Below are 57,671 nucleotides of genomic sequence, written 5' to 3' on the forward strand. Positions count from 1 at the left end.
CGCTTTATAATGAAGCACTCTTCTCTGTCAGTGGCGCTCCATATTTGCGAGTGCAAAAGTAAAACTTTATTTTGTAATGACCAAATGTTTTGAAAATAAATTTAAGGTTTTTTAAGTAACCCTAAACCCTATCCAAAACCTCAATCTCACTACTCCTGCGCTCCCGTTTTATCGGGACTGCAAAGATACAAACTCTTTTTTAACTCGCAACCCTTATTTTATAAAAGTTGAAAGTTTTTTTTGATTGCCTCCCTTGTAGTTCATAATGTCTCTGCCCATCCAAGGGCTCTTCTGCGCTTACTGATCCACTCTCGTTTTCAGTGGGGCAAAGATAGAAACTTATCGCATACCCCGCAAGTTTATTTAACATAAAGTTCATCCCGGGTTCATATATTGACCTAAGGAACTGGAATGCAGGGACTAAAATTTTAAACAAATGTTTGGCATCCCGGGACAAGGGAGGCAGGGATTGCAGAATGAAGGGAAAAAGGGGGCATCGGGGTGCCTGCAGTCATTATATATAGGATGGGCAATGGAGGATGTACATATAGGATATAAGGATGACGTTTTTAGGGAACGGATACTTTCTATAGGTTTTGGCCAAGGCCGAATTCGATGGGGATTTATTAAGATGGGCTAAAGCCCATCACTAATGAATATAAGCAGGAAGGATATCTATTTTTGTGGATGGCCTCCTCCCTAGCCCTGATAGGAACGGTTACCCCGCAGCGGGGGTGGAAAAGCTGGTGGACCGGGAATGGGAAGGTCTGGAGCGAGGAGTATGAGTGAATAGCAGGAAAAAGCTCCTTATAGATAAGAATACCTGAGAAAAACTTAAGTACAGGCAACTGGAGCTATTGTATGATATATAGGTATAGGCTCATACTTTCGATGGTGAATAAAAAATTCCGTAAGAATCCTAAATATAGGATTCTTACGGAATCATGATAAAACCAAAGTTTATATTTTTAGCTCAGAACATAAGATGTTCCGTCTCTTCCGTCTTTTAATTCAATACCCTCAGCTAGCAGTTTGCCTCTGATCTGGTCTGAAAGGTCGAAGTTCTTGGATTTTCTTGCCTGATTTCTCAATTCGATCAAAACTTTCAATGTCTGATCTAGCTTCTCATTGTTATTTTCTTCTACATTCTGTAAACCTAGCACATCAAATATAAAGGCGTTCAGGGTTGATTTCAAATCTTCAAGATCTTCTGTTGAGATGGTCTCCTTATCATCGTTTAAAGCGAAGATGTATTTCACGGCTTCAAATAGGTGAGCAATTAGGATTGGAGAATTGAAATCGTCCGTTAAAGCTTCATAAGATTTATTCTTCCAGTCTGCAAGGCTGAAACCAGAGGGCTTCTGATCATTAGGAGTAATTGTATTCAATACTTTTACGGCTTCCATTAATCTGATAAATCCTTTCTCACTGGCAATCATGGCATCGTTGGAAATATCCAAAACGCTTCTGTAATGCGCCTGTAAGAAACAAAAACGTACGATTGACGGGTGGAAAGGTTTTTCAAAGAAGTCATTGTCTCCTGTAACCAACTGCATGGGAAGAATATAATTTCCTGTAGACTTACTCATACGCTGAGAATTCATTGTCAGCATATTGGCATGCATCCAGTAGTTTACCGGAGCTGCATCATTGCAAGCTTTTCCTTGTGCAATCTCACATTCATGGTGTGGGAATTTCAAATCCATTCCCCCTCCGTGAATATCAAAAGTTTCACCTAAATATTTAGTACTCATCGCAGTACACTCAAGATGCCATCCCGGGAAACCTTCTCCCCAAGGGGAATTCCATCTCATAATGTGAGCCGGAGATGCTTTTTTCCAAAGGGCAAAGTCCTGAGGGTTTTTCTTTTCTCCCTGTCCGTCAAGGTCACGGGTATTTGCGAAAAGCTCTTCTATATTACGTTTTGAAAGCTCACCATAGTTCAGTCCTCTTTTGTTGTATTCTAATACATCAAAGTATACTGAACCGTTACTTTCATAGGCAAATCCTCTTTCAATTAATTTTTGTGTAAGCTCGATCTGTTCTACGATATGGCCTGTTGCAGTAGGCTCAATATTTGGTGGAAGCAGGTTGAACATATCTAATACTTTATGAAAATCAACAGTATATTTCTGTACGATTTCCATGGGCTCCAACTTTTCAAGTCGGGTTTGTTTTACGAATCTGTCGTTATCAACGTTTCCATCATCAGTAAGATGCCCTGCATCGGTAATATTTCTCACATATCTTACTTTATACCCTAAATGCATTAAGGTACGGTAGATAAAATCGAATGAAAGGAAAGTTCTTACATTTCCCAAGTGCACATTGCTATACACTGTAGGTCCGCAGACATACATTCCAACATTTCCGTCTAAAATAGGTTTGAATATTTCTTTTTCCGCTGTAAGCGAGTTATATATTTTTAATTGCATTTTTTTAAGTTCAAAGATTCAAATAATTAAGTTTTAAAAATTAGTCAAAATAATTTGACTACAACAAATAATTGTTGCAATAAAAATTTTATCTGAAACCTTTTTAAATTGTATCATAATTAAATAGTTTCTAAATGATGCTGCAAATGATCTATATAATCCTTAATGATAAATTCCAGTGTAAAGACCTGAGGTTCTGTTTTGGTCGTATCACAAGTCTTCTGTAAGGCTTCATCAGGAATATTTTCTACTACATGAACAATCTGATAATTCAAAGATTTCCACAGGTTAATCAGCTCTGAAGCCGGAACATTTTGATAGTTCTGAGCTTTTACCCAAGCATTCTGATCATATACAATATTCTCGTTCTCTTTATATTGAGTTACTACAAATCTACGGATATTTGTAAAAGCGCTATCACAAAGATGTCCAATAATTTCTTTTTTAGACCATTTCTCTGGTGTAGCCTTGTATGCCCACTCTTCTTCAGAAATCATTTGCAATCTCTGAAATTCAGCATCTACAATATTCTTAAGGACCTGATAGTTCATTATTAATAATCTAGTTTAGCATGGCTTCCTACATAATGTAAGAATTCTTGTCTTGTAATTGGGTTTGTTCTGAAAATACCACTCAATTCTGCTGTAATGGTAGAACTTGCGGTATCTTTTATTCCTCTACAATTTACGCAAAGGTGTTTTGCATCAATGATACAGGCAACGTCTTTTGTTCCCAATGCTTCTTTCAAAGCATCTACAATCTGCATCGTAAGTCTTTCCTGAACTTGTGGTCTTTTTGCGTAATAATCCACAATTCTATTGATTTTTGAAAGGCCAATCACTTCTCCGTTTGAGATATAGGCAACGTGTGCTCTTCCTATAATTGGTAAAAAGTGGTGTTCACAAAAAGAATATACTGTGATATCTTTTTCCACCAGCATCTGACGGTATTTATATTTATTGGAAAATGTGGAAATTCCCGGTTTATTTTCAGGAAGAAGTCCTCCGAAAATCTCATTCACATACATTTTGGCAACACGCTTCGGAGAGTCCTTTAGAGAGTCATCAGTCATATCTAATCCTAATGTTTCCATTATCTCACCAAAAAGCTCAGTAATTTTTTCTATTTTTTCCTGTGGCGATTTATCAAAAGCATCTTTCCTTATAGGCGTATGTTCTTTTCCAGTGAAAATATCATCGTCGTTATCAGTAAAATCAACCATTTTTATTTAATTTGCAGCAAAAATACGGATAATATTGTTTCATCGATTTCAATTGAATGAAAAACGTTATCTTTTATAACCTACTCTGATTAGAAAACATATGATTATTGTCGAAGAAGTACAAAACCATCACCAAAAAAAGGAATTTCTAGTATTCCCGACACAACTTTATCAACACGACAAAAATTATATACGGCCTTTAGATAACCATATTGAGGAGATTTTCAACCCTGAAAAGAATAAATTCTTCAAGGGTGGAGAATGTAAAAGATTTTTGTTTAAAAAAGATCATAAAACAGTGGGTAAAGTGGCTGTTTTTATCAATAAATGTTATGAACAGGATCAACCAACGGGAGGGTTCGGTTTTTTTGACTGCATCAATGACCAGCCAACTGCTAATTTTATTTTTGATCATTGTAAAAACTGGCTTCAGGAAAGAGGAATGGAAGCTATGGACGGGCCCATTAACTTTGGAGAACGGGATAAATTCTGGGGACTTTTGATTGAAGGTTTTGAAGAACCATTGTTTGGAATGAACTACAATTTCCCTTATTACAAAGAGCTTTTTGAAAACTATGGTTTAAAAGTTTATTTTGAACAGCTTTGCTTTACGAGACCTATTTTTGCTGAAGTTTCAAGGATTTTCACGATCGCTTATGAAAGGAACAAAAGAAATCCTGCTATTTCTGCCCAACCTATGAAAAAGAATAACCTTGAAAAGTTTGCAAGAGACTTCACAGAAGTTTATAATAAGGCATGGGCATCTCATGGAGAGGGAAAGCAACTGGAAGAAGCTAAGGTACTGAAAATGTTCAATACGATGAAGCCTATCATTAATGAGCATATCTCCTGGTTCGTTTATGAAAATGAAACCCCTATTGCCATGTGGATCAATATTCCGGATTTGAATCAATGGTTTAAATACCTCAACGGAAAGTTTGGTTTTTTTGAAAAGCTTAAGCTGCTCTTTTTGAAGCAATTTAAAAAGAATGAAAAAATGGTAGGACTTGTTTTCGGAGTGGTTCCGGAATGGCAAAGAAAAGGAATTGACGGTTACATGATCTGGGAAGGTACACAACACCTAAGAAAACATACAGATTTTAAGATTACAGAACTTCAATGGATTGGTGATTTCAACCCAAAAATGATCAAGATTGCAGAAACCCTTGATACCACCGTAACCAGAAAACTGGCTACTTACCGGTATTTATTTGACAGAAATAAAGTGTTTGAAAGGCATCCTTATCTATAATTAAACAATTCCTTGTTCTGGATTTCTCATTCTTTCACTAATGAAAGAACAGAACTTATTTTTTTTTGAAAAACTAAAAAAACCATATAAAATGAAAAAAGTTATTATTAGTATTTTATTAATATCTTTTAGTATTACTTATTCACAAAACTTCACCCCAAGCGGTTATAAATCTAGCTATTCAAGTACCCTTTCGGTAAATAGCCTTGGAGGAGATCATGCTGTATTTGGAGTACAATCTGAAAACTCAGGGAGATCACTAAAATATGATGAGATTATTGGTTCCCCTTATCACAATACCGAATTTCAGTTTGCTAAAATTTCAGACAACTATGAAAAAGCGGCTGTACGATATAATAGTTATCTTGATGAAATTGAGTTTCAGAAAGATGGAAAACCTTTGGTACTTCCCAAAGAGGAAAAGTTTTCCAGAATTGAAATTGCTTCACCTAAAAGCACCATTGTATTATTAGACACCAATGATGAACTAAGCGGTTATTTTTTTGAACTTGTTCATGGAAGCAATACTCTTTATAAAAAAGTAAAGACTAAATTTAACGATGTTGTTCCTGCAGCTAATTCCTACGCATCGGAGAAAGCGGCATTGTTTAGAACCCTGGATCCTGTTTATTATATTAAAACAACAAAAGGATTGATTAGAAAAACTAAAAAGGAGAAAGATATTCTGTTATTCTTTCCTGAAAAAAAAGAAGCTCTGGAAGCATTCTTTACATCAAACTCTATTAAATTAAACAAAGAGGGGGATCTGATTAAATTGGTGAACTTTTTAAATCAATAAAAAATAAAAACCCTGTGAAAATTCACAGGGTTCCCTTCATTTTTGGTACTTTTATTAGAATAGCTCTCCGGCTACTTTTTTAATATTATCACTCTTTCCCATAGAGTAAAAGTGTAGAACAGGCACTCCAAAATCTAGAAGTTCTTTGCACTGGGCAATGGACCACTCTATTCCAATCTGCTTTACCGCTTCATTATTTTTGGCATTTTCCACTTCAGTAATTAATTCTTCAGGAAGATCTATTTTGAATACCTGAGGAAGAATTTTCAAATGCTTTTTGGTGGCAATCGGCTTAATTCCCGGAATGATTGGAACTGTAATTCCCATCTCTCTTGCTTTCTGAACGAATTCAATGTACTTTTTATTGTCAAAAAACATTTGGGTAACGATATAATCCGCTCCTGCATCTACTTTTTGCTTCAGCCATTTTAAATCATAGTTCATGGATGGCGCTTCCATATGCTTCTCCGGATAGCCTGCTACCCCAATGCAGAATTTATTAAGTTCATCACAAACCTGCTCTTCATTGTGGAGATATTTTCCTCTTCCTAAGTTATTAATCTGGTTGACAAGATCCATTGCACTGGCATGACCGCCTTGTGTAGGTTCAAAATACTGATGTCCCTTCATCGCATCACCTCTCAGGGCCATTACATTATCAATCCCAAGGTACATACAGTCTACCAGAAGATATTCGGTTTCTTCTTTGGTAAAGCCTCCACAAAGTAAGTGTGGAACTGTATCTACATTATATTTATGCTGAATGGCAGCACAAATTCCCAGTGTTCCCGGGCGCATTCTTGTGATACGGCGCTCCATCAGGCCATTTCCTTTGTCGAGATAGATATATTCTTCTCTTGAAGTGGTTACATCAATGAATGGAGGCTTGAACTCCATCAATGGATCTATGTTTGTATAAAGATCTTCAATACCTATCCCCTTTTGTGGCGGAACCACTTCTAAGGAAAATAAAGTTTTTCCATTTGCGTTTTTAATGTGCTCTGTTATCTTCATGTGAATTTTAATCTGCTAAATTTGGTGACAACCATTTTCTCGCTTCCTGGATGCTACAACCTCTTCTTTCTGCATAATCCTTTAGCTGGTCTTCTGTAATTTTTCCTAAACCGAAATACTTTGCATGTGGGCTCCCGAAATAATATCCTGAAACAGCCGCGGTCGGGAACATCGCTAAGCTTTCGGTAAGGTATACTCCAATATTTTCCTCTACTTTTAAAAGATCCCAGATCGTTTTCTTCTCTAAGTGGTCTGGGCAGGCGGGATAGCCCGGTGCAGGACGAACTCCCTTATATTTTTCAGCAATTAACTCTTCATTGCTTAAGCTTTCCTGATTAGCATAGCCCCAATATTCTGTTCTTACTTTTTTGTGCAAAAATTCGGCATAGGCTTCTGCAAAACGGTCAGCCAAAGCTTTTACCATAATGGAGTTATAATCATCATTTGCTTTTTCATATTCGGCAGACAGTTCATCTGTTCCAAAACCTGTGGTTACACAAAATGCGCCTACATAATCGGTTTTGCCGGAGCTTTGTGGTGCTATGAAATCGCTTAACGCGAGATAGTCTTTTCCTTTTGATCTTTGAGCCTGCTGTCTTAAGGTTAAAAATTTGGCTTGCTCTTTATTATTTTCATCAAAAATTAAGACATCATCCGTTTCATTGGAATTGGCTTTAAAAATTCCAAAGATTGCTTTTGCGGTTAAGAGTTTTTCATCTAAAATTCTCTTCAAAATAACCTGAGCATCTTTGAAAAGTTCTTTTGCCTGCGCTCCTACTACCTCATCTTCTAAGATATTTGGATATTTCCCGTGGAGATCCCAACTTCTGAAAAACGGTGACCAGTCGATGAAAGGAAGAAGTTCATTCAGGTCCTGGTTCTCCACAACCGTTATCCCCAAGTTATTTGGAGTGAAAATTTCTTCATTTTCCCAATCAATTTTAAAGTGGTTTTCTCTTGCTTCCTGAATGGAAACATAGTCTTTATCAACCTGTCTGTTCAGAAATTTCTCCCTGAAGTCGGAATAGTCATTCTTTAAATCGGAAACATATTCTTTATTTCTGTCTCCTAGCAATGAGCTTACCACATTTACGGCTCTGGATGCATCATTTACGTGAACAACTGCATTTTTATACTTTAAATCTATTTTCACGGCGGTATGTGCTTTTGAAGTTGTTGCACCACCTATCAGTAGAGGAAAATTCAAATTTTGTCTTTCCAGTTCTGATGCGATGTACACCATCTCATCCAGACTTGGTGTAATCAATCCGCTTAACCCGATTACGTCTACTTTTTCTGCAATGGCTGTCTGAATAATCTTTTCAGCAGGTACCATTACTCCAAGGTCTACAATTTCATAATTGTTACAACCCAAAACAACGCTCACAATATTTTTACCGATATCATGAACGTCTCCTTTTACAGTAGCCATTAAGATTTTCCCATTAGCAGGTCTTGTTCCGTCTTTTTCAGCTTCAATATAAGGCTGTAAATAGGCCACCGCTTTTTTCATGACCCTTGCAGACTTCACTACTTGTGGTAAAAACATTTTTCCGCTTCCAAATAAGTCTCCTACCACTCCCATTCCGGTCATCAGATTAATTTCTATGACATGAAGCGGTCGTGCTGCCAATTGTCTGGCTTCTTCTACATCTTCTTCAATAAAGCGGTCAATACCTTTTACCAGAGCATAGGTAATTCTCTCCTGTAATGGATTGTTTCTCCATTCCAGGTCTTCAGTCTTTTCTTTTTTGACTGATTTATGTTTTTCGGAATAATCGAGAAGTCTTTCTGTAGCATCTTCTCTTTTATCAAGAATTACATCTTCTACAAGTTCTAAAAGTTCTTTATTAATTTCATCATAAACTTCCAGCATCGCAGGGTTTACAATACCTATATTCATCCCTGCCTGAATGGCATGGTAAAGAAATACTGAGTGCATGGCTTCTCTTACCGTATCATTTCCACGGAATGAGAAAGAAACGTTACTCACTCCCCCACTCACAGAGACATAAGGAAGATTCTGTCTTACCCATCGGGTGGCTTCAATAAATTCGATGGCATTTCTTCTATGCTCATCCATACCTGTTGCAACCGGGAAGATATTTAAGTCAAAAATAATGTCTTCTGCCGGAAAACCGATTTGGTTAACCAGAATATCATAAGATCGTTTTGAGATTTCAATTCTCCGTTCAAGATTATCAGCCTGCCCTACCTCATCAAATGCCATTACAATAACTGCAGCTCCATATCTCTTGATTGCTTTTGCATGCTTGATAAATTCTTCTTCTCCTTCTTTTAAACTGATGGAGTTTACTACGCATTTTCCTTGGGCCACCTGAAGACCGGCCTCTAAAATTTCCCATTTAGAAGAGTCTACCATGATTGGGATCCTTGCGATATCTGGTTCTGATGCTATTAAGTTCAGGAATTTAATCATGGATGCTTTTCCGTCAATCAATCCATCATCAAAATTGACATCAAGAATTTGTGCCCCTCCTTCTACCTGATGGCGGGCAATATCTAATGCTTCAGAGAACTTCTCCTCTTTAATTAGTCTTAAAAACTTTTTGGAACCGGCAACGTTAGTTCTTTCACCAACATTGATGAAATTACTTTCCGGCGTTATGATAAGAGGCTCAAGGCCTGATAATCTTAAATACTTCATCTATTTTATTCTTCTAAAATATAGTAGGCATTATTGGCATTCTGCCTCAATAAATCCCTATGCTTACCTAAAGCGGTTAACAATGGAAACCGTTTGTATGCCAAGTGGTGTTCTTTAGCAAATTCTTCTATTTCTTCTGTGATCTCATTGTAATACATATAACTGTAGTTAGGAAAAAGATGATGAGCCACATGAAAATTAAAGTTTCCTAATACATTTCTTACCAACCAGTTGTTTTCTTTTAAATCATTTGTTACTTCCAATTGATGACGAAGCCAGCTGAATGGAAGTCCGTTATCTTTATTCAATTTTGGAAAAGCATTATCAGGAAGCGGATGCAGGGGCAATAAAACAAACAATGCAAAAATGCTTGCTGCAATCACCTGTAAAAACCACGCTCCCAAAGCCAAACCAATTGATACTTTAAAGAACACAACAGGAATAATAATCTGATAAAAAAAGTAAAACAGCTTATAATTAACCATCTTTATTTTTTCTACAACAGGTATTCTTCCCTGGGTTTTTAAAATCACTCTCTCTTTGTCAAAGAAGTCTCTAAAATCTCTTATGAACATCCAGTTGAATAAATACAACGGATATACTAAAAAGAAAAACCTATGCTGATACTTCTGAACTCCTTTTGCTTTTATCCATGGTACTATTAAAAGTAAACCACTCTGCTCAATGTCTGTATCCCATCCATCTACATTCGGATAAGCATGGTGGCTTGCGATATGTCTTTTTTTCCAGATATAGGAATTAGCTCCTATGAAATCAAAAATGTGCAATACCAACCCATTCAACCTTTTACTTTTATAGATATTATTATGGGCTGCTTCATGAATTAGGTTTAAATAAATCAAAACCAAGGAAATTCCCATCAATACAAAACTCAATATATAAACCCAGGACTTGTCCGCATTAAGAATAGCTACGAAATATAAACCTACATAGATCAGAGGTAAAATCACTGCTTTCATCTGAATGTAGACATCCCTATTTTCAGGAATTGATTCTACCCGTTGGCTTACTTTCTTTCTCAGTTCATTAAAAAGTTTTATATCATCTGAATCTTTTAAATAAATCGGCTTTTCCATTATAGTAGACTTTATGATTTATTTAAAGTTAATATTTATAATTCAGCCCACATTATTGATTTTAATTAAAAAAATCTATCAAATCACACAAATTCTTTCAATTTTCTTGGTGGATAATTTTTCACCAGATCAGCAATTGCTTTGATGTGTTCCGGCGTGGTACCACAACATCCTCCGATAATATTGATTAATCCTTTTTCTACATATTCCTTGATCTGTCTGGCCATGTCTTCTGGAGTTTCATCATATTTTCCGAAAGCATTGGGTAAACCGGCATTCGGATAAGCTGAAATATAAAATTCTGAATTATGGGCCAATGTTTCCAAATAAGGTGTTAACTGATCTGCTCCCAATGCACAGTTGAACCCAACACTTAATAAATTCAAGTGGGAAACTGAGATCAAGAAAGCATCTGCTGTCTGGCCGCTTAATGTTCTTCCTGAGGCATCGGTAATGGTTCCTGAAACCATGATTGGAATTTTAATTCCTCTTTCATCCTGCAGTTCATCAATGGCAAACAAAGCAGCCTTAGCATTCAGGGTATCAAAGATGGTTTCTACTAAAAGAATATCAGAACCTCCATCTAATAATGCTTCACATTGCTGTCTATAGGCAACTCTCAGTTCTTCAAATGTTATGGCTCTATACCCGGGATCGTTTACGTCAGGGCTTAAGCTTGCCGTCCTGTTTGTAGGGCCAATAGATCCTGCTACAAATCTTGGCTTATCAGGGTTTTTGGCTGTAAATTCATCACAGACTTTTCTGGCAATTTTTGCAGACTCATAGTTCAGTTCATATACCAGATCTTCCATGTGATAATCTGCCATGGCAATTGTAGTTCCGGAGAATGTATTGGTTTCAATGATATCTGCATCTGCTTCCAGATACTTTTTGTGAACTTCTTCAATGGCATGAGGCTGGGTAAGAGAAAGGAGGTCATTATTTCCCTTTACCGGATGTTCCCAGTCTTTGAAACGTTCCCCACGGTAATCTTCTTCTTCGAACTTATATCTTTGAAGCATTGTTCCCATTGCCCCATCAAGAATTAAAATTCTTTCGGATAAAGCTTTATATAATTGTTCTGAATTTTTCATTTTCTATCTTTTTGTAATAATTTATAAATCCGCTCGTCAATTTTTTAGACAATAGAATTTTTTTACTGATGATTTCAAAATTCACATTAGAAACATATTTCTGATCTAAGGCGACACCAAATTTAGTTTCCAATTCATAGAGAGACTCTTGAGCAGCATGCAGAAATTGTAATGCATCATCCTTAGAAGTTCTTCTTTCGTATCCTTCAGCTATGTTTAATGGAACTGAATTTGCAATTCTTCTTACCTGACTGGTTAAATCAAATAATTCTTTCTTAGGAAAGCTTGTGGTCAAAATATAAGCCAGGCTCACCAGCTTTTTTCCCTCCATCCAAACTTCTAGTTCTGTACAGTCTCTACTCATCATCTAGGTATCAATGGTCAACTATTATCTTTCGATTAGCCTAAAGCTTGTTTTAAATCCGCAATGATATCCTCTACATTCTCTAATCCTACAGAGCAGCGAACTAATCCTGCTGTAATTCCCACTTCATTTCTTTCTTCATCTGACAATTTGGAGTGTGTGGTGGATGCCGGATGAGTAACGATCGTTCTTGTATCACCAAGGTTAGCAGAAAGCGAACACATTTGTATCTTATCCAGAAAGTTTCTTCCGCCTTCTATTCCGCCTTTTATTTCAAAAGCAACAATGTTTCCGCCAAGTTTCATTTGTTTCTTGGCTACTTCATAGCTAGGATGGGATTTCAGGAACGGATATTTTACCAATTCCACATTAGGATGGCTTTCTAAAAACTCAGCTACTTTCAAAGCATTTTCGCAGTGTTTTTCCACACGGATAGCCAATGTTTCTAAGCTTTTTGATAATACCCATGCATTAAAAGGAGACAAAGCAGGCCCAGTATTTCTTGCGAAAAGATAGATTTCTTTGATCAGGTCTTCTTTACCTACTGCTATTCCTCCCAATACTCTTCCCTGCCCGTCAATCAGCTTCGTTGCAGAGTGTACAACAACATCTGCACCATATTTAATAGGCTGCTGAAGATAAGGGGTTGCAAAACAGTTGTCTACAATAAATATTAGATTATGTTTTTTAGCAATCTTCCCAAAAAACTCAAGGTCCAGAATTTCTATAGCCGGATTGGTGGGGGTTTCAAGGTAAAGTACTTTTGTATTAGGTTTAATGTATTTCTCCACATTCTCTGCATCTCCTGCCTTGAAATAAGTCGTTTCAATATTCCACTTTGGAAAATACTTAGTGAATAAAGTATGGGTAGATCCAAAAACCGACTGGCAGCTTACAATATGGTCTCCAGCACTTAATAACGCTGCAAATGTTGAATAGATGGCAGCCATTCCAGTAGCAAATGCGTATCCGGCTTCTGCGCCTTCCATTTTTGCAATCTTATCGGTAAATTCCGTTACATTTGGATTGGAAAAGCGGCTATATAAATTTTTAGGTTTTTCTTCAGCAAAGCTTGCTCTCATATCCTCAGCATCCTGAAATATAAAACTAGAAGTAAGGTATAATGGTGTAGAATGCTCGTCAAACTGACTTCTTTCAGTTTGGGTTCTTATTGCTGATGTTTCAAAATTTTCCATATAGTTTTAATTAATTTAGCAATATATCAGTGTAACAGTTTACCAATAAGATTCTTCGCTATGCTCAGAATGATAATTGCAGTAATTGTTACCCTGCTAGATTGGTAGATTGTTACATTAAATATTATTTCGTTTCACTTACTCTTAAAATATCTCCGAATACTCCTCTTGCGGTTACCTGTGCCCCGGCTCCGGCTCCCATAATTACAATTGGGTTTTCCCCATAACTTTCTGTATAAATCTCAAAAATAGAATCAGAACCTTTCAACTGTCCTAAAGCTGAAGTAGCAGGTACAGAAATCAGTTTTACATCCAACTCGCCTTTGTCTTTCTGTAAGTCTCCGTGTAAATCACCAACATATCTCAATACATGACCAGGCTCTTGATTTTCTTTAATTTTTTGGTATTCTTCATCCAATTCTTCAAGTCTGGAAAGGAATTCTGGTTTTGAAACTGAAAGTAAACTTTCAGGAACCAGATTTTGAATATTGATATCGTCGAATTCATTGATTAAATCCAGCTCTCTTGCTAAAATCAATAATTTCCTTGCTACATCATTTCCGGATAGGTCTTCTCTTGGATCTGGTTCTGTGTATCCTTTTTCCAGCGCTTCATTGATGATGGTTGAGAATTTGTCATTTCTCAAAGAAAAATTATTGAAAACATAACTCAATGTTCCGGAGAACACTCCTTTGATTCTTGTGATATTTTCTCCTGAAAGGTGTAATAATTTGATGGTATCAATTAACGGAAGCCCAGCTCCTACATTGGTCTCATATAGATAACGTCTGTTATTTTTGCTTAACGTATATCTTAGTTTTCTATATTCCTCGATAGGAAGTGTGTTGAAAATTTTGTTGGAAGAAACTAGGTCAAATCCATTTTCTGCCAAAGCATGATAGTTTTTAACAAAGTCCTTACTTGCAGTGTTATCCACAACAATCAGGTTTTCCAATTGATTTTCATTAGAGAAATTAATCAATTCCTGAACGCTTGACGGGTGTTCTGCTGTTAAAACCTCATCTGCCCAGTTGGCATCAAAACCTTTTTTGTTGAAAGCAATTTTCTTTGAGTTAGCTACTGCAACAACCTTTAGGTCTATTTTTTTACGTCTTTTGATTTCTTCCGAAGATTGCAGAACCTGTTCTATCAAAGTTTTCCCCACGTTACCATGCCCAATGATTGCCAGATGAACGGGCTTTGGCTTTTTGAAAATTTCAGACTCTATGATATTTTTTGTTTTTTCATCCTGTGAAGAAGTCACCACAATATTCACTCTGTTTTCTCCTGCTACCTGATTTAAAAGCAATGGAAAAACGTTGTTTCTTGCCAATTCGGCAAAAACTTTATTGAAGTCTTCTGCTACAAAACCAATAACAGAAACATTATTAATACTATAAATTTGTGAAACTTTTCCTGATTTTCTTTCTGCTTCAAATTCATCGATAAGACAAGCCACTGCTTTTTCTGCATCATTTTCTTGAACCAAAATAGAAATTCCATTTTCTATGGCTTGTTGAGAGATTACTCCTACACTGATACGCGCTAAAGTAAGCGCTTTAAAAATTCGTCCGTCAATTCCGATTTCACCCAAGAAATCTTCTCCTTCAAATTTGACGATTGATCTGTTCTTTAAAAACTTTATTTCGTTAGCATTTTTCATTACTCTATAAAATGTTTTTTATGATATTATTTAATTGTTGATATTCCATTAGGAAGGCATCGTGCCCGTGCATAGATTGGATCTCGTGATAAGAAATATTCTCTTTTTTCTTTTTTAAATTCTCAAAACACATTCGGATTTCAGAAGCAGGAAAGAATAAGTCTGTATCTACGGAGATCATGTGCATTCGTGCTTCTATTTTCTCCAGCACAGTTTCATCAGCATTAATATTCATCAACAAATGATTCATGAGCCTGTACGATTGTAAACTAAATCTTTCGTTTAATGCATTACCATGATAAACCAGCCAATCTTCTGATTCTAAGCGTTGCTTTTCCTGATTGTATTTATTTTGAAATCTATCGTTAAGAGATTCTGGAGTTCTATAACACAGCATGGCATGAATTCTTGCTTTTTGTAATGGTTCTTCTTTATCATTCAATAAAAATTTCTGAACCAGACATTGTGCATGAAGCCAATCGTGAGTTCTGTAATCGCAGGCTATAGGAATAAAGATTTCCGCAAGCTTAGGTTGCTTTGCAAGCATTTCCCATGCAATTCCTCCTCCAAGAGAGCCCCCAATAATGGCATATAGGTTTTTGATATGTAAAGCTTCCAGCCCTTTCAGAAATATATTGGCTATATCTGATGGGGTGAAGTCTTCATAGTCTTCAATTAAAAAATGATCATATCCGTTTCCGGGGATATTGAAACACAGAACAGTATATTTACTCGTATCCACGATCTGATTTTCTCCTACCAGTTGCTTCCACCAGCCTTTCTCTCCGGATACATTTGAATTTCCGGTTAAGGCATGATTAATTAGAATAACAGGGGCTGTAAACAAGTCTTTCCCGAAAAGCTCATAGCTTAACGAGATATTGTATTCCTTTTGGGAATAGGTTTGATACGAAAGATTAATATAGTTTAGTTCTGTTTTCAATTCTATTATATTATTATTTTAATACAATTGAAAATGCCACAAGAAATGGCTGAAAAGAACTTCAGTAAGTTATCTGTCCAAAATAATTTTGGTAGAACGTAGCACCTTCTTTGCTTGCGCAAAGGGTTGCTAAGGTTTCATAGGGTCTAATCCCTCAACCTTTCTTGATAACATTTTCAATATTTGAATGAACGAATGGTGCAAAGGTAGTTCTTTTCTTTTAAAATCAAAAAAAAATTAATTTAATATTTTAAAAAGCCCTTAAACACAAGTATTTCAAGGCCATATTAATAATTCTTCAAATGAAAGGAATTGGAATTATTTTACAAAAAAACTAACTTCGTATGGAAAAATGATGCTATATGATCGCCGAAAAAGAAAGATTACAAGATACCAAATGGAAAAACTGGGGACCTTATGTAAGCAACCGGCAATGGGGAAATGTACGTGAAGACTACAGTACCAATGGAAATGCATGGAACTATACCAATCATGATAATGCTGAAAGTTATACCTACCGTTGGGGAGAAGAAGGCATTGCCGGAATTTCTGATGTAAAGCAGCTATTCTGTTTTGCTTTTTCATTCTGGAATAAAAGAGATAAAATTATAAAGGAACGTTTCTTTGGATTGAGCAATCCTCAAGGAAATCATGGTGAAGATATCAAGGAAATTTTCTATTATCTGGATAATACGCCTACTCATAGCTATATGAAGATGGTCTACAAATATCCTATTAATGAATTTCCCTATGATGAACTTGTTGCCGAAAATGGACGACGCAGTAAACAGGAACCGGAATATGAGATCTTCGATACGGGAATCTTTGACCATGATGAGTATTTTGATATTTTCATTGAATACTGCAAGGCTGATCACAACGATATTCTGGCTAGAGTTACTATTTGTAATAGAAGCCAACATGAAGCACCCATTGTAGTGGCACCTACTGCCTGGTTCAGAAACAACTGGAAATGGGGCTATAACACTTATAAGGCACAGATGAATGCTTCCCATGACGGAAGTATTGATATTGGCCACGATAGTATCTCCATTAAGAAGTTGTATTCCAGAAACTCAAATGCTCAAAGTATATTTTGTGATAATGAAACCAATACTCCAAAATTATACGGAGCCCCTCAAACGGAAAACTCCTATTTTAAAGATGGAATCAATGATTTTATTATTCATCAAAGTAATACGGTAAACCCTGAGAAAAAAGGGACTAAGGCTTCTTTTCTGATTGATGAATTAATCGGAGGGGGACAATCCAAGGTTTTTGAATTCAGATTGTGTCCTAGTGAAAGCGATGAACCTTTTGAAAGCTTTGACGAAATCTTCAGGACCAGAATAGCTGAAACTGAAGAGTTTTATCGCGAAGTTCAAAACGATACAACAAACGAGGATGAAAAAAATGTTCAAAGGCAGGCTTTTGCCGGACTTCTCTGGAATAAACAATTTTATCACTACAATATCGGGAAGTGGCTGAAAGGTGATCCTAATTTTGAAGCTCCAAGAAATTTTAATGAATATGTGAGAAATACGGAATGGAACCATCTCCACAATAAGGACATTATTTCCATGCCTGATAAGTGGGAATATCCCTGGTATGCAACATGGGATCTTGCATTTCACTGTGTTCCTTTATCCATCATTGACGCAGAGTTTGCGAAAGGACAGCTTTTACTTCTTACCAAGGAATGGTACATGCACCCCAATGGACAGCTTCCTGCCTATGAATGGAATATGAGTGATGTGAATCCTCCTGTACATGCATGGTCCTGCTTCAGGGTTTTTAAAATTGATGAGAAAAATAACGGCAAACCGGATCTGTTGTTTTTGGAGAAAGTCTTTCAAAAACTTCTCCTGAACTTTACATGGTGGGTGAACCGAAAGGATAAAAACGGAAAGAATATTTTTGGTGGTGGTTTCCTCGGATTGGATAATATTGGTGCCTTTGATAGAAATATGGTTCTACAGGATGGCCAGCATCTTGAGCAGGCAGATGGGACAAGCTGGATGGCCATGTATGCTTTAAATATGATGCGAATTGCCATGGAACTTGCCCAATATTATCAGGTATATGAAGATATGGCCATCAAATTCTTTGAGCATTATCTTTATATCGCAGAGGCCATGGAGAATCTGGGTGAAGGAACAAAAGGCCTATGGAATGAGGAAGACGGTTTCTTCTATGATGTTCTTCAACTTGGGAACGGAGACAGTGTTTCTTTAAGATTGAGAAGTATTGTCGGGTTAATTCCATTGTTTGCCGTAGAAATTGTTGATCACCGACTGCTTGAAAAGATGCCCAACTTCAAAACCAGAATGGAATGGATCTTAAAAAACAAACCTGAACTCACCAAGCTTGTTTCTCATTGGGATGAAGAAGGACAAGGAAGAAAACACCTGATGAGTATTCTTCGTAAAAATAGGCTAACAAAGGTTTTAACCAGAATGCTTGATGAAAAGGAATTTTTAAGTTCTTATGGAATCCGAGCCATGTCTAAGGTATATGAGGAAAACCCATTTGTGTTTTCTGTACATGGGAATGAAAATATGGTGTATTATACCCCTGCAGAAAGTGACAGCCGAATGTTTGGAGGAAACAGCAACTGGCGTGGACCCATCTGGTTCCCTATTAATTTTCTGATCGTGGAAAGTTTACAACGTTTCCATTATTATTACGGGAACAGTCTGAAAGTGGAACTTCCAACCGGAAGTGGTGAAAAGAAAAACCTTGATGAAGTAGCTCAAAATATAAGCAAAAGACTTTGCTCCATCTTTTTAAAGGATGAACATGGGCAACGTGCTTTTAATGGAGGAAACCCAAAGTTTAATTATGATGAACATTTTAAGGATTACATTACATTCTTCGAATATTTCCATGGAGATAACGGACGGGGTGTAGGCGCTTCTCACCAGACAGGATGGACGGCTACTGTAGCAAAATTGATAAAACCAAGACTTACCTTTTAATAAGCAATGAGTAATAAAAAAGCCGGATCAATTATCCGGCTTTTTCTATTTTTATATCAGAGATTAAATTTTTTCTCCATTCACATAGACTTCGTATCCGATTTCTACATTCGGTTCTAAAGTTTTTGATACAGAACAATACTTTTCAAAAGACAATTCTGCAGCCTTTTGAGCTTTTTTAGGGTCAATTTCTCCTTCTAAAAGAAATTTCACGTTGATTGATTTAAAAGGTTTGGCATCATCTACCTGAACTCTTTCTCCTTCTACTTCTGCCTGAAAACTTTTAATTTCCTGACGCTGCTTCTTTAAAATAGAAACTACATCTATTCCGCTGCATCCTGCTACTGCCATCAGTACACTTTCCATTGGAGAAACTCCTTTAGCTCCCGGCTGGGAAGTATTATCTAAAAGAATAGAATTTCCTTGAGCATTTGTACATTCAAATAAAAAGTCGTCGTTTATTCTGTTAAGTGTAATTTTCATTGTATGGGTTTATATTTCAGGATTTTTTTATATTCTTATTCAAATATAAAAAACTTTGTGGATTAAACCTTGGGCTAAGACATGATATCAACCATAGCCTGAAAAAGATTATCCGGATTCTCAGCAATTCGGTTACACATGTACAAATACCATTCATCACCATACACTATATACTGCCTGCATGGGTAACCTTCTTTATACATTTCATTCAACAGATCTTCCTGTATTCCCAGTAACATTTCAAATTCATACTTAGATTTTGGAATATCATATTGTTCAATGAGTTCTTTAACTCTATTTTGAACTATATTATGATGGGTAGCAATAGAACACCTTCTGTTTTTAAGGAAAAGTGTTTCAATATATTTAATGTATAGGTCATCTAAATGTTTTCCTCTCTCTACAGCATGTCCTGAAGGAACGGCAAAAGCACCTTTTACAATTCTTATTTTCCCTTGTGTTTCATTCAATATTCGTTCAAGGTCTTTTGGAGTACGGTTTAAATAAGCCTGAAGGGTAATTCCTACATTTGGAAAATCAGGCGATATTTTACAAAAGGTATTAATAATATTATCAGTTCTATCAATTCCCTCCGCGCTAATCACTATTTCAATATCTTTTTTATAAGCTGATTCTGCTAATAACACTAAATTATTATAAGCGAGATCCTTATCAATTGCAAGACCTATATGTGATAAATCCAAAGAAATGATAGAATTAATATTCTCTTCTTTCACTTTATTAATCAAATCAGTAAAATGTTGAGTTACCAATTCTGATTCTTCCACGGAACGGGTACTTTCTCCCATAAACTCTAATGAAGTTGGAAGTCCTTTAGCATTAATTCTTTTAGCAGTAGCGATGGCTTCTTCCATTTTTTCACCTCCTATATATCTTTTAGCTGCTTTCAGTAAGAGTTTAAAGAGCTCAGGATTATTAAGAATATATTCTTTTGCCCCTTCATTTAATGCAGCTATTTTCAAAAGCGCACCTGCCTTTTCTTTTAGTTCCATTTTATTTTTTGATTTGTAATTTAAAATATTTTATAAAATTCCTCTGGCTTTTATCTCCAAATATTTATTGATAACGTCGATATTCAAATTTTCAGGAAGGGTATATACGGTATAGATTCCATATTTGCGAAGCTCCTGAATGATGAGTTTCTTTTCAAATTCAAATTTTTCGGCTACAATTTCATCATAGATTTCCTGCATATTTTCAGGATTCTTGTTAATCATGGTCTGTAGTTCTGAGTTCTTGAAAAACACCACTACCAACAGGTGATTCTTGGCAATTCCACGAAGATATTTCAACTGGCGATTCAACCCGTCCAACGTTTCAAAGTTGGTAAACAGCAGAATCAGACTTCTCTGGTTTAGAGAGTATTTCACATCCTGATATAAGCGATTGAAATCACTTTCAAAGAAATCTGTTTTAATATTATAAAGCGCTTCTGATATTTTTTTTAGCTGTCCGGATTTATTTTCCGCAGCAATTTTATTTTCAGTCTTTTTTGAAAACGTCATCATCCCTGCTCTATCTCCTTTTCTTAAAATAATATGGGAAAGCGCCATGGTAGCATTGATGGAATAATCCAATAAACTTAATCCGTTAAATGGCATTTTCATGGTTCGCCCCTTATCAATCAACATAAAAATACGCTGTGATTTTTCATCCTGAAACTGATTGACCATTAATCGGTTGGCTTTGGATGTAGCTTTCCAGTTAATGGTTCTGATATCATCTCCGGGAACGTATTCCTTGATTTGCTCAAACTCCATGGTATGTCCCAGCTTTCTCACTTTCTTGATTCCGCCTAACAAAAATTCGCTCTGTAAAGCCATCAGCTCATATTTTCTGAGGTGAACAAAGGATGGATAAGACGCCAGCATTGCATCTTTTTGAAAATTAAATCTTTTTGAGACTAATCCCAGTGGTGACGAGGCATAAATATTCAGACTTCCAAAATGATACTCTCCTCTTTCCTTAGGTTCCAAAGTATATTGAAAGAAAGTATTTGCTCCCGGGTTAATATGCTTTTCAATCAGGAAATCTCTTTTCTGAAATTGAAACGGAATTTCATCGATAATTTTAGCCGTGATTTTAAAGTTGTAATTATTTTTAATATCAATCTTTACAAAATTTTCGTCACCATTGGACAATTTCTCCGGTAATATTCTCTGGGCCTGCAAAGCATTTTTTTGATTAAAAATCAGCAGGTAATCTGCCATGACGGCAAGAAAACAGAGCAAAAGTACAATATGGGCAACCCACATCAGCCCCGGAAAGAAAAATGCAAGAACATACAGTACCCCCACTCCGATGAGTGTAAAGAAGAAACGTGTATTGATGTATAAGTTTTTCATTGTTTAGGTGGCGGGTAGAAGATTATAAGTTACAATCTACTCTCCTATCTGGGAATTTCTATTCCCTCTAATATTTGACGGATAATTTCATCGGCGGTAAGGCCTTCCATTTCTCTTTCCGGAGAAACGATTACTCTATGTCTTAGCACAGCATAACTTGCTTCCTTAATATCTTCCGGAGTTACAAAGTCTCTTCCTCTTAATGCGGCAAAGGCTTTGGAAGCAGTAAGAAGTGCTAAGGATGCTCTTGGTGAAGCCCCCAGGTATAAGAATTGATTTTCTCTGGTGTTAATGATAATTTTAGCAATATATTCCATCAACTGAGCCTCTACAATGATTTCCTTTACCAAATGTTGATACCCTTTCAGTTGCTCTGCAGTAATCACTTTATTTACGCTTTCTGTTTTATCTTCTTTTTTGCTTTCGTGCTGATTCTTAATGATGGTGATTTCCTGTTCAAGATTAGGATACCCTACATTAATTTTGAATAGAAAACGGTCAAGCTGGGCTTCAGGAAGCCTGTATGTTCCCTCATGCTCTATAGGGTTTTGTGTAGCTACAACAAGGAAAGGTTCCTCCATAATGTAACGGGTACCATCCATTGTGATCTGTCTTTCTTCCATTACTTCAAACAATGCAGCCTGTGTTTTCGCCGGCGATCTGTTGATCTCATCAATTAATATAAAATTGGAGAAAATAGGTCCTTTTTTAAATTCAAATTCTGAGTTTTTCACATTGAATATTGAGGTACCCAAGATATCGGAAGGCATTAGATCCGGTGTAAACTGAATTCTGCTGAAGCCCACATCAATGGTCTTTGCCAATAACTTGGCAGTAATTGTTTTGGCCACTCCGGGAACTCCTTCAATCAGTACATGGCCATTAGAAAGTAAAGCTGCTAACAGATGTTCTATCATACTTTCCTGCCCTACAATCACCTTGCCTATTTCGGCTTTTACTTTATCCAGACTTGCACGAAGCTCAATCATATCAATGCGGGACTGAAACTGATCTTCATTTTTATTAAGGTTTATAGAAGTTTGATTTTCTATATTTTGGTTATCAAAGTTTTCCATAATTTTTATCTTTGGTTTTTCGACAGAATTCATTCTATCTTTTATTAAATCATCCTATTAAGAATCTCTTATCTTAGTATCTCATCAAGGAGCTTATTCATTCTTACCAGATCTTCTTTCATTACGCTGGAATAGGGATCCTGTGCTTTTTGAATAAGATGAATAGCTTCATTAATCATTTCCATTGTTTTCCCTGTTTTTAATTGCAGCTTCTTGACAAATTCACTATCTAAATTCTGGGTATCAATAAGAAAATCCATTCTTATTTTATTCAGGAAATATTGAGCTTTTTTGGCCATCATATCATGAAAATCGCCCTCCTGAAGATAAAGATTCCCAATGCTTTTCACAAAATCCAATGATGTATTCCGCAATGGTTCTATTACAGGTACAATTCTTTGTTTTCTCTTAGCATTAAAGAAGATAAAAAGAATCAATCCACCCAGAAATACCCACCAGGCATACTTCAGAGCTGGATTTCCCAATACAAATCTCATAAAGAAACTTGAAGCCTTGGTACCACCCTCCACAAACCAAAGCGTTTCCCTATCCTGAAGATAAGAGAATACATCCTGTGCATACTTTACATTTCCGGGTTTCAACAGATAATAATTGGTAAGAAAAAGAGGTTCACTGTGAACATATATATTTCCTTTTCCAAACTTCACCTTAATAAAGTTGGCCTGATCTGTATTTTTATCTTCTACCGTTTTTCCGAGTACTTCAACATTCGGTTTAATGAATGAGAATCCTCTACCCGACGGAAATTTATCCAATTTAATAAAATCATTCTGATATTTTGTATCGGTAAGTTTCAAAACATTCTGTTCTTCAAAAGAAATCTCCGAATCATAAAACCCGATGCTGTCTGAAATTTCCTTAGGCATGCGGCTCACAATCAATAATGCATCTGAGCCTCCTGATATCTGATCCAGAATTTTCTTCCAGGATTCTCCATCAATATCATTTTCAATAACAACAATATTATGGTTGTTTTTTTTGTGTTGGCTATAGTATTCGTAAGGAGCCTGATCAATCTTCTTCAGATTGTTCTTAAAAAGATCCTTGGCTTCATTATTAAAAACAAACAGGCCAAAAGGAGACTTCTCGTTGATGTCAAAGTTTTTACGCCAGTTGGTGGTTTCTTTTTTATTAACTTCAAACAATGCCAAAATAACCATCACAACGATGAAGATTACAGCATATATTCTGAAAGTCTTATTCATGGTGAGTTGGATTATGGTTTAAATGCCTGATACTGATTTTTAAATTTCTGATAACTCTGTTCTTCGATATTGAATTCTCCATACCATACATAATCAAAGATGTAGGATAAATCGGAAAATTCATTTTTAAGATTCGGAGCTTTTAACTCTGCTGCATAATCTTTGTTGGTTTTTTCAGGATTCCAGTTGATTAGCTTTTTATCATTTAATTTTTTAAGCGTGAATAAAAATTGATAACGAACTGCTGAGCGATAGTCTCCTGCACGTTCAAAACGTGCAATGCTTTCAGGGAAATTAATTTCATGGATGTTTTCATGCAATTCTTCCACATTCAGATCCAGCTTCTTATTCTTTTTACCGAAAATAAAGTTTCCGTCTTTACCAAGAACATACTTAATAATAAAATAAAGTAAAAACCCTACCAAAAGGATGGCAAAAAGACGAACAAGAGCTACTGTAAACTCGGAAGACTTGGCAAAGACCGTCTCTCCGAAAATACCTTGCAAAATACGATCGATCTTTCTCAATAACTTTTGCCAGAAAGATTCTCTGGGTTTTGAGACTGAATAATCAAAATCATTTCCTTTATATCTTGAGGGAATATTATCCTTAAATTCTTTTGGATATACCGTGTTTTCTGTAACCGGTTTTTTCATCAGTACAGAATCTGCACGCAGCATATTGTGGTAATGCCCCGTTGTATACAGAGAATCCCCCAAATAATCATCTGCAGAATCATCATCCTGAGCCTTAACAAGACCTAGTGAAAAAAAAAGCAGTATAAAAATTAAAAATCTATTCATTGATGCCAATCGTGTCTATTTCTTCAAGTTCAACTTTCTGGTGAAGATCTGTTCTGCTGTCATAATACATGAATCCTGCGTTTACATACAACAGATTGGAAAGCAAGAATGAAAGCAGCATTGAAATCCCATAGAATACAAAGAAGATAATTCCTACAGTACCGGTAAAAGGATTTTGTTCAAAATTTCCATCCGGAGTAGAGGTAAGAACAGATCCATAAACAAAGATCATAGGAACGTAGGTAAAAATAGAACTGGCAATAGATATCATGATAAACATAATAAATGCTGCAGCCCAGTATTTCCAATAGGGTGACTTTTCACTTCCATTAGGATAAGAAAACTGTGAGCGTATGGAATAGCTCAGACTTTCCCAAAAACCTCTCCCTGAATTAAAATAATCATACATTAGAAAGGTAACCACATTAAATAGGGTTGGATAAACAAGTACTATTAGGAAAAGTCCAATAATAATAAATATCAGGAGATAGGAAAAAGCTACGATAAATAATGCCAACGGAATTACAATAAAAGCCATCCCCAGGCATAGCTTAGCAATTCTCCCCAAATTTTTTTTAAAATCGTCTAAGATTTCGTCAGTTTTTATTTTTTCTGCTCCCTGTGCAATTCTTTTCAGGTAAAAAACAGGATATAAGTAATTGACAATCGCCAGAATCATACCAAGCAAAAATGTCAATATTCCTACGCCAATCAACATTCCTGCATTGTTAGAGAAATATCGTTCAAAATAATAGGAATCTCCATCTAAATTAGATCCAAAAATCTGTGAAAAAAGTTCCCTATAACCAAAAATAAAAACAGTAACCATCAAGATCAACAGCAATCCATTGATCAAAAGATAGTTTTTAAAATAATTCTTTCCGTATAATTTGAAAAAGTTGAAGCTGTCACCAATGAAAGCTCCAAAATCTCTTTTTTTATAAAATTGTATCATTGGTGTGTTTATTAGTTTTTTTATTCACAATAGACGGATACACAAGATAGTAAAATATTACAATGGCAAGTGAACCAAAAATAATCGTCAGGTTTAAAATCAAAGGCATCTTTAATGCATGTCTTGTCACATACCCCTCGATGATTCCTGCACAGATTGTGAATGGGATGGTACTTAAAAATATTTTGAAAGAATCTTTAAACCCTTTTTTAAAGGAGTTAAATCTTGACAAAGTTTTTGGAAATAAAATAGAAGCTCCAAGAATCAATCCGCACATTGCTTCTACCACCATGGAAAAAATTTCAAATACTCCATGAAGCCAGATTCCTCTTGCACTGTCTTTCAATGCTCCATAATCATAGAAAAAGTATTGAAAGGATCCCAACATTACACTATTGGAAAGTAAAGCAAATAAGGTCCCTACACCTCCCGAAACTCCATACATATATAATTTAGCTCCTACTTTAATATTATTGAAAATAATTCCTATTGTAGTTCCCCATGTAGTTCCACTTTGATAAACACCTACCGCATTATTATTTTTAATATTTTCAATGGTTTCATTTACATAACTTTCTCCAAGAATAATATTCACAAAGTCCTTATCATAAATCGCAGAAAGCACTCCTATAGAAGTAAAAAGAATAAAAAACAGAAAAGCATACAGCAGATACCTTTTGTACTGATAGACCAACAACGGAACTTCAGTTTTAAAGAAATAAACCAGTCTGTTCTCTTCTACTCTTTTCGTTTTATAGATTTTTTGAAAGATCTGGGAGGATAAGTGATTCAGATAAACAGTGGTATTACTTTTCGGATAGTAAGTCTGTGCAAAAGAAAGATCATTGATCAGGTTAATATACAATGAAGACAGGTCATCAGGATTTTTTTTAATTTTCCCATCAATAACCTGTTCTATTCCCAACCATTTTTCTTTATTTTGTTTAATGAAATAAACTTCTCTCATAATTGTAAGGCTAAAATAATAAAAAATATGTCTCAAATTGCGATAAATACCTCACAAAATGTAAATATTAACTTTAATATTGCCAGTGTAGGAGAAAGAATGCTCGCTTTCATTATTGATCTTTTGATAAGGGTTGCCTATGTGATTATGGTGCTTTATCTGTTCTTCAATATTTTTGATTTGGGGTACCTGTTAAATGGCCTTGATCAATGGTCCGTTATGGCTGTGTATATTATTCTTACATTTCCAACCTACATTTATCCCGTTGTTTTAGAAAGCCTAATGGAAGGTCAGACTCCGGGTAAAAAATTAATGAAAATAAGGGTGGTAAAAATTGATGGTTATCAAGCCAGTTTTGGAGATTATATGATCCGTTGGGTATTCAGGCTGGTAGATGTATCCTTTGCGGGAATTGTGGGTTTAATTTCAATGATTGTTTCCAAAGATAACCAGCGTTTAGGAGATATAGCTTCCGGAACTGCTGTAGTTTCCCTCAAGAATAACATCAATATCTCTCATACCATTTTAGAAAATATTCATGAAAATTATGTACCATCTTTTCCACAGGTTATTGCATTGAGTGATAACGACATGAGGATAATCAAGGATAACTATACTAAGGCATTAAAAATAGATGACCGCCAGATTATAAGCAAACTTTCTGACAAAATCAAAAGCATCCTAAAACTGGAAATAGATCCTACAAAAATGACAGAGAAACAGTTTGTTAATATTATTATTAAAGACTATAACTATTACACAGGAAAAGATAATTAATCAATTTTGCTTCTTAAATAAATAAAAAAGGCAACAAAATAAGCCATTATTTATTACTCACAATTTCGTATATTTATTAAAAGTAAAGCCTTAAATCATGAATTTTGAAAACAACAGATCCGGAAACGGTGGGTTTCTTACCCTTAATAACGAAACCAAAGAAGTTGGAAGATTGACCTATACCATTTTCCCGGAAGACCACAAGTTTATCATTTCTTTTGTGCTTGTTCACCCTGAGTTTGAAGGCAGAGGAATGGGAAAATACCTAGTGGAAGAAGCCATTAGATTTGCAAGAGAAAACAACTGGAAAGTTTACCCTCACTGTTCTTACGCAAGGTCAGTAATGACGAGAATGAATGATGTGGAAGATATTTTTTTAAAGAATTAAAACTTCATTCAGCAGAATACCTTCAATATCATTGGGGTAATCTACATCCAGGTGATGATCAGAAGCTACCCACTCCATGATCTCCTGTAAATTTAAAACCTTAGAATTTGGAATTCCCATTTTATCTAAGGCACATGCATTACATTCCTGTTCATATTGATTATGAATAGGAATTACAAAGAGTTTTTTATGCATGAAAAGAGCTTCAGCCGGGGTCTCAAAACCAGCATTGCACAATATCCCTTCACAACCTTCAAAGTATTTCAGATACTGCATTTCATCAATAGGAAATACTTCAACATTTTTCACTTTCACCTGTACCTTGCTATATTTTGAGAACACCTTCCACTCCACAGGAATCTTCCTTAGAACCTTAATGATATTTTCATCTGCAAAACTGGGAAGATAAACAAGATAATAGCCCTGTTTATAAGGATTAAGATTTCTGATCTTTTTACGGATTACGGGTTTCTTGATTTGTGGATGATAATTTTCAAAGTGAAAACCTATTTTTCTTTCGCTGGGAACGTAATATTTCAAAATCATTTCTCCCAGAAAATCTTTCTTTTTAGGTTTTGGAGTTTCAGAAAAACTCATTGATGCCTGATGACTCAGTTCTATCATCGGAAGCTTTTTCAATTTAGAAGCCCATCCTGTTAAGGGTTCATAATCATTAATGATCAGATCATACTTTGAAAGTTCCAGATCCCTTATTGTTCTTGCTGCTTCAATGAATTTATTATCAGTAAATGTTTTGCGATAGGATAAACCGCCTGTTTTGTTATAAAGAAGAGAGATGCCTTTGTATTGGAAGTTAATGTCGAAATCAGCCTTTAATTGCGACTGATGCCCACTGATCAATGTGTCTACCGAAGCATATTTTTTGAGAATCGGAATAATTTCCTGTGCTCTGGCCACATGACCATTTCCAGTCCCTTGAAATGCATACAAGATCTTCATTTAGGTAAAATTAGTTACTATTTTTAAAAGTGCAGAATTATCCATCTCCTGAATTTCCTCTGTTTCATCATCTTTCAGTAAATGTTTATGTTCATCATAGTAAAAGATCTTCCATTCATTATCATTGTATTCCAGTGCAGACAGATTTTCGATCCAATCACCGGAATTCAGATAAGTACAGGATCCTTTTTTATTAACAACCTCTCTAATCTGTGGTTGGTGAATATGCCCGCAAACAACATAATCATAATGATTGTCTATTGCTAGTTCAGAAGCAGTTAATTCAAAGTCTCCAATATACTTTACCGCTTTCTTTACATTATTTTTGATTTTTTTTGAAAATGAATATTTTTCCTTACCCATTTTTTCCAGAAACCAATTAACAACATTATTGATGATGATTAAAAGATCATATCCCTTTCCGCCAAGCTTGGCAATCCATTTGGAATGCTGAACTGATGCATCGAAAACATCCCCGTGGAAGATCCAGGTTTTCTTCTGATCAATAGTCAGACAAATTTTATTACAGACTTTAAGCTTACCAAGTTCAAAATCAGTAAACTTACGGAACATCTCATCGTGATTCCCTGTAATATAGTAAACGTCTGTATTCTTGGTAGCAAATGAAAGAATCTTTCTGATCACTTTCAAATGAGGTTTAGGGAAGTAAGACTTTTTGAACTGCCAGATATCGATAATATCGCCATTCAAAACCAAAGTTTTAGGCTGGATAGAATTGAGATACCTCAGTAATTCTTTAGCCTTACATCCATAAGTTCCCAAATGAACATCCGATATGACAACTAATTCAACGTTTCTTTTCATCCGTATATTTTCAGCTTTTTTTATTTTGCCGAATGAAGCGTCTCAATGCTTTTTATTATATAAAAAAGTACATCAAGGCATTTCATAGTTTTATACAAAGAAACTAATTGAAAGTTAACTGTATATGAATGCTATATTATTTTTTATAAAGAGTTCATCAACTCTTCTGTGATTTCCATGTTGTGGTAAACGTTCTGAACGTCATCGTCCTCTTCGAAACGCTCAAGCATTTTCATATTTGCTTTGAACTGTTCTTCGTTTACTTCTTTTGTATTGTTTGGAATTCTTTGTAATTCTGCACTTTTTGCCTCAATGCCAAGTTCATCTAGCTTGTGAGATAATGAACCAAAGTCTTCAAAAGCAGTTGTAATCATTACTTCTTCCTCATCCTTTTCTACATCTTCAGCACCCCCATCAATCATTTCCATTTCAAAGTCATCCCAATCCATTTTGATTTGAGCCAAATCGATTGTGAAAATACCTTTTCTGTCGAAGATAAATGCTAATTCACCATTCTTTCCAAGATTACCATCAAACTTGTTAAAAATAGCTCTTACGTTTGCCACAGTTCTTGTTGTATTATTTGTAGTACATTCTACAAAAAAAGCAACACCACCCTGTCCGTATCCTTCATAGGTAACTTCTTCATAATTTTCGGCGTCAGCACCGCTGGCTTTTTTAATTGCTCTTTCAACGTTATCCTTAGGCATATTAGCCCCTTTCGCGTTCTGGATACATCTTCTCAATGCCGGGTTAGCTTCAGGATCTACACCACCTGCTTTTACTGCTAATGCAATATCCTTACCTATTTTAGAGAATGTTTTGGCCATTTTATCCCATCTGGCCATTTTAGAAGCTTTTCTATATTCAAATGCTCTTCCCATTTTATTTTTAAAATTTTCAACAAAATTACTTAAAAGTCCACAAAAAAAAAATACCTCCAATAGATTGGAGGTATTCATTATTTAGAAAAATTAATTATTTTTTCTTTTTAGCAACAGCTTTTTTCTTAGCTGGAGCTTTTTTAGTTGCTTTTTTAACAGCTTTCTTCTTAACTGGAGCATCTGCGTAATCTTTCTTAGCGATTGCGTTCCACTCAGCGTCATTTTCGATAGCTTTTACAACTACTTTTCTGTCAACTTGTCTTTCAGCATCTGTTGCTTTAGCAGAAATAGTAGCTTTAGTAGCACCTACACCTACTGATTTAAGAGCGTTAGCATCTACACCTCTTGCATCTAAAGCAGCAACTACAGCAGCAGCTCTTTCTCTAGATAATTTCAAGTTGTAAGCAGCAGCACCTTTAGCATCAGTTCTACCTTCTAATAGATAGTTACCTCCATCTTTCTTAATGATATCAGCAGCTCTATCTAATGCACCTGCAGACTCAGACTTAATAGTAGCCTTGTTGAAATCGAAGAATACACTCTTGAATGTAGTTTCAACTTCTTCAGCAGTTTTAGTCTTAGGCTTAGGACATCCGTTGTATTCTGGAAGACCTGGAACAGTAGGACAAGCATCATCTTTATCTAAGATACCGTCACCGTCTTGATCTGGCCAAGGACAACCGTTGTTTTCAGCAGGACCTGCTACTGTAGGACAAGCATCATCTTTGTCGATAACACCGTCACCATCTGTATCTGGCCAAGGACAACCGTTGTTTTCAACTGGACCAGCTACATCTGGACACTGATCGTCTTTATCTGGAACTCCATCTCCGTCAGTATCAGGACATCCTTGGAATTCTGGTAAACCTGGTGTATCTGGACAAAGATCATCTTTATCTAGGATACCATCCTTATCTCTATCTCTGTTTCCGAATCTAAATAAGATAGATGCAGAAGCTTGCCAGAAGTTAGCAACTGTAGAGTGATCACCTGGAGTTGATACATAATCACCTTGGATACCAAGACCGAAGTTTTTAGTTACCCAAAAGTTAGCACCAGCACCTGTAGAAACTGCAAAGTGGTTTGCTTTACCGTTCTCATTACCATCTTTACCATTCTTAACAGTTTCAATGAAATTACCGTCTGCATCGACAGCATTTCTTGGGAAAGAAAGTCCAGTATAGTCATGTCTTAAGTAGTTAGCACCAACTCTTAAATATGGATCAAACCAAGATTCTTCGTTCCATAAAAGACCTGCAGCTTTAGCCTGGAAACCAATACCTGTCATTAGGAAAAATTCTTTCCCCATGTTGAATCTTTTGTTTTCAACATTTCCAACAGAAGTTTGCCAGTCGATAACTAAACCTTTTCCAATGTTTCTAGCAACTGTTAACTTAGATAAAGGAGGTGTAATAGAATAATTGTTCATATTGAACAATTTCTTTGTTAAATTTTTAGCAGCGAACGTATTACTGAAGCCATCTCTAACTGCTACATGGTTTTCTGCATGAGCACCAACTCCGATTAACCACGGATTGTTGGTAGTCTGCGCGAAAACAGTAGAAGCAACAGTAAGTGCCAATGCTGAAATTCCTAATTTTAGATTTTTCATAGAATTAAATGATTAAATAATTGATAATGCAAAATAAATATAATTTTTCTTTATATACAAAGTTTTTCAAATGATTTTTAACTTTTCTTTAATATTCTGTCCAAGGTCCTTTTATTTTCTCTATCTTTTATGGCCTCCCTTTTATCGAAAAGTTTTTTCCCTCTACCAAGCGCTATTAGCACTTTTGCTTTACCTCTATCCGTGATATATAACTTTAGGGGTATGATAGTGTTCCCAGCATCCTTTAACTTTTTTTCAAGTTTCTGTAATTCTTTTTTGTGCAAGAGCAATTTCCGTTCCCTTTTTGTTTTATGATTGTAAAAAGTCCCTAATTTATACTCATCAATCATCATATTTATAATGTATAATTCCCCATCAATAAACTGACAGAACGATTCTGTGATGGATGCTTTGGAGGAACGTAAAGATTTTATTTCTGTACCCGTTAAAACCATTCCGGCTTCGTATTCTTCAAGAATCTCATATTCAAAGCGGGCTCTTTTATTTAATATACTAACTGTTTTTTCAATCTTCATCATTTTAAAATTTCGTTAATGAAATATATAAAAAATACGATACATTTAAAAACTTGACTATTATAATATTACAAAATACCCAAATTCTTTTCGTATTTTTGCGCCAAATTTACAAAACTATATGTTAACAGTATCTAACTTATCTTTACAATTCGGGAAAAGAGTTCTTTTTGACGAGGTAAATATTATGTTTACCAAAGGAAACTGCTACGGGATTATCGGAGCAAACGGTGCGGGAAAGTCTACATTCCTTAAAATATTAACAGGAAAGCAGGATCCAACAACAGGGCACGTATCTTTGGAACCAGGGAAAAGAATGTCAGTTTTGGAGCAGGATCACTTTGCTTTTGATCAGTATACTGTTCTTGAAGCTGTTTTAAGAGGTAACAAAAAATTATTTGAGATAAAGGAGGAAATGGATGCGTTATACGCAAAAGAAGATTTCTCTGATGAAGACGGACTTAAAGCTGGTGAACTAGGTGTAATCTATGATGAAATGGGTGGATGGACTGCTGAATCTGATGCACAAACCATGCTTTCAAACGTGGGGGTTAAAGATGATATGCACTGGCAGATGATGAGTGAACTTGAGAACAAAGACAAAGTAAAAGTTCTTTTGGCTCAGGCACTTTTTGGAAATCCTGATGTATTGATTCTGGATGAACCTACCAATGACCTTGACATTGATACAATCTCTTGGTTAGAAGACTTCCTTGCTGATTACGAAAACACTGTAATTGTGGTATCTCACGACCGTCACTTCTTAGATACGGTTTGTACGCACATCGGTGACTTGGATTATGCTAAACTGAACCTTTACACAGGTAACTACTCTTTCTGGTACCAGGCTTCTCAATTGGCAACAAGACAGAGAGCTCAGGCTAATAAGAAAGCTGAAGAGAAGAAAAAAGAACTTCAGGACTTTATTGCCAGATTTAGCTCCAACGTTGCTAAGGCAAAACAAGCTACTGCAAGAAAGAAAATGATTGACAAATTAAACATTGACGATATTAAGCCATCTTCAAGAAGATATCCGGCTATCATTTTCGAAATGGAAAGAGAAGCGGGAGATCAAATCTTGGATGTAAAAGGTCTTGAAAAGACAAAAGACGGTGAACTATTATTTTCTAATATAGATTTAAATCTTAAAAAGGGAGATAAAGTAGCTGTACTTTCCAAAAACTCTTTAGCGATCACAGAATTTTTCGAAATTTTAGCTGGAAATGTTGAAGCAGATAAAGGAAATGTTGCTTGGGGAGTTACTACAAACCAGTCTCACATGCCTTTAGACAATACCAAATTCTTCCAGGAAGATCAAAGTTTGGTTGATTGGTTGAGACAATTCACTAAGAATGATGAAGAGCGTCACGAAGAGTTTGTAAGAGGATTCTTAGGAAGAATGCTTTTCTCAGGTGATGAGGCCCTGAAATCCTGTACAGTACTTTCAGGAGGTGAAAAAATGAGATGTATGTTCAGTAGAATGATGCTTCAAAAAGCTAACGTTCTTTTATTAGATGAACCTACCAATCACTTGGACCTTGAAAGTATTACGACCCTGAACAACTCATTGTCCAATTTCAAAGGAAATCTTTTATTAGCATCTCATGACCACGAAATGCTTTCAACTGTCTGTAACAGGATCATTGAACTGACTCCTAACGGAATCATCGACAGAGAGATGACTTATGACGAATACCTTGCAGATAAAAAGATAAAAGAATTAAGAGAAAAAATGTATTCTTAATCTGATATCTGAATACAGAATTAAATAAAATACCTCAGAGCAATGCTTTGAGGTATTTTATTTTAAACAATAAATAAATAATTATTTTGTAAGTTTTGCAGTTGGAATAGCAACAGTTCCCGGATCTTTCCATAATCCGTCTTTTTCAGCTCTTTTCTTGATTGCCTGTGCTCTTTTTTCACTATCAGGATGAGAGTTGAACATTTTCTCAAAACCTGTCTGTGTACTTCCTTGTGAAAGCAGCGCCAGCTTTTTGAAAGCGGTATAAGCTCCTACTACATCATATTTATTAGCTTTCATGAAGTCATATGAATACGTATCCGCTTCAGACTCCTGTTTCTTACTGTGAGAAGCATCTAAAAATGCGTTAGCCATCTTACCTACCTGGCTATCATTAAGAGTAGCTACGGCATTGGAAGCCGATGAAGCTGCATCTAGTGCTGCTGCTTTTAGATAAGCAGATTTCATAGCATCTTTTGTATCTTCATTTTTTACGTGACCAATTTCGTGACCGATTACAGCTAGCAGCTCATTATCTGTCATGATGTCCATTAAGGATGAAAATACACGTACACTTCCGTCTGCACACGCAAAAGCATTAATATCTTTCACTTTATACACTTTATAGTTTAGGTTCAGACCGTCTTGAGATTTGTGTTTTCCAAACAGTTTGTTCAGTCTTACAGTATACGGATCTTTTGGCCCCGCTACCGCGTTGTTTTTATCCATCCAATCTACTGATTCTTTGGATAATTTAACAGCATCTTCGTTGGTAAAGGTTAAGGCTTTCGCACCATTTGAAACTATTCCGGCAGCTTTACCAAGATTAATTTTTTGAGCACTGATCGAATTCATTGCCCCTAAAAGTGATAGGCATACGATAATTTTTTTCATAGTTATTTAAATTTGGAGGACGAAGGTAACCATTTTTCAACAATAATAAAGTTAAAAAAGGAAACTCTATTTTTTTTAATTTTAAAGGAAAAAATGAAAGCCGCTTATCTTTTTACTATATTCTTCTTTTCTCTATTCACAGGGCAGGAAAAAATAAAATTTAATATGCCTGATTATGAAGATGTAATGATGACCTCTAATACGTACAACTTACCCTTTAATGTCAACTTCACCTCAACAACCTACCCAAAAAACCTAAAAAGACTTGAGCAGAAAAGCAATGGAGAATACCTTAATATTTTAGAGTATGATAAAAACGGAAATTTGATCTATAAATATTACCGACAATATGTAAGTGAAAACTGGGATGGGAAATATCTGACTATTATTGAAAGGAATATTTACAATGATAAAAACCAGCCGGTCAAAAGCCTTATTCTACACTCTAATGCTGGCGCAAGTTTAAATGAATATCATTATGATGCTGTAGGAAACATAATCCTTGTAAACAGCACAGGAATTCCAATAATAGGTGGCGATGAAAATACATGGAGATATATTGAAGACTTACTAAAAACCGAAGATTTTGACAAGGATAAAAATATTCTGAGACTGAATAATAAAAAGAATAAAAGCTCCTATGTTTTTGAATATGATTTCAATAAAAAACTAGTAAAAGCATTTTCAAAGGATCAGCCCTCAAATCATGATTTCCATATTGTGTATCAATTTAATGACTCAAATCAATTGATGTCAAAGACTGTTTTAGACCAAGGTAAAATCTATTACAACAACTCTTATATCATTGAGTATAAAGATGATAAAAAGATCACAAAAGAATATAATGAGGAAAAAAATTTAAAGCAAATAATCACAGAATATCCTGAAAATAAATTTACTTTTATTGAAACAGTTAATACGGAATATAAATTTAGCCAGAAAAGAAAATACTTTGGAAAAACACTGATTTTTGATGATAGCTTTACTCAGGAAAACGATGAAAAAACATTTGAAAAATTTAATTTGGATGAGTATAACATGCCTGTAAAGATGATTTCAGAAAAGAATGGAAAAATAGATTCTACCGTTATTTTCACAAATAAGTATGAGTTTTATTAGACTTATTCCTTCTGTTTTTTAAAATCTAATTTGCTGATTTTTAAAGAGGCTTTTAGAACTTTTTTCCTTATTTTTGTGAAATGAGTCAAAAATGGATTTATAAGCCCGAACCCGATGAGGAAATTGTGGACGGACTAAGTTCGTCGCTTGGTTTTGGTACTTTTGAATCTAAAATTCTCGTTCTAAGAGGAATTGACAATTATCAAAAGGCGAGAGAATTTTTCAAACCAAACCTTAACGATATACACAGTCCATTTTTAATGGCAGACATGCAAAAAGCTGTAGAGCGTATTGCCACTGCGATTGAAAATGGCGAAAAAATATTGGTATACGGTGATTATGATGTGGATGGAACTACAGCAGTTGCCTTAATGTACCTTTACCTCAGCAAAATTGTTGAGAAAAAATATCTGGATTATTATATTCCGGACAGAAATTCTGAGGGATATGGGATTTCTACAGAGGGGATTGATTTTGCCAAAGAGAATGGTTTTTCATTAATCATTGCTCTTGACTGTGGAATCAAGGCCCTTGACATGATCAATTATGCCTCCAGTCTGGATATTGACTTTATCATTTGTGATCACCACCTTCCAGGTGACGAGATTCCCAATGCTGCGGCTGTACTTGATCCTAAGAGAAGTGACTGTAGATATCCATTCAAGGAGCTTTCCGGATGTGGTGTTGGTTTCAAGCTTTGTCAGGGGTTGAATACTATTTATAAGCTTCCTGATGCTGAATTATTTGAGCTAACGGATCTTTTGGCAATATCCATTGCTGCAGATATTGTTTCGATGACTGGTGAAAATAGGGTTCTTGCTAAAATGGGGTTGAAAACTCTTAGAAAAACAAGAAATCTTGGATTAAGGCTCTTGATTCCTGAGGATAAGCTTTCTCATTTTGAAATTTCAAACATTGTATTTGAAATTGCTCCTAAAATAAATGCTGCCGGAAGAATTTCACATGGTAAAGCAGCGGTAGAGCTTATGGTATCTGATAACCTGAAGCATGCCCACCAAATTGTTCATGATATCATGAACCTCAACGATGAAAGGCGTGAATTGGATATGAACTCCACGCTTTCTGCCTTGAATCAAATTATGGAATCTCAACAGGAAACAAAGCACTCCACTATTGTTTATCATCCTGAATGGAATAAAGGGGTCATTGGTATTGTAGCTTCAAGGCTTATCGAAACTTATTATAAACCAACGCTGGTCTTTACGGATGGTAATAACGGTGAGATGGTGGCTTCTGCAAGATCCGTTTCAGACTTTGACGTTCATGAAGCTCTTGATATGTGTTCAGAATATTTCCTTAAATTCGGTGGACATCATGCTGCTGCAGGACTTTCTATGGAAAAGGATAAGTTTGAGGCATTCAAGGAAAAATTTGAAAAAATTGTTTCTGAGAAGATCAAGGAACACCAAAAAGAACCATCCATTACGATTGATTCTGAAATTAAAATTGATGAAATCAACAGGGAGTTTATTAATTTCCACAGGAAGCTGGCACCTTTTGGGCCTCATAATATGAAGCCTATCTTTACATTAACTGACCAAAAACTATCAGGATATGTAAAGACTATGGGAAAGGACAACAACCATATGAAGTTCTATATCAAGCAGGAATCTACAGGACGAAATATTGAATGTGTCGGCTTTAAGCTGGGACAGTTTGTGGAGGATTTTAAAAATAAAAATTTTGATATTGCTTTTACCTTGGAGGAAAATCACTGGAAAGGCAATGTAACTCATTATCTTAATATAAAAGATGTGAAGTTTAGGGATTAGTTTACTACTGCTTACAACCTATCATCTGTTACCTACATAACATGAAAAAAATCGGTCTATTCTTCGGATCTTTTAATCCAATACACATTGGACATCTTATTTTGGCCAATTATATTCTTGAGAATTCTGACATGGATGAGTTGTGGTTTGTAGTAAGCCCGCAAAATCCTTTTAAGGACAAAAAATCTTTATTGAAGGACCATAACAGACTGGATATGGTACAGCTTGCTGTAAAAAACTATCCTAATATGCGTGCTTCCAATGTTGAGTTTTCTCTTCCGCAGCCAAGTTATACGATCGATACCCTTACTTATCTTCATGAAAAACATCCTGATTATTCCTTTAGTCTGATTATGGGTGAAGATAATCTGGAGGGTCTTCACAAATGGAAAAATTCTGATACTCTTATCAAGAATCATCATATTATTGTTTATCCAAGAGTATTTGATAGGGAGAAGAAAGACTCCAAATATCTTCAACATGAGAATATCTCTCTGATAAAAGCTCCTGTGATAGAACTTTCCGCTACAGAAATCCGCAACATGATTAAAGATGGTAAAAATGTAAGACCTATGCTACCACCTGAAGTTTTTGAATATTTGGATGGAAGTAATTTTTATAAGTAATTTTGTAAATCAGAAATGAGAGGACAAAACAAAAAGCCAGAGAAAGACTCTTACTTTTAACTCTCACCTCATACCTTAATAAATGGACTTCATCGAAAAATTTTTCTCAAAATATTCTCAGGAAAAAGTTATCAAATGGTTTAAGCAGATATGTCTTGCAGAAGCTATTTCATGTCTTTTATTGTACTGTGTTGCGATGATCTGGATCCGATATGATGAAAATTTATATTCTATTATTTTCATCAGTGTTATTGGTAGTCTACACGGATTATTCTTCACCCTTTATCTTCTACTCTGCCTTCCTGCAAGAAAAATTTATAATTGGGATGATGAAGATTTCGTTTTCGCCTTATTAGCTGCTTTTTTCCCATTTGCAACGATTTGGGTTGATAAAAAACTGGCTAAATTCGAAAGGGAATAAATTTATTTTTCATAAAATTTCATGTTTTGCTGTAACAATTTTATTGTTGCAGTTGTCTTATTATACATAAAGGTCAAATAATCGAAAATTTAATTTAAAATTTTAACAACTGAAAACCAATCAGTTAATGATAGTTAAAAATATTTTTAAGTACTTTGTATTGCATGATACTGAATTTATTATATATCTTTGTAATGTAAAATAACAAACCATACAAGCTATTAACAACTAAAAAATAATAATCATGAAAACTCAAATTCTTATTGCAGCCCTATTTTTCAGTGGATTTGTTACTGCTCAGCAGAAAAAAGACAGTGTGAAAGTAAATGCTATTGATGCAGTAAATATCAAGAAGCAGGTTTTCAAAAAACAAGGTGACCGCTTGGTGTATGATGTGGCGTCCTCTCCTATTGCTAAGGGAACTAATACGTTTACTCTGCTAAAGCAAACTCCAATGATCTCTAGTGTAGATGGAAAAACATTGAAGATTTTGGGTAAATCAGATGCTGTTATCTATATCAACAATAAAAAAACAAATATGGATGCTGAAGCATTGATTGAAATGCTAAAGTCTACTCCATCAGAAGATATTCAGAAAATTGAGGTAATTACTGTTCCGGGAAGTGAATTCCAGGTAGAATCTAAGGAGGGAGTTATCAATATTGTGATGAAAAAAAGCAGAAACAACGGCTACAATGGAACTATGAAAATGCAGAATGAGCATGGTTATTATAATAATCCTTCGGCTGGAGGTTCATTCAATTTCAGACAAGGAAAATGGTCAGGGAACTCCAATGTAAGAGTAGGAAACTGGACGGACAGAGAGAAATATAGATTATCCAACGGGGACCCAACGTTCAGAAATGAGTCTTATGGTTATAATGCTGATCCTAACAATAACTATGGAGGAGGTATTAATCTTGATTATGAGATTAACAAAAAGCAGAGTTTGGGATTCTCTTACAATATGAGATACAATAAAAGCTTCAACTCTGTTCTGGAAATGATGAACTGGCAAGATGGAGTTTTAACGAACAGAACGATTAATAATGAAAATGCACAAACCAGAAATCATTCATTTAATTTAAATTATGAAATAAAGACTGACTCTCTGGGAAGTAAGCTTACCTCTAATGTTTCGTACTTGTGGTTCAATAGGGATAAAGTAAGTTTTAATGAAAGCTTTCCTTTGTATGAGGATGTGAACAACAGATATTCGGCTTTGCATCAATCTGTACCACAGATTATTAATAACTATGCGGCCAATATTGATTATTTAAAAAAGACGGCTAAGGGTGCAACATGGTTGATGGGAGTGAGCTACAACCATACCAATACGGATAATGATACCAGACAGGATGTTTTTAACGGAACAACATTCGTGGATAATCCGGCACAAACCAATCACTTCATCTATAAGGAACAAATTCTGGGGGCTTACATCAATTATGAGAGAAAACTGACTGAAAAAATTTCCGGAAAAGCAGGCCTTCGATATGAAATGACCAAAAGCACAGGAGATATTATTGGAAAAACAGGATTTGAAAGAAACTACAACAACCTGTTACCTTACCTGAACTTAAACTACGCCATCAGTTCTGATCATAATCTAAGCTATACATTCTCCAGCAGAATCAGAAGACCAAGATTCTGGGAACTGAACCCATCCAGAATGTATTTTACTCCTAATAACTATACTCAGAATAACCCATTTATATTGGCTTCAAAGTTCTATAATCAGGAACTGAATTATATGTATAAAAATGCATTTTATGCCAATCTTAGCTTCACAATGATAGACGATGCTTCCAGCCAGCTACCATTAAGAGGAACTTTAACCCGAACTAAAGAGGATGAAAATGGAAATCCTATTACAGAAAAAGTAAAGTTTCTCCGATATATAAGAACCAACTATGGCAACAGCAGAGAATTAGGATTAACATTGGGAATGAACAAATCCTGGTTTAAAGATATCTGGACCACCAATTATTCTGTGAATCTTGGGTATACAACGTTCAATGGTAGTGTAACAAAGGATCCTACCTCCATCCCTGCAGCTGGGGAAACAGAAGAGTTGGAAGCCTATGTTCTTGATATTAAAAACTACAATATGAGCGCTACGCTTAATAATAACATCCGTCTTTCTTCTAAAAAGGATTGGTTTCTGGGAGTTAATTATTTTATAGCCAGCAGAGCTGCAACAGAAGGGGGAATGATGGGAGTAAGACAAAGCCTTGATTTTAGTGTAAAGAAAATAGTTGGAGACTGGACGGTGCTAGTAGAATTATATGATGTATTCAATCAGAACTTTTATAAAATTGAAGGAGTACAGCCTCATGGCAGTTATAACAATGTAACCAATTTCAATTATCCAAGATTATTTAGCGTTGGGGTTACCTACAATTTTGGAAATCAGAAACTGAAAAAAGCAAGGGAAATGAAATCAGCTAATGATGCTGTAAAATCAAGAACCTAATCTATAAAAACTTATCTCACTTAACCACTCTAAAAAAACAAACATGAAACGTATACTTTTGTCAATAGCTGTCATATTCGGTACCTGTGCTTTTGCTCAGGAAAAGAAATCAGACACGGCAAAAACAAAAAATATAGAAGGTATTACCATCACCAAACAGGTATTTAAAAAACAAAGTGACCGTTTTGTATATGATGTTGCTGCTTCTCCTATAACGAAAGGAAATACTACTTTTGATCTTTTGAAACAAACGCCATTGTTATCTTCAACTGATGATAAAACATTAAAAATTGCAGGAAAAAACAATGTATTAGTCTATATCAACGGAAGAAAATCCAATATGGATGCTGAATCACTGGCCCAATTCCTAAAAAATACTCCGGCAGAAAACATTCAGAAAATTGAGGTAATTACGGTTCCGGGAAGTGAGTTTCAGGTGGAATCTTCTGATGGGATTATCAATATTGTCTTAAAGAAAAAGATGAGTGATGGCCTTAACGGAAACATGAGATTTTCTAATACTCAAAGTAAATACAATGCCAGCCAGGCAAGTTTCTCTGCCAACTATAGAAAAGACAAACTGGGAATTAGTGCCAACCTCAGCGGTGGGGAAAACATTCAGGCTCAAACCTATACTTTAAGAAACAGCAGTGACAATGCTTCAAATGAGTCAACTGGTGATATCACCGATCCAAACAAAAATATCGGAGGTTATCTGAACATTGATTATCAGTTAAATGATAATAGTAATCTGGCTTTATCATGGAATACATGGGCCAACAAGAGCTATAATTCAACGGTATCACTTTTCAATACAATTGTTAATAAAGAAGGCCCCCAATACACATGGTCTAAAAATAAAGAGGATGCGAGAACCTATAATAACTCACTTAATTTAAACTATGAGTTAAAAACAGATTCCCTAGGAAGTAAGTTGAATGTAAATGCAGCTTATCTGAATTATAAAAGATTTCAGGTTACAGACAATATCACTTATAAATCCGATATCAATAGAAAGCTAGACTATAGAGATAAATCTATCCAGATGTTTCAGGACCTTCCACAGATCATTAACAATTTCTCCGGAATGGTAGATTACATCCAGAAATTTAAAAATGACCTTACTATTTCTGTAGGTGGAAATTATAACAAAACCAAAACGGATAATGATACTAAAAGTGATACTTATTTTATTGATCCTGAAAAAGCACCTAAATTAGCACCTAACCACTTTATTTATGATGAAAACATTTATGGCTTTTATGTAACTGCTGAAAAGAAGTTTTCTGATAAATTTTCCGGAAAAATAGGAACCCGATATGAGATTACCAACAGTTTAGGAACCTCAGATAATCCGCCAACAGAAGCTCTTAAAAGAATTGAAAGAAACTATAACAACTTTCTTCCTTATATGAGTCTTAACTATGCCATCAATGATAAAAACAATATTTCCTACTCCTTTTCAAGCAGGATGAGAAGACCAAGTTTCTGGGAAATAAATCCGGTGGTAAATAAACTGACTGATGATAATTATACTCAAAACAACCCTTTCGTAAAGGCTTCGTCCACTTATAATCAGGAACTGACTTATATGTATAAAAACTCCTATTTTGTTGTTTTAAACCATTCTTATATTAAGGATGCCATCACCCAGGTTCCGTTACAGGGTTATCCCGAGAAACCTAATGGAGAGCTAGGAAAAAATCTTGCCTTAAGATACATCAGAACCAATTTTGGAGATAAGCAGGAAATGTCTGCCATGGTAGGAATCCAAAAATCATTTTTCAAACAATATTTGACTACGAATTTCAGCATCGGTATTCAACATAACAGAAACAATGGAAGCCTGGATATGGATCCCACTACTGGGGACCGTTTCAGAAATGAGAAAGGAGAATTTGTAACCTACATCAATAAGACCAACTCTACCAGTATTTTGATTCAAACGAATAATACCATCCGTCTTGATAAAGCAAAAACATGGTTCCTTGGAGTTAACTTTTTCTTCATAGACAAGCAGCAGATAGAACTGGGTATGCTACGAAGTTTATCGAGTTTAGATCTTAGCATCAAGAAAAATTGGAACGACTGGACTTTTGCAGTCAATGTAAATGATGTCTTAAGAACCAATATTGTAGTCATTGATGATATCCAAGACAATGGAAACAAAAATTACATCCACCAGAATCAATACCCAAGAAGCTTAACGGTAAGCCTTACTTACAACTTCGGAAATAAAAAACTGAAAAAGGTAAGAGATATTGAGGGTGCTTCCGACTCTATCAAGAGTAGAACAAAGTAAAATAATCTTTCTTCATATTCAACTCAATTATATTCCACGGAAACCTGTTGATCTTTCAACAGGTTTTCTATCTTTATAGGTATGAAAAGAAAGTTAGACTTTATTTTTTTATGTTTTATTGTATCCTTTCTGCTGACAAACTGTAAGGAGAAAAAGGTCACACTAGGGATGAACATTTCCTTTGATAAAGAGGAAAACATTCATTATGGAAATGATTCTGACCAAGTCATGGATCTTTATATCCCCCATCAAAAATCTACGAAGAAAAGAGATGTATTTATTATCATTCATGGAGGGGGCTGGCATAGTGGAAACAAGTCTCAGCTTACTTTCTTTACCCTCTCGATGATGCAAAGGTTTCCTGATTATATTTTTGCCAATATTAATTATCGAAACGCTTCTCAAACACAATATGGCATTCCCAACCAAACCGAGGATATTAAAAGCGTAATTACTTTTTTAAAAAGAAAGCTGAAAGATAGTCCAAAGATCATTCTAATGGGAAACAGTGCCGGTGGGCACTTATCCATGTTGTATGCTTACAAATTTGATTCCGATAAAGAGGTAAAGGCTGTGATTAACATCGTAGGGCCAACCGATCTATCTGATCCAGGCTTTAAGACGTATCAAGAATATTCTTTTGTAGAACAACACTTGGTAGATCCCAAGATACTTACAAAAGGTACCTCAGCGGTTCATTTTGCCAGTCCAGTTTATTGGATAGAGAATACATCTGCCCCTACTCTTTCCTATTATGGAAAAACCGACCGTGTCATTTCTATAACCCAAAAAACAATTCTGGATTCTGCTTTAAATAAAAATAATATCATCAATGAGTCCTATGAATTCAATGGTGGACATCTAGATTGGGATAAATCACCAAACCATACTTTTCTTATTGATAAGATTGAAGCTTTCCTTAAAAGGACAGATAAAAAATAACACGTTCTGATTTTTCAAAACGTGTTATTTTTTATTTTTTAATTTGATTTACTCGGATTTTGCGACTGCTGTTCTTTCTGAAACTCCATTCGCGTTGAAAGCTTCAATCTGGAAATAGTAGGAATCTGTTCTGTCTGCACCTGTAAAGAAATATTCATTCTTTCCGTATACCATAATGCTTCCGTACATTTTCTCAGGAGATTTCCCCCAGTAGATTACATAGCCATCCGCTTCAGGATTCTGCTGCCATTTCATCCAAATACTTCTTCTTTCACCATATTTTTTTGGATCAGCCCTTAAAGGCACAAAACCTTCTACTTTGCCAGGTTGTTTTCCAGCTCCTTTTCCAAACACTCTGAAGCCACTTAATGCAAATTTTCCTGTAGGCATTTTAAGGTTTTCCATTTTAAGGAAACGGGCTTTTGCAGGCTGCTCAAGCTCAACATAATCGTGAGGGACATCTTTTGTATTCTTGCTTTTATCCACAATCACTTTCCACTTCTTACCATCATTAGAGCCATAGATTTTATATTGATGCATTTTCCCTAAGGTTTTCCCCATGAACTCAGCATCCTGATCTGCATAATTGATCTGAATGGCATTGATTGTTGAAACTTCACCCAGATCCGTTTGGAACCATTCTCCGGAATTCCCTGTTTTAGCACTCCAATAGGACTTGATATCTTCATCTACAGCATAATTGGGTTGATAACCACCTAAAGTAGATGAAACCTGAACCGGCTTATTATAATTCAATAACATCCATCCGGCAAAAAGACCTTTTGTAAAGTCTTTCCCTTGTGCATACTGCGGAAGGTAAGTAGGATAATCACCATAAGCCGTATTACAATACATCACATCATCTTTATCAAAACCTGCCGGCCAGATACCCAGCCTTCTTTCAAAATTATTTTTGGTAGAAATAAATATAGTGGAAACATGCCACCAGTTTTTATAATTGTCTTCAAAAGTTGCTCCATGACCTGCTCCCCTTGCAAAACCTCCCGGTTTATAAGAGAATGGATTATGCTGCTGATATTCGAAACCTTCCAAAGGATTTTTGCTTACGTATACACCATCGGAATATCCACTGAATTCTGTTGCCGGAGCACCATACTGCATATAATATTTCCCGTTATGTTTTGTCATCCAAGCTCCTTCTACAAAAGGCTGAAGAAAAACATTATCATTGTATTCTCCGAAACGCTCCCATCCGTGGTCTTCAGGTTTTAGTTTTAGAATGGGTTTTACGAAACCTTCAGACTGAAGATTTTTCACTTTCACTTCTGTTCCCAGCAAAGGCCATTCGTTACTTGAACCCCAATATAGATATAGTTTACTCTTATCTTCATCATAGTGGAATGCTGGATCCCATGCGCCTACTTTTAAAGTATCTACTGCAATCTTCCAGTCATCTTTAGTTGGATTTGTACTTTTCCAGATTGGAAAATCCTGTTCCCAGGTAGAACCATACACATATAGAGTATCTTTCATAGCCCAGACAGCCGGAGCATTAAGATCATGAATATATTTATTATCTCTGAGAAATTTCCTTTTTACAAACTTCCAGTCCAACATATCATCACTGTACCAATATCCTTCCTGGTTTGTAGAAAAAAGAAACAGTTTATTTTTAAAATTAACAATCACCGGATCTGCTGTGGCTCGGTGTTTCCCTTGTTTTGAAAAAACTTCAAAAGGAGTATAACCATAATCTATGTTGATCGGATTACAAAATGTTTTCTGCTGCGCTCCTACAATCATTCCAAGAAAAATTGCTAATAACAGAATATATTGTCTCATTTTTAGATTTTAAAGATTCCAACAAAGTTAGCTAACTTTTTTTGGTTTTCTCCAAATAAAGCCATCCAGAAGATAATGGGTAAGCTGTGGAACCACGAGCAATGGAACTAAAAACTGGAGTATATTTTCTGGGTTATTAAATTCCAGTGAGAAATGCTCATTCCAAACTAAGGTTTCCCACAGAAATTCCTCAAGAAAGGCAAATCCTAAAATCACCCCTACAAATAAAAATATTCCCGAAGCAGATTTAAAAATTAACATCCAGTTCAGTTGATGATTATCCTTTTGCTTTATTTCACTAATATAGATCAGAGCAATATAAGGGATCCCGTGGGATACAACATTCAGGAAAGTAAAGACAAGGTCATTGTTAAAATATACAATTCCAAAATACCAGGAAAGGTACGTTCCGGTAATAAGAGCTGTTTTAGGAATGTTGATGCTCTTTGTTTTTATGGCTTCAAAAATGGTTTTTACAAGCCAGATTATTAATATCCCTACATACAGAACGGTGATAAAACCAACATAATCAGGCAAGTTTTTAAGCCAATCAAATTCATTATTTACAAACCAGGTAAATGCACGTGGTGTTTTGAACCAGTACAACATTGGGAAAACTGTAGCAGCATATATGGCCACCTCATCTATTTTCTTCTGCCAGTTATTAGGCTCAAAGCGGGCATAGATTCTCATAAATCCATATTGCTGGCGGATAAAATGAAAAACGGCAATCAAAGCCAGTACCGACCAGAATGTAAGGCTTCCAAACTGGAATAAAGTAATTCCCAGGCACCAGCTTAGAATGGGAATCCCGAAATACAGCAATTTCCTTTTCTGAACCTCATCTTTTACAAAATAAGTCTTAAACAAAGTGGAATATACATGGGCAACATCTACAAAAACAATCAAAAGAAGCCATGTGTAAAAGGAATAATTATTTTCTAATCCCTGAACTTGTTTCTGAAAAAGAAGAATAATCAACAATACCAAAAAAGGTGGAGATAGAATAAACCACCAATCTGTTTTTGCATTATGGATCCAAGGTTGTTTCATAGCATTTGCTTTGCAGTTCTTATTCCCTGATAAAAGGCTTCTTCAAAAATAGATATTCCTGAAAGATCAGAATGGGCAAAGAAGATCTTTCCATCCAAAGATTCCTTTGCAAGTCTGGTGTCTTCACCAAAAATTTGATTGGGAACCGGAGCAATCATCGCATGTCCTATTTTATGAAACTGCATTTCAAGAATAAAGTCCTCTATAAGCGGATGTGCTTTCTTCAAGTCTTCTAAAACTAAAGTTTTAAGTTCAGCTTCTTTCATGGAATACAGCTTCTTTCTGGCCTTTTTACAATCATTTGTAGAGAAGCTTTTGTAATAGGTAATCACCTTTTCTCCCAAAACCTGATTGATATTCTGATGCTGATCATAAATATACCCTAACCCGGAAGATCCATAAATTACATTATCCCAGGCTAGCTCTTCATCTCCTCCAAACTCGTTCTTCAATGTAATGGTTGTCAAAAGCCAGGGAACATATTGAAATGATTTTGCGTTTCTATTATTTAAAATTCTTTCGTTGACAAATTGAGGTATGGCAAACAAAACTTTTTCGGCTACAATTGTCTTTGTTTTCTTCTGAGAATTATCAAAACACTGTATCTCAACTACATCATTAACTTTAACATCAAAAACTAAATGATTAGTTAAAGATTTTTCTTTGATATATTTTGAAAAATAGTGAGTAAGCCTTGCATTTCCCTCCGGCCAGGTAAATACCTGGTCCTTATATTTTGTACTCCAGTTATTTTTTCTTCCGGCAAAATAATGAATCCCCGCCCAGGCTGAAACATAGTCTATCCCCAAGCCATAATCATCTCTACAGGAATAATCTAACAACCATAAAAGTTCTTCCGATTGAAAATGATGTTCCTGAAGCCAATCTCTAAAAAGAGTTTTTTCAAGCTTCATAACTTCATCTTCCCTGCTGGAATCATGTACAGGAATGGCAAACCAATAATTTCCAAGAGTATCTCTTTTTTGACGGAAATCGTTCATCATCGTAAAGAAACGATTCAGCTCATTTTGTATTTCTACTGTTATTCCTTTTTGTGGAACAACATCATTCTGCCAAGAGTTTTTATAGAACAATCTTTCCTGCTGTGGAAAAGTCATCTGATATTCGTCTAAAATAGGATCTCCATTTTCTTCTATTCCCTGACAGATTCCACACTCCGTCAGAAATTCGATAATTTCAGTATTTTCTTTGTTGGGTAAAGGCAGATAATGTGCTCCCAATGGAAACTTTGAAAATGAATTCTGTCCATTTGAAGAATTTCCTCCCAAGTGATCCTCCATTTCCAGAAGAAGATAATCATGCTTGTTATTTTGACTGAAAAATCTGCATGCAGAAAGCCCAGAGATCCCACCACCCACAATAAGATATTGGGTGTTGATAACTTCTGTAGATTGTGGAAAATCCTTAGCCCATAATTGATGTCCAAGAATATGATTGGTACCTGTAATCTTCAACAACAACGTTTTTGCTTTCTTCCCACAATATTGCAGAAAGGGAAGCATTAGACTGCCTAACATTACTGTCTTTAGGAAATCCTTTCTACTGAACTTTCCCCCACTCTTCATCAAAATAGCGAACTAGTATCTGGTTATCCAGACGGTTAACTTCTACATCTTTTACCTTCATATCCTTGTTAAAGTAGGACATTTGCGAAAAATCATAATCGTAGTATTTTAAGTTGGGAATCTGTCTGTAGATCTTATTATTGACCGGTTCGAATGAAGCCATTGAAAAGCCCCACTCTCCAAACGACGGAACATAGGTGTGATACGCGGAGGTAAACGGAAATATCTGATTGATTGTTTTCTCTATACACCAGAAAGACTTTGGTGCAAAATAAGGAGAAGTAGTCTGGACTACAATCTTTGTATCCGGAGTTGTCAATCTTTCAAGTTCTTTATAAAACTGTAGAGAATAGAGTTTTCCCAAACTATAATTGGATGGATCCGGAAAGTCTATGATAATGACGTCAAATTTCTTTTTATTCTCCTTTACCCAAATATAAGCATCCTTGTTAATGACTTCTACTTTAGAGCTGGATAAGGAACTTTGGTTCAGCTTACGCATGGTCTCATTGGTTTTGAAAAACTGGGTCATTTCACCGTCAAGATCTACAAGAGTAACTTTCTTCACCTCTTTATACTTCAGTACTTCACGAACAGCAAAACCATCACCTCCTCCCAAAATCAAAACATTATCAATGTTTTTGGCCATAGACATTGCCGGATGAACCAGTGCTTCATGATAACGATATTCATCTGTGGAAGAAAACTGTAAGTTATTATTTAAATACAGCCTGAACTCACGGTTATTTCTTGTTAAAACAATCCTTTGATAAGGGGAGCTTTTTGTATAGACAATATTTTCACCATACAGTTTTTCTTCTGAATATGATAAAATCTTATCTGAAAATATGAAAAGGGCCAAAAGAAATACAAAGGCTCCAATTGATTTTACCTTTAGGGAAATTGGTTTTGAAAGTTCCTTTGTAAGATAAAAGCATAGGAATATTGCAATGGAAATATTGATCAACCCAAAGAATAGCGGAGTTTTTACAATTCCAAGTTGGGGAATTAACACCAAGGGAAAAAGAATAGATGCGAGTAAAGCTCCTATATAGTCGAAAGCAAAAACATTGGATACTAAATCTTTAAACTGAACCCGGTCTTTTAAAATATTCATTAAAAGTGGAATTTCCACTCCTACCAAAGATCCTGTAAAAAAGACAAAGAGGTACAGAACGGCTTCAAAATGGGCTAATGTATTGAAGAGGATGAATAATACCACGGAACTTATTCCTCCGACAATTCCTACCAGAATTTCAATTTCTACAAACTTATCAATCAAGTTTCCTTTGATGAATTTTGCAAAATAGGAACCCACCCCCATTGAAAACAGATATACTCCGATGATGAAAGAAAACTGCTTTACGGAATCTCCTAAAAGATAGCTTGCCAAAGCCCCGGCTACCAACTCATAAATCAATCCACATGTAGCAATGACAAATACTGAAAACAATAAAAGCAGCTCAAGAGGAATCCTCTTCTTATCCATGAATTGCAGCGCTTATAATCATTGAAATACCGATGATAAAAGCTCCAAAAACGATAGCCAGTGCTATATTTTTATTTTGAGCAATCTCATGCCATGTTTTTTCCGGAGTTAATTTCTCGATGACGAAATAGCATAACAGTAAAATAGCAATTCCTAAAAATGAATAAAGAACGGAATTGAATATTGGGAGTAAATTGATGTTGTCCATAGTTTTATATTTTTATTTGTGATAATATCTGTAAAATCCTGCTCTGGAATGGCTTCTTGTGGTTCCGTCACGGTAGTTTTCTGTTTTGGTACAGTCACAGAACTGATTTCCTGTAAAGGTCAGGTAAACAAACCAGCCCAGAAAAAAGCCTCCGATGGCAAATAATTGCCAATTATTTCTGATATAATTGATGATTCTTTCCATACTTAATTAACAGAATAAGGTGAATTGGAACTGTTACTCCATTTGCTTCCCTCAAAGATACGTCGGGCCAAATAGCTCAATCCTGCAAATACCAGTAAGCATGCAAGTACAATCCCAAAGTTCCAGAACGAAACCGGCAGCCAGGTAGCTTTGATCTTTACGGTCTCATTTTGTTCACTATTGCCTGGGTAGCCATAATTCGGAACTATATTAACAAGGATAGAATCCAGCTTACCAAGCTCTTTTATATTGTTTTGAAGACCGGTTTTTAATATGATATCATTTTCCAGTGCTACTCTGTCTGTATAGGTACTAATGCTTTTGTCCTTATCATTTTGCACAAAGAAAGCTCCTGTTTCATTTTGAATAATTGAGAAATCCCCATTCTCCGGTCGGTACCCTGATTTGAACGGATCTACTATTCCACCCTCTTTTTCTGCTGAGATCAAGAAATGGTACGTTCCCTGAGGAATACCGCACATATTGAAGTCCTCTGTCTGGCTTCCCTCACTCCAGCTTTCTCCTCCTTCATATCCTGAATATTTTTCTATATCCTTGGTAGCATAAGTCACTTCATTGGTTTTCTCATTAACAAGACCTATCCCGACATTCGCCCAGGAGTTATTCACATCGGAAAAGAGATGGACCTTTAAGGGTGCCGAACCGCCCGAAAAGCTAAAGCTTTTACTCACCAGTTCTTTATCATTTACATCTGCAAAGTTTATATTCTGTTCAAAGACGGTCTGATTGCTTCTTGAGGTTACCACATACAATTGCATCAGACATATCAGCAATGCTGTAACTGCCATAATATTGGTACACTGTCTTATATTATAAAGAAATGGCTGAACAATCCCTATTCCGTTTCTATAGGGCATGTTTTTTATTCCAAAAGCTTTTCTTATTTCGGATCTTGAAATATGATTTCCCTTAAAGAACTGTGATGAATTTCCGTACTGCTCCCTAGAGATCATTTCTGTACCATTCACATATTCTTTATAATTGGCAAGGCCAAAATTCAGTTTGTCTTCAAAATAACCTGCCGCAGCATATGTTGTACATGGGGTGGTTTCGTACCATCTGTATTTACGTCCTTCCAATTCAGCATGAAACTTAGATTCTTTAAATGCTGCTTCCAATTGACGAAGAAAAACCCAATGTCCATCGCTTTCGCTTAGATATGCGTTATTTCCGGCTTGATCTTTCAGTGCGTATTCACGCCAAAAAGTGTCTGAACCGTATTTTTTGATGACAATATTAATCACCCAATAGTCTGTACCATAGAGCATACCTTTACGCCCTACTTCCAAAACAACATTCTCTACAGGCTTTTTAATATTTTTCTTTTGGGTAATATTTTTTACTCCAATAAGGGTATTACAATGACTGCAGATAAATTCTTCAATGGCAAACTCAATGGCCATATCATTATTATTGGTTCGGCAAATGGGACAAATGTGATCCATTTTTATCTGTAAATTTTGTGTTTTTGAATGGTATTAGCTTTAAAATATTGAACCACTTCATCAGCAATCTGTTCTACCTTTTCTGTATTGTCCTGTGTATAATTACAAAGGAAAACATCAAAAGTAAGCTGCTTAAACTCCGGCCATGTATGAATACAAAGATGTGACTCTTTAAGGCAAACTGCCGAGGTGAAACTTTGATTTTCAAAAACATGATTGGTAATCCCTACAATTTCTACTTCTTTTGTTTTCAGAATATCTTCTGTGAATGCAAGAAATCCCTTGCTGTCTAATAACAAATCTTCTGACTCTGTTTCCAAAGTCAGAAGAATATGTAAACCTTTATTTGATAATGGGTTCAATTAATTTTTTCGTAAATATATTATTTTTTTGGAAGAAAAACTTCAGCAAGCATACATCTTGCGCTTCCGCCTCCATTTACCTCTATGGTATTAAGATCTGAGTAAATGATCTCACAATATTTTTCAATAGCGGCAACCTGTTCTGACGTTAAAGATTGGTAAGCGGTTTGGCTCATTACCAAAAATCTTTCACCGTCCTTATTTTGAACCTGAAGCATATTTCCTGCAAACTGCTGCATTTGTTCTTCTGAAATTTCAATGATTTCTTTCCCGGAATTTTTGATGGTTTCAATAACCTTTTCTCTTTCCAACTCATCATCAATACAATCAAGACAGATGACAACAAATTGATCTGCCACACACATCATTACGTTGGTATGATAGATCGGAAGCCTTTCTGTGCCCACTGTCTGATAGGAATGAAAAACGATCGGTGTAAAACCATATTTTTCACAGAATTCTCTGAACAGATTTTCATCTAACCTCAAAGAAACAGAACCATAGGCAATTTTCTTGTCGTGGTCGAAGATCATGCTTCCTGTTCCCTCCAAGAAGTGTCCTTGTGTTTCAGGAAAGGACCAATCATCTATTTCAGCAACTTCGAATCCCTGTTCTTTGATATTTTCAATAATATCATCTCTTCTTTCCACTCTTCTGTTGGACGCGAACATTGGATATAAAACTACTTTTCCATCATTATGAAAGCTTACCCAGTTATTTGGGAAAATAGAATCTGGTGTATGAGGATCCAATGTATCTTTTATAGTAATTACATTGATACCTTTACCTCTAAGTTTTCCAACAAAAGTATTGAACTCTGCCAGTGCCTTAGACTGAATATCGGAACCTGTCTGTTCTACCTGAAAATAATTATTTTTCGCAGTTTCTGCGTTGTAACCGAATGCAATCGGTTCTATCATTAATACGGTATCTGTTGTCTGCATGTTTTTTTTAGTTTGAGGGTGTTTGTGTATGAGTGTTTGGGAGTATATCAATGTGGCTATACATTCTTATTCTCTTTATTGAGTAATGAAAATGAACACCATTTTTCTGACTGACTCATCATATTGATTAACATCCCTATTATTTGGTTATACTGATTATGCAAGTTATTATATTGATCTTCGTTTATGTAGCTGCAGGCATAAGCAAATTGAAGCCATGTTTGGGTTTCTCTTGCTTCCCCTTCTGCGTCTGTAAGCTTAGCAATAAAGGATTTCTCATATCTCCTTTTTCCCCAGGCTTCACTAATGTTTGCAGTTACAGATCTTGATGATCTTCTTATTTGATCTGTAAGAGAGTAAAGTTCTTCTTTTGGAAAAGACTTTGAGAGTTCATAAATATACTGTGCTGTCTGAAAAGATTTTTGAAAAACTTTTAAATCCTGATGAAATTTAATTGTTGACATCGTTCAATTATTTAAGGTTAAAAATCACTTCCTCTTACAACTTTACTACTTACTCCAAAACTCTCCCACTCTATTACTCTATTACTCTCTCACAAGCGGCATTGTAGAACATCTCAACAAACCTCCCATTTTAGAAATTTCTCTGTAAGGGATTTCTTCTACAGTCATTCCCCATTCGTTTCTTAAATGGTTGTTCATTCTTGTAAATGTTTTGTCCGAAACAACTATTTCAGGAGAAATAGAAAAGATATTCGGGAACATTTCAAACATTTCTTCATCATTGATATGGAAGCAGTTTTCTTCACCGAAAATATCGATGATTAAACGGTAATCACTTTCGTCAACAAATCCGTTTTTATAAATGATACATTTGTCTTCTCCTATTGGATTGAACGTACAGTCCAGGTGTAGGATTCCCTCAAATGGGATTTTATCATTTTTCTTTAATTCAAGATCAATAATTCTTTTCTTGGGAAAATATTCTTTTAAGATTTCAATGGCATACTCGTTGGTTCTTGCCGTTTTATAGTTTCTATAATCTTCACTGAAGCAAGTTCCGATGAAGAGGAAATCATTCCATACAATTACGTCCCCACCTTCAATATGTGCAGTTTCCGGAAGATTGATTATTTTTCTCCAAGCTACTTTTTCAAAAACGCTCTTATAGGCTTCCTGCTCATCCGCTCTATCTGCAATTACATTAGAAATAATCATCTTGTCATCAATAACAAAAGCTACATCTCTTGAAAAAACCTGATTGTAGTCTTCAATGATGCTAGGACGCAGTACTTCTACATCATACTTTTTTAAGACCGCTTCAAAAGCGTTCATTTCATTGATAATATCCTGTTCTTTAGGATATATATTGTGTTCGATTGAGTAATATGACTTGGCGTCATAACTTTCCTCTAGCGTGGGAACCGGTCCCAATGAATTAGGCTGGCCTAGAACTACTGACTTCAGCCTACCCGTTTCGTTTTTAATGTTTAGTCTCATAAAGATTTATGCAATACTACAAATATAAGTAAAGGTCTCTACCTATAAAACTTTTGGATTATTTTATGCATTAAATTTGATTTCCTAAATCACCCCCTCTCAACAAAATTTCCTTGTCTGTTTAGCCAACTGTAGTGAATAGCTCCAAAAACATCTACAACTTACTATTTTCCATCTACATAAGGATAAAAAAACAGATAATCCTATTATTTAATTTCCTATATTAGTGATATAATTTTCGCGAAATTATAAGTACTAAAACTTAACTATTAACATCAAAAAACAAAGTCATGAACAAGAACAATCCAGTGCTAAAAAATGCACAAAAACTAGGAAGAGATCAACAAAAGTCTGTTATGGGAGGAGCAATAGCCGGCAGAAGATGCTGCGAATGGGATGACGTAACAGGAAAATGTTTCATCTGGACATGCGACAGATGTATGTGTCCATAAATGAGATAACCTGCTTTTTTAAGCAGGTTTTTTTTATCTTGTTCTGCTCTCTTCTTCGGTCTTCTGAATTTCTTTCGCCTGATAGTTTGAACTTCCAAAATTATAACTCAGTGAAATTAACAGTCTACTGCTATCCCACCAGTGTGTAAGTCTATTATCCATAATCTGTTTATGCCTGAATTCTAAACGCTGATCGTAAGAATCAAAAATATTACTATACCCAAGCTTTGTATTCAGTTTATTATCAAGCCAAGACTTCTGAACAGACAGATCTACGGTGTAACGCGGCTTGATAATATAAAGGCTGTTTCCTGTTTTGGACTCATAATTTGTAAACAGATTAAGAGTATATCCTTTGGGTAAAGTAAAGACCTGATTTACTCTTATTTCATAATTATAAATCTTCAATGCAAAAACTTCATCAAGATAAGGTCTGAATTCATAGTTGTAGTATCCTGCAAACTGACTGGTAATATTCCACCACTTATTTACTTTTACAGGAAAGCTTGTCTCAAGGGAAGCAAAATTTCGATAAGGAAGATTTGTACCAAGATATTCAAGGACATTGGTTTCAGGATTGTACAGAGGATAACGGGTCATAACATCTTTTTCTTTTCCAATAGTGAAGCTTGTGATCCAGTTTTTATACCGGTAGGCTGTCCTGAACTGAGTGGTAAAAGAGGGCAACAAATAAGGATTTCCTATCCAATAATTCAAGGGACTAAAATAAAACCGAAAAGGGTTAAGTTGTGAGAAAACGGGCCGTGTTATTTTTCTGCTATAGGAAAAAGACAATTCATTAGATTTATTAAAAGAATAGCTTCCACTAAAAGAGGGCAGCCATTCAAGATAATTTCTTGAAACAACAGAGTTCATCGCATCTGAAATACTCTGTGTGTTTTCAACTCGTAACCCAGCATTGATTTGAAGCTTTTCAAATTTCTGTCTGTAAGCCAGATAACCCGCCATGATTTTTTCTTCGTAAGTGAAAACATTACTTCTTGCAGGGTCGAATATAAACTGGTTATTAACAGACAAGGTGTCATATCTGATATTATTATTGGTAACCGAATGACTGTATTTAAAGCCTGCTTCAATACCTGCACTTCCAATTTTCTGAGAGGCATCTACCTGCCCTGTGTAAATATCAATGTTGTTAAAGAGATCAGATTTCCAGTAAGACAATAATTCAGAAGATGGTTTATCCTTATTAATGAAATCATCCTGTTGCTTATTTTTCACAGAAAGGTAATTCCCTAAGAAGCTCAATTTAAAATTTTTATTTTGAAAAGAATAGTCAGTGGTAATGCCATAATTATTCTGTGAATAATCTATTGGATTTTCACTTTCAGTATTAAATATAAGCTGATTTTCATTTTTATCCGTAGTATATAATGCCCCTGAGCGCAAACGGTCGTTTTCCCTGAAATTACCTCTAAGATTTAAACTTACCCGATGCTTATCATTCAGTCTGAGATCTGCCCCTGCCTGAATACTAAACACCTTTCCGTGATCTTTCTGATGAGTAGTAGTACGCATGACATTCGTATTAGCCAGCCTTTGTAATGCATTATAACGGTATGTTGAAATTCCATCATTATAGCCTGTTTGTAAAGTATAAGCAATCTTTCCTGTATTATATGTCAGATTTAAAGAATTCTCTCTCGAACTGAACTTGTTTACATACAGATTTCCATTATAGTTTCCTCTCCAGCCAAGATTGGTATTTTTTTTAAGCTTAATA

Annotated in this window: 52 protein-coding genes and 1 riboswitch (1 of these 53 running past the window's edge); of the genes, 15 read left to right on the forward strand and 37 right to left on the reverse strand. The window is 35.4% G+C overall.

Features of this window, described 5'->3' with window-relative positions:
- Positions 1 to 436 precede the first annotated feature (436 nt).
- Positions 437 to 640 carry a hypothetical protein gene (locus tag SCA31_RS04285; protein WP_410695611.1) on the forward strand — a complete coding sequence of 68 codons (204 nt, stop codon included), beginning with the start codon at positions 437 to 439 and terminating at the stop codon, positions 638 to 640.
- A gap of 328 nt (positions 641 to 968) precedes the next feature.
- Here the strand turns inward: SCA31_RS04285 and cysS are convergent, their stop codons facing one another.
- The 3 genes from cysS to folE form a co-directional block, all read right to left on the reverse strand.
- The gene (cysS, locus tag SCA31_RS04290; protein ID WP_410695612.1) at positions 969 to 2,435 is read right to left on the reverse strand and encodes a cysteine--tRNA ligase; all 1,467 of its coding nucleotides are present in this window, start codon (positions 2,433 to 2,435) and stop codon (positions 969 to 971) included.
- 119 nt (positions 2,436 to 2,554) lie between these two features.
- Positions 2,555 to 2,986 carry a DinB family protein gene (locus SCA31_RS04295; RefSeq protein ID WP_410695613.1) on the reverse strand — a complete coding sequence of 144 codons (432 nt, stop codon included), beginning with the start codon at positions 2,984 to 2,986 and terminating at the stop codon, positions 2,555 to 2,557.
- A 2-nt stretch (positions 2,987 to 2,988) separates the two neighbouring features.
- Positions 2,989 to 3,657 carry a GTP cyclohydrolase I FolE gene (gene folE, locus SCA31_RS04300; protein WP_076353379.1) on the reverse strand — a complete coding sequence of 223 codons (669 nt, stop codon included), beginning with the start codon at positions 3,655 to 3,657 and terminating at the stop codon, positions 2,989 to 2,991.
- A gap of 100 nt (positions 3,658 to 3,757) precedes the next feature.
- Between folE and SCA31_RS04305 the strand changes: the two genes are divergently transcribed.
- Positions 3,758 to 4,909, forward strand: a complete 1,152-nt coding sequence (locus SCA31_RS04305; protein ID WP_410695614.1) for a hypothetical protein — start codon at positions 3,758 to 3,760, stop codon at positions 4,907 to 4,909.
- A gap of 91 nt (positions 4,910 to 5,000) precedes the next feature.
- Complete coding sequence (locus SCA31_RS04310) at positions 5,001 to 5,708, forward strand: hypothetical protein (RefSeq protein ID WP_410695615.1); 708 nt, start codon at positions 5,001 to 5,003, stop codon at positions 5,706 to 5,708.
- Positions 5,709 to 5,762: 54 nt separating this feature from the next.
- Here the strand turns inward: SCA31_RS04310 and metF are convergent, their stop codons facing one another.
- From metF to SCA31_RS04350, 8 genes are all read right to left on the reverse strand, one after another.
- A complete protein-coding gene (metF, locus tag SCA31_RS04315) occupies positions 5,763 to 6,722 on the reverse strand; it encodes a methylenetetrahydrofolate reductase [NAD(P)H] (protein ID WP_106916761.1) in 960 nt (319 codons plus the stop codon).
- A gap of 7 nt (positions 6,723 to 6,729) precedes the next feature.
- The gene (gene metH / locus SCA31_RS04320; protein WP_410695616.1) at positions 6,730 to 9,390 is read right to left on the reverse strand and encodes a methionine synthase; all 2,661 of its coding nucleotides are present in this window, start codon (positions 9,388 to 9,390) and stop codon (positions 6,730 to 6,732) included.
- A 5-nt stretch (positions 9,391 to 9,395) separates the two neighbouring features.
- Positions 9,396 to 10,487: a fatty acid desaturase family protein gene (locus SCA31_RS04325; RefSeq protein ID WP_410695617.1), complete on the reverse strand. Its 1,092-nt coding sequence runs from the start codon at positions 10,485 to 10,487 to the stop codon at positions 9,396 to 9,398.
- Between the two features lie 83 nt (positions 10,488 to 10,570).
- Entirely contained in the window at positions 10,571 to 11,581 is a 1,011-nt protein-coding gene (locus tag SCA31_RS04330; RefSeq protein ID WP_410695618.1) for a homocysteine S-methyltransferase family protein, read from the reverse strand.
- The gene (locus SCA31_RS04335; protein ID WP_410695619.1) at positions 11,556 to 11,945 is read right to left on the reverse strand and encodes a four helix bundle protein; all 390 of its coding nucleotides are present in this window, start codon (positions 11,943 to 11,945) and stop codon (positions 11,556 to 11,558) included. Before SCA31_RS04335 ends, SCA31_RS04330 begins: the two co-directional genes overlap by 26 nt.
- Positions 11,946 to 11,980: 35 nt before the next feature.
- Positions 11,981 to 13,141, reverse strand: coding sequence for an O-succinylhomoserine sulfhydrylase (locus SCA31_RS04340; RefSeq protein ID WP_410695620.1), 1,161 nt, complete (start codon positions 13,139 to 13,141; stop codon positions 11,981 to 11,983).
- 124 nt (positions 13,142 to 13,265) lie between these two features.
- Positions 13,266 to 14,804 carry an ACT domain-containing protein gene (locus SCA31_RS04345; protein WP_410695621.1) on the reverse strand — a complete coding sequence of 513 codons (1,539 nt, stop codon included), beginning with the start codon at positions 14,802 to 14,804 and terminating at the stop codon, positions 13,266 to 13,268.
- 4 nt (positions 14,805 to 14,808) lie between these two features.
- The gene (locus SCA31_RS04350; RefSeq protein ID WP_410695622.1) at positions 14,809 to 15,747 is read right to left on the reverse strand and encodes an alpha/beta fold hydrolase; all 939 of its coding nucleotides are present in this window, start codon (positions 15,745 to 15,747) and stop codon (positions 14,809 to 14,811) included.
- 66 nt (positions 15,748 to 15,813) lie between these two features.
- Positions 15,814 to 15,921, reverse strand: a riboswitch (SAM riboswitch).
- Between the two features lie 188 nt (positions 15,922 to 16,109).
- Between SCA31_RS04350 and SCA31_RS04355 the strand changes: the two genes are divergently transcribed.
- Positions 16,110 to 18,725 (forward strand): MGH1-like glycoside hydrolase domain-containing protein, encoded by a 2,616-nt coding sequence (locus tag SCA31_RS04355; RefSeq protein WP_410695623.1) that lies wholly within the window; start codon positions 16,110 to 16,112, stop codon positions 18,723 to 18,725.
- A gap of 63 nt (positions 18,726 to 18,788) precedes the next feature.
- On the opposite strand, the gene SCA31_RS04360 is transcribed toward SCA31_RS04355, so the two are convergent.
- The 8 genes from SCA31_RS04360 to SCA31_RS04395 all read right to left on the reverse strand — a co-directional run bounded on the left by SCA31_RS04360 (position 18,789) and on the right by SCA31_RS04395 (position 26,601).
- Positions 18,789 to 19,208, reverse strand: a complete 420-nt coding sequence (locus SCA31_RS04360) for an OsmC family protein (protein WP_105702098.1) — start codon at positions 19,206 to 19,208, stop codon at positions 18,789 to 18,791.
- Between the two features lie 74 nt (positions 19,209 to 19,282).
- Positions 19,283 to 20,221 carry a proline dehydrogenase family protein gene (locus SCA31_RS04365; protein ID WP_410695624.1) on the reverse strand — a complete coding sequence of 313 codons (939 nt, stop codon included), beginning with the start codon at positions 20,219 to 20,221 and terminating at the stop codon, positions 19,283 to 19,285.
- 30 nt (positions 20,222 to 20,251) lie between these two features.
- Entirely contained in the window at positions 20,252 to 21,574 is a 1,323-nt protein-coding gene (locus SCA31_RS04370; RefSeq protein ID WP_410695625.1) for a DUF58 domain-containing protein, read from the reverse strand.
- Between the two features lie 44 nt (positions 21,575 to 21,618).
- Positions 21,619 to 22,650, reverse strand: coding sequence for an AAA family ATPase (locus SCA31_RS04375; protein ID WP_410695626.1), 1,032 nt, complete (start codon positions 22,648 to 22,650; stop codon positions 21,619 to 21,621).
- Positions 22,651 to 22,718: 68 nt separating this feature from the next.
- Positions 22,719 to 23,876: a hypothetical protein gene (locus SCA31_RS04380; protein ID WP_410695627.1), complete on the reverse strand. Its 1,158-nt coding sequence runs from the start codon at positions 23,874 to 23,876 to the stop codon at positions 22,719 to 22,721.
- Positions 23,877 to 23,887: 11 nt separating this feature from the next.
- Positions 23,888 to 24,679: a DUF4129 domain-containing protein gene (locus SCA31_RS04385; protein ID WP_410695628.1), complete on the reverse strand. Its 792-nt coding sequence runs from the start codon at positions 24,677 to 24,679 to the stop codon at positions 23,888 to 23,890.
- A complete protein-coding gene (locus SCA31_RS04390; RefSeq protein WP_410695629.1) occupies positions 24,672 to 25,634 on the reverse strand; it encodes a DUF4013 domain-containing protein in 963 nt (320 codons plus the stop codon). Before SCA31_RS04390 ends, SCA31_RS04385 begins: the two co-directional genes overlap by 8 nt.
- On the reverse strand, positions 25,618 to 26,601 hold the full coding sequence (locus SCA31_RS04395; RefSeq protein WP_410695630.1) for a stage II sporulation protein M: 984 nt from the start codon (positions 26,599 to 26,601) through the stop codon (positions 25,618 to 25,620). Before SCA31_RS04395 ends, SCA31_RS04390 begins: the two co-directional genes overlap by 17 nt.
- 27 nt (positions 26,602 to 26,628) lie before the next feature.
- On the opposite strand from SCA31_RS04395, the gene SCA31_RS04400 reads away from it, so the two are divergent.
- Positions 26,629 to 27,378 (forward strand): RDD family protein, encoded by a 750-nt coding sequence (locus tag SCA31_RS04400; protein ID WP_410695631.1) that lies wholly within the window; start codon positions 26,629 to 26,631, stop codon positions 27,376 to 27,378.
- A 97-nt stretch (positions 27,379 to 27,475) separates the two neighbouring features.
- Positions 27,476 to 27,766 carry a GNAT family N-acetyltransferase gene (locus SCA31_RS04405; protein ID WP_410695632.1) on the forward strand — a complete coding sequence of 97 codons (291 nt, stop codon included), beginning with the start codon at positions 27,476 to 27,478 and terminating at the stop codon, positions 27,764 to 27,766.
- Here the strand turns inward: SCA31_RS04405 and SCA31_RS04410 are convergent.
- The 5 genes from SCA31_RS04410 to smpB all read right to left on the reverse strand — a co-directional run bounded on the left by SCA31_RS04410 (position 27,755) and on the right by smpB (position 32,583).
- The gene (locus tag SCA31_RS04410) at positions 27,755 to 28,726 is read right to left on the reverse strand and encodes a glycosyltransferase family protein (protein ID WP_410695633.1); all 972 of its coding nucleotides are present in this window, start codon (positions 28,724 to 28,726) and stop codon (positions 27,755 to 27,757) included. The genes SCA31_RS04405 and SCA31_RS04410 overlap by 12 nt on opposite strands.
- Positions 28,727 to 29,551, reverse strand: a complete 825-nt coding sequence (locus SCA31_RS04415; RefSeq protein ID WP_410695634.1) for a UDP-2,3-diacylglucosamine diphosphatase — start codon at positions 29,549 to 29,551, stop codon at positions 28,727 to 28,729. It abuts the gene before it with no gap.
- 143 nt (positions 29,552 to 29,694) lie between these two features.
- A complete protein-coding gene (locus SCA31_RS04420) occupies positions 29,695 to 30,435 on the reverse strand; it encodes a YebC/PmpR family DNA-binding transcriptional regulator (protein ID WP_410695635.1) in 741 nt (246 codons plus the stop codon).
- A gap of 94 nt (positions 30,436 to 30,529) precedes the next feature.
- Positions 30,530 to 32,047, reverse strand: coding sequence for an OmpA family protein (locus SCA31_RS04425; RefSeq protein ID WP_410695636.1), 1,518 nt, complete (start codon positions 32,045 to 32,047; stop codon positions 30,530 to 30,532).
- A gap of 77 nt (positions 32,048 to 32,124) precedes the next feature.
- The gene (gene smpB / locus SCA31_RS04430; protein WP_410695637.1) at positions 32,125 to 32,583 is read right to left on the reverse strand and encodes an SsrA-binding protein SmpB; all 459 of its coding nucleotides are present in this window, start codon (positions 32,581 to 32,583) and stop codon (positions 32,125 to 32,127) included.
- Between the two features lie 121 nt (positions 32,584 to 32,704).
- On the opposite strand from smpB, the gene SCA31_RS04435 reads away from it, so the two are divergent.
- Positions 32,705 to 34,327, forward strand: a complete 1,623-nt coding sequence (locus tag SCA31_RS04435) for an ABC-F family ATP-binding cassette domain-containing protein (RefSeq protein ID WP_410695638.1) — start codon at positions 32,705 to 32,707, stop codon at positions 34,325 to 34,327.
- A gap of 81 nt (positions 34,328 to 34,408) precedes the next feature.
- Here SCA31_RS04435 and SCA31_RS04440 read toward each other — a convergent pair whose 3' ends face one another.
- Positions 34,409 to 35,221, reverse strand: coding sequence for a M48 family metallopeptidase (locus tag SCA31_RS04440; protein ID WP_410695639.1), 813 nt, complete (start codon positions 35,219 to 35,221; stop codon positions 34,409 to 34,411).
- A 93-nt stretch (positions 35,222 to 35,314) separates the two neighbouring features.
- Between SCA31_RS04440 and SCA31_RS04445 the strand changes: the two genes are divergently transcribed.
- From SCA31_RS04445 to SCA31_RS04475, 7 genes are all read left to right on the forward strand, one after another.
- Positions 35,315 to 36,340, forward strand: coding sequence for a hypothetical protein (locus tag SCA31_RS04445; RefSeq protein ID WP_410695640.1), 1,026 nt, complete (start codon positions 35,315 to 35,317; stop codon positions 36,338 to 36,340).
- Positions 36,341 to 36,420: 80 nt separating this feature from the next.
- Positions 36,421 to 38,133, forward strand: a complete 1,713-nt coding sequence (gene recJ / locus SCA31_RS04450; protein WP_410695641.1) for a single-stranded-DNA-specific exonuclease RecJ — start codon at positions 36,421 to 36,423, stop codon at positions 38,131 to 38,133.
- Between the two features lie 41 nt (positions 38,134 to 38,174).
- The gene (gene nadD, locus SCA31_RS04455) at positions 38,175 to 38,759 is read left to right on the forward strand and encodes a nicotinate (nicotinamide) nucleotide adenylyltransferase (protein WP_410695642.1); all 585 of its coding nucleotides are present in this window, start codon (positions 38,175 to 38,177) and stop codon (positions 38,757 to 38,759) included.
- 82 nt (positions 38,760 to 38,841) lie between these two features.
- Positions 38,842 to 39,180 carry a DUF3817 domain-containing protein gene (locus SCA31_RS04460; RefSeq protein WP_410695643.1) on the forward strand — a complete coding sequence of 113 codons (339 nt, stop codon included), beginning with the start codon at positions 38,842 to 38,844 and terminating at the stop codon, positions 39,178 to 39,180.
- Between the two features lie 244 nt (positions 39,181 to 39,424).
- Complete coding sequence (locus SCA31_RS04465; protein ID WP_410695644.1) at positions 39,425 to 41,656, forward strand: TonB-dependent receptor domain-containing protein; 2,232 nt, start codon at positions 39,425 to 39,427, stop codon at positions 41,654 to 41,656.
- A gap of 43 nt (positions 41,657 to 41,699) precedes the next feature.
- A complete protein-coding gene (locus SCA31_RS04470) occupies positions 41,700 to 43,958 on the forward strand; it encodes a TonB-dependent receptor domain-containing protein (RefSeq protein ID WP_410695645.1) in 2,259 nt (752 codons plus the stop codon).
- An 81-nt stretch (positions 43,959 to 44,039) separates the two neighbouring features.
- Entirely contained in the window at positions 44,040 to 44,900 is an 861-nt protein-coding gene (locus SCA31_RS04475; protein WP_410695646.1) for an alpha/beta fold hydrolase, read from the forward strand.
- Positions 44,901 to 44,948: 48 nt separating this feature from the next.
- Here SCA31_RS04475 and SCA31_RS04480 read toward each other — a convergent pair whose 3' ends face one another.
- From SCA31_RS04480 to SCA31_RS04530, 11 genes are all read right to left on the reverse strand, one after another.
- A complete protein-coding gene (locus SCA31_RS04480) occupies positions 44,949 to 46,703 on the reverse strand; it encodes a discoidin domain-containing protein (protein WP_410695647.1) in 1,755 nt (584 codons plus the stop codon).
- A 27-nt stretch (positions 46,704 to 46,730) separates the two neighbouring features.
- A complete protein-coding gene (locus SCA31_RS04485) occupies positions 46,731 to 47,756 on the reverse strand; it encodes a hypothetical protein (RefSeq protein ID WP_410695648.1) in 1,026 nt (341 codons plus the stop codon).
- Entirely contained in the window at positions 47,753 to 49,342 is a 1,590-nt protein-coding gene (locus tag SCA31_RS04490) for an NAD(P)-binding protein (protein WP_410695649.1), read from the reverse strand. The genes SCA31_RS04485 and SCA31_RS04490 overlap by 4 nt, the downstream gene beginning before the upstream one ends.
- Positions 49,317 to 50,831, reverse strand: a complete 1,515-nt coding sequence (locus SCA31_RS04495) for a polyamine aminopropyltransferase (protein ID WP_410695650.1) — start codon at positions 50,829 to 50,831, stop codon at positions 49,317 to 49,319. Before SCA31_RS04495 ends, SCA31_RS04490 begins: the two co-directional genes overlap by 26 nt.
- Positions 50,824 to 51,039, reverse strand: a complete 216-nt coding sequence (locus tag SCA31_RS04500; RefSeq protein ID WP_410695651.1) for a DUF350 domain-containing protein — start codon at positions 51,037 to 51,039, stop codon at positions 50,824 to 50,826. The genes SCA31_RS04495 and SCA31_RS04500 overlap by 8 nt, the downstream gene beginning before the upstream one ends.
- A gap of 12 nt (positions 51,040 to 51,051) precedes the next feature.
- Entirely contained in the window at positions 51,052 to 51,243 is a 192-nt protein-coding gene (locus tag SCA31_RS04505; protein ID WP_410695652.1) for a hypothetical protein, read from the reverse strand.
- A 2-nt stretch (positions 51,244 to 51,245) separates the two neighbouring features.
- Entirely contained in the window at positions 51,246 to 52,709 is a 1,464-nt protein-coding gene (locus SCA31_RS04510; RefSeq protein ID WP_410695653.1) for a DUF4178 domain-containing protein, read from the reverse strand.
- 2 nt (positions 52,710 to 52,711) lie between these two features.
- A complete protein-coding gene (locus SCA31_RS04515; protein ID WP_410695654.1) occupies positions 52,712 to 53,071 on the reverse strand; it encodes an S-adenosylmethionine decarboxylase family protein in 360 nt (119 codons plus the stop codon).
- A gap of 20 nt (positions 53,072 to 53,091) precedes the next feature.
- Complete coding sequence (ctlX, locus tag SCA31_RS04520; protein WP_410695655.1) at positions 53,092 to 54,015, reverse strand: citrulline utilization hydrolase CtlX; 924 nt, start codon at positions 54,013 to 54,015, stop codon at positions 53,092 to 53,094.
- A gap of 56 nt (positions 54,016 to 54,071) precedes the next feature.
- Positions 54,072 to 54,479 (reverse strand): four helix bundle protein, encoded by a 408-nt coding sequence (locus SCA31_RS04525; protein WP_410695656.1) that lies wholly within the window; start codon positions 54,477 to 54,479, stop codon positions 54,072 to 54,074.
- Positions 54,480 to 54,560: 81 nt separating this feature from the next.
- Positions 54,561 to 55,475 carry a dimethylarginine dimethylaminohydrolase family protein gene (locus SCA31_RS04530; protein ID WP_076353276.1) on the reverse strand — a complete coding sequence of 305 codons (915 nt, stop codon included), beginning with the start codon at positions 55,473 to 55,475 and terminating at the stop codon, positions 54,561 to 54,563.
- 290 nt (positions 55,476 to 55,765) lie between these two features.
- Here SCA31_RS04530 and SCA31_RS04535 point away from each other — a divergent pair, with 290 nt between their 5' ends.
- Entirely contained in the window at positions 55,766 to 55,927 is a 162-nt protein-coding gene (locus SCA31_RS04535) for a hypothetical protein (protein WP_164463074.1), read from the forward strand.
- A 33-nt stretch (positions 55,928 to 55,960) separates the two neighbouring features.
- Here the strand turns inward: SCA31_RS04535 and SCA31_RS04540 are convergent, their stop codons facing one another.
- On the reverse strand, positions 55,961 to 57,671 hold the 3' portion of the coding sequence (locus SCA31_RS04540) for a TonB-dependent receptor domain-containing protein (RefSeq protein ID WP_410695657.1). Its footprint extends 458 nt past the window's final position; only the last 1,711 of its 2,169 coding nucleotides appear in the window; its start codon lies off the right edge, out of view; the stop codon is at positions 55,961 to 55,963.

The sequence above is a fragment of the Chryseobacterium sp. SIMBA_028 genome, from assembly GCF_046535285.1.
Classification (GTDB): Bacteria; Bacteroidota; Bacteroidia; order Flavobacteriales; family Weeksellaceae; genus Chryseobacterium.

Excerpts from the sequence above, each read along its gene's own strand:
- SCA31_RS04375 (WP_410695626.1), bottom strand. The coding sequence starts at position 22,650 with ATGGAAAACTTTGATAACCAAAATATAGAAAATCAAACTTCTATAAAC.
- SCA31_RS04435 (WP_410695638.1), top strand. The coding sequence starts at position 32,705 with ATGTTAACAGTATCTAACTTATCTTTACAATTCGGGAAAAGAGTTCTT.
- SCA31_RS04345 (WP_410695621.1), bottom strand. The coding sequence starts at position 14,804 with ATGAAAAATGCTAACGAAATAAAGTTTTTAAAGAACAGATCAATCGTC.
- SCA31_RS04330 (WP_410695618.1), bottom strand. The coding sequence starts at position 11,581 with ATGAAAAATTCAGAACAATTATATAAAGCTTTATCCGAAAGAATTTTA.
- SCA31_RS04440 (WP_410695639.1), bottom strand. The coding sequence starts at position 35,221 with ATGAAAAAAATTATCGTATGCCTATCACTTTTAGGGGCAATGAATTCG.
- SCA31_RS04535 (WP_164463074.1), top strand. The coding sequence starts at position 55,766 with ATGAACAAGAACAATCCAGTGCTAAAAAATGCACAAAAACTAGGAAGA.
- SCA31_RS04335 (WP_410695619.1), bottom strand. The coding sequence starts at position 11,945 with ATGAGTAGAGACTGTACAGAACTAGAAGTTTGGATGGAGGGAAAAAAG.
- folE (WP_076353379.1), bottom strand. The coding sequence starts at position 3,657 with ATGGTTGATTTTACTGATAACGACGATGATATTTTCACTGGAAAAGAA.
- SCA31_RS04420 (WP_410695635.1), bottom strand. The coding sequence starts at position 30,435 with ATGGGAAGAGCATTTGAATATAGAAAAGCTTCTAAAATGGCCAGATGG.
- metF (WP_106916761.1), bottom strand. The coding sequence starts at position 6,722 with ATGAAGATAACAGAGCACATTAAAAACGCAAATGGAAAAACTTTATTT.
- SCA31_RS04380 (WP_410695627.1), bottom strand. The coding sequence starts at position 23,876 with ATGAATAAGACTTTCAGAATATATGCTGTAATCTTCATCGTTGTGATG.
- SCA31_RS04500 (WP_410695651.1), bottom strand. The coding sequence starts at position 51,039 with ATGGACAACATCAATTTACTCCCAATATTCAATTCCGTTCTTTATTCA.
- SCA31_RS04490 (WP_410695649.1), bottom strand. The coding sequence starts at position 49,342 with ATGAAGAGTGGGGGAAAGTTCAGTAGAAAGGATTTCCTAAAGACAGTA.
- SCA31_RS04415 (WP_410695634.1), bottom strand. The coding sequence starts at position 29,551 with ATGAAAAGAAACGTTGAATTAGTTGTCATATCGGATGTTCATTTGGGA.
- SCA31_RS04445 (WP_410695640.1), top strand. The coding sequence starts at position 35,315 with ATGAAAGCCGCTTATCTTTTTACTATATTCTTCTTTTCTCTATTCACA.
- SCA31_RS04405 (WP_410695632.1), top strand. The coding sequence starts at position 27,476 with ATGAATTTTGAAAACAACAGATCCGGAAACGGTGGGTTTCTTACCCTT.
- SCA31_RS04475 (WP_410695646.1), top strand. The coding sequence starts at position 44,040 with ATGAAAAGAAAGTTAGACTTTATTTTTTTATGTTTTATTGTATCCTTT.
- SCA31_RS04480 (WP_410695647.1), bottom strand. The coding sequence starts at position 46,703 with ATGAGACAATATATTCTGTTATTAGCAATTTTTCTTGGAATGATTGTA.
- SCA31_RS04525 (WP_410695656.1), bottom strand. The coding sequence starts at position 54,479 with ATGTCAACAATTAAATTTCATCAGGATTTAAAAGTTTTTCAAAAATCT.
- SCA31_RS04295 (WP_410695613.1), bottom strand. The coding sequence starts at position 2,986 with ATGAACTATCAGGTCCTTAAGAATATTGTAGATGCTGAATTTCAGAGA.
- SCA31_RS04340 (WP_410695620.1), bottom strand. The coding sequence starts at position 13,141 with ATGGAAAATTTTGAAACATCAGCAATAAGAACCCAAACTGAAAGAAGT.
- SCA31_RS04495 (WP_410695650.1), bottom strand. The coding sequence starts at position 50,831 with ATGGATAAGAAGAGGATTCCTCTTGAGCTGCTTTTATTGTTTTCAGTA.
- metH (WP_410695616.1), bottom strand. The coding sequence starts at position 9,390 with ATGAAGTATTTAAGATTATCAGGCCTTGAGCCTCTTATCATAACGCCG.
- SCA31_RS04410 (WP_410695633.1), bottom strand. The coding sequence starts at position 28,726 with ATGAAGATCTTGTATGCATTTCAAGGGACTGGAAATGGTCATGTGGCC.
- SCA31_RS04505 (WP_410695652.1), bottom strand. The coding sequence starts at position 51,243 with ATGGAAAGAATCATCAATTATATCAGAAATAATTGGCAATTATTTGCC.
- SCA31_RS04460 (WP_410695643.1), top strand. The coding sequence starts at position 38,842 with ATGGACTTCATCGAAAAATTTTTCTCAAAATATTCTCAGGAAAAAGTT.
- SCA31_RS04310 (WP_410695615.1), top strand. The coding sequence starts at position 5,001 with ATGAAAAAAGTTATTATTAGTATTTTATTAATATCTTTTAGTATTACT.
- SCA31_RS04400 (WP_410695631.1), top strand. The coding sequence starts at position 26,629 with ATGTCTCAAATTGCGATAAATACCTCACAAAATGTAAATATTAACTTT.
- ctlX (WP_410695655.1), bottom strand. The coding sequence starts at position 54,015 with ATGCAGACAACAGATACCGTATTAATGATAGAACCGATTGCATTCGGT.
- SCA31_RS04510 (WP_410695653.1), bottom strand. The coding sequence starts at position 52,709 with ATGGATCACATTTGTCCCATTTGCCGAACCAATAATAATGATATGGCC.
- SCA31_RS04485 (WP_410695648.1), bottom strand. The coding sequence starts at position 47,756 with ATGAAACAACCTTGGATCCATAATGCAAAAACAGATTGGTGGTTTATT.
- SCA31_RS04305 (WP_410695614.1), top strand. The coding sequence starts at position 3,758 with ATGATTATTGTCGAAGAAGTACAAAACCATCACCAAAAAAAGGAATTT.
- nadD (WP_410695642.1), top strand. The coding sequence starts at position 38,175 with ATGAAAAAAATCGGTCTATTCTTCGGATCTTTTAATCCAATACACATT.
- SCA31_RS04425 (WP_410695636.1), bottom strand. The coding sequence starts at position 32,047 with ATGAAAAATCTAAAATTAGGAATTTCAGCATTGGCACTTACTGTTGCT.
- SCA31_RS04530 (WP_076353276.1), bottom strand. The coding sequence starts at position 55,475 with ATGAGACTAAACATTAAAAACGAAACGGGTAGGCTGAAGTCAGTAGTT.
- SCA31_RS04365 (WP_410695624.1), bottom strand. The coding sequence starts at position 20,221 with ATGGAACTAAAAGAAAAGGCAGGTGCGCTTTTGAAAATAGCTGCATTA.
- SCA31_RS04325 (WP_410695617.1), bottom strand. The coding sequence starts at position 10,487 with ATGGAAAAGCCGATTTATTTAAAAGATTCAGATGATATAAAACTTTTT.
- recJ (WP_410695641.1), top strand. The coding sequence starts at position 36,421 with ATGAGTCAAAAATGGATTTATAAGCCCGAACCCGATGAGGAAATTGTG.
- SCA31_RS04355 (WP_410695623.1), top strand. The coding sequence starts at position 16,110 with ATGATCGCCGAAAAAGAAAGATTACAAGATACCAAATGGAAAAACTGG.
- cysS (WP_410695612.1), bottom strand. The coding sequence starts at position 2,435 with ATGCAATTAAAAATATATAACTCGCTTACAGCGGAAAAAGAAATATTC.
- SCA31_RS04370 (WP_410695625.1), bottom strand. The coding sequence starts at position 21,574 with ATGAAAAACTTATACATCAATACACGTTTCTTCTTTACACTCATCGGA.
- SCA31_RS04385 (WP_410695628.1), bottom strand. The coding sequence starts at position 24,679 with ATGAATAGATTTTTAATTTTTATACTGCTTTTTTTTTCACTAGGTCTT.
- SCA31_RS04470 (WP_410695645.1), top strand. The coding sequence starts at position 41,700 with ATGAAACGTATACTTTTGTCAATAGCTGTCATATTCGGTACCTGTGCT.
- SCA31_RS04360 (WP_105702098.1), bottom strand. The coding sequence starts at position 19,208 with ATGAAAATTACACTTAACAGAATAAACGACGACTTTTTATTTGAATGT.
- SCA31_RS04390 (WP_410695629.1), bottom strand. The coding sequence starts at position 25,634 with ATGATACAATTTTATAAAAAAAGAGATTTTGGAGCTTTCATTGGTGAC.
- SCA31_RS04395 (WP_410695630.1), bottom strand. The coding sequence starts at position 26,601 with ATGAGAGAAGTTTATTTCATTAAACAAAATAAAGAAAAATGGTTGGGA.
- smpB (WP_410695637.1), bottom strand. The coding sequence starts at position 32,583 with ATGAAGATTGAAAAAACAGTTAGTATATTAAATAAAAGAGCCCGCTTT.
- SCA31_RS04285 (WP_410695611.1), top strand. The coding sequence starts at position 437 with ATGTTTGGCATCCCGGGACAAGGGAGGCAGGGATTGCAGAATGAAGGG.
- SCA31_RS04465 (WP_410695644.1), top strand. The coding sequence starts at position 39,425 with ATGAAAACTCAAATTCTTATTGCAGCCCTATTTTTCAGTGGATTTGTT.